This is a genomic window from Aeromonas sp. TS_SC_11, assembly GCF_057318915.1.
Genome location: NZ_CM170470.1, coordinates 4,204,080 through 4,260,664 on the forward strand (window position 1 = coordinate 4,204,080; position 56,585 = coordinate 4,260,664).

Here is a 56,585-nt window from a genome sequence, read left to right on the forward strand (position 1 = left end):
ATGCCCGTGCAAGTTTGAGCGGGGTCTGGCCGCCGTACTGCACGATGACGCCCTTGGGTTTCTCGATGCGCACGATTTCCAGCACATCTTCCAGGGTCACCGGCTCGAAGTAGAGGCGATCCGAGGTGTCGTAATCGGTGGAGACGGTCTCCGGGTTGCAGTTGACCATGATGGTCTCGTAACCGTCTTCGCGCAGGGCCAGTGCCGCGTGCACGCAGCAGTAGTCAAACTCGATGCCCTGACCGATACGGTTCGGGCCGCCGCCGATGATCATGATCTTGTCACGATTGGTCGGGTTGGCCTCGCACTCTTCGTCATAGCTCGAATACATGTAGGCGGTGTTGGTGGCGAACTCGGCCGCGCAGGTATCGACCCGCTTGTAGATCGGGAAGATGTTGTGGCGGGCACGCAACTTGCGCACCTCGCCCTCGGCCACGCCGAGGATCTTGGCCAGACGGGCGTCGGCGAAGCCCTTGCGCTTGAGGGCGCGCAAGAAGTCGGCGTCGAGACCGGCCATGCCGCGCTCTTTCACCTGCTCTTCCAGCTTGATGAGATCTTCTATCTGCACCAGGAACCAGGGGTCAATCTTGGTCAGCTTGAAGATGCCGTCCATGGAGAGACCGGCACGAAACGCATCGGCGATGTACCAGATGCGGTCGCAGCCAGCGTCCTGCAGCTCGTGGCGGATGCGGGTCAATGAGTCAGGGGCATTGAGGTCAACCATGGGGTCGAAGCCGGTCTTGCCGGTCTCGAGGCTGCGCAGCGCCTTGTGCAGGGACTCCTGGAAGTTGCGGCCTATTGCCATCACTTCACCAACCGACTTCATCTGGGTGGTGAGACGGTCGTTGGCACCGGCAAATTTTTCGAAGTTGAAGCGCGGCACCTTGGTGACCACGTAGTCGATGGCCGGCTCGAAGGAGGCCGGAGTGCGACCGCCGGTGATGTCGTTCATCAGCTCGTCCAGGGTGTAACCGATGGCGAGCTTGGCGGCGATCTTGGCGATGGGGAAACCGGTCGCCTTGGAGGCCAGCGCAGAGGAGCGGGACACCCGCGGGTTCATCTCGATGATGACCATCCGGCCATCTTTCGGGTTGATACCGAACTGGACGTTGGAGCCGCCGGTCTCGACGCCGATCTCGCGCAGTATCGCCATGGAGGCGTTGCGCATGATCTGGAACTCCTTGTCGGTCAGCGTCTGGGCTGGCGCGACCGTGATGGAGTCACCGGTGTGGATGCCCATGGGATCGAAGTTTTCGATGGTGCAGACGATGATGCAGTTGTCGTTGCGATCCCGCACCACTTCCATCTCGTACTCTTTCCAGCCGATGAGCGACTCGTCGATCAGCAGCTCCTTGGTCGGCGACAAGTCCAGACCGCGCTCGCAGATCTCGACGAACTCTTCGGTGTTGTAGGCAATGCCGCCGCCCGAGCCGCCCATGGTAAAGGAGGGGCGGATGATGCAGGGGAAGCCGACCATCTGCTGCACGCCCCACGCCTCTTCCATGTTGTGGGCGATACCGGCGCGCGGGCACTCGAGGCCAATGCTCTTCATGGCGATGTCAAAGCGACGGCGATCTTCGGCCTTGTCGATGGCGTCGGCGGTGGCACCTATCATCTCGACACCGAACTCGGCCAGCACGCCATGCTTTTCCAGATCCAGCGCGCAGTTCAATGCAGTCTGGCCACCCATGGTGGGCAGCACGGCATCCGGGCGCTCTTTCTTGATGATCTCGCGTACCACTTCCCAGGTGATGGGCTCTATGTAAGTGGCATCGGCCATCTCGGGGTCGGTCATGATGGTGGCCGGGTTGGAGTTCACCAGAATGACGCGGTAGCCCTCCTCGCGCAGGGCTTTGCAGGCCTGGGCGCCGGAGTAGTCAAATTCGCAGGCCTGACCGATGACGATGGGGCCGGCGCCGAGGATCAGGATGCTCTGTAGGTCGTTACGTTTTGGCATGGCTTCTCTTTTCCTCTTAAGCGCGATACTGCTTGATCAATTCAATAAAGTGGTCGAACAGACCGGCACAGTCGTGCGGGCCCGGGCTCGCTTCGGGGTGACCCTGGAAGCTGAAGGCCGGACGGTCGGTGCGGTGGATGCCTTGCAAGGACCCGTCAAACAGAGAGACGTGGGTGGGGCGCAGGCAATCCGGCAGTGAGCTCTCGTCCACTGCAAAGCCGTGGTTCTGGGCGGTGATCATGACGGTGTTGTCATCCAGGGTCTTCACCGGATGGTTGGCGCCGTGATGGCCGAACTTCATCTTGATGGTCTTGGCGCCGGAGGCCAGACCGAGCAGCTGGTGACCCAGGCAGATGCCAAATACCGGCGTGTTGGTGTTGAGAAAAGCCTTGATGGCCTCGATGGCATAGTCACACGGTTCGGGGTCACCGGGGCCGTTGGAGAGGAAGATGCCATCGGGGTTCATCGCCAGCACCTCGGCGGCCGGTGTCTTGGCCGGTACTACCGTCAGACGGCAGCCACGATCCACCAGCATCCGCAAAATGTTGCGCTTGACGCCAAAGTCGTAGGCCACCACGTGGTATTTGAGTTCATCGGCCGCCGGGGTGACGTGCCCCTTGCCAAGCTGCCAGCTGCCTTCGGTCCAGGCGTAGGCGTCTGACACAGTCACTTCCTTGGCCAAGTCCATCCCCTTGAGACCGGGGAAGGCGCAGGCCTGTTCGAGGGCATATGCCTCATCGGCCTGTTTGCCCGCCACCTCTTTGCCTGCATAAATGCAGCCAGCCTGGGCGCCTTTCTCGCGCAGGATGCGGGTCAGTTTGCGGGTGTCGATGTCGGCGATGCCAACGATGTTGTGAGACTTGAGGTAATCGGAGAGGGATTGCTGATTGCGGAAATTGGAGGCAAGTATCGGAAGGTCCCGGATGATCAATCCCTGTGCATGGATTTGACTGGACTCTTCATCTTCGCTGTTGGTGCCGGTGTTGCCTATATGGGGGTAAGTGAGGGTGACTATCTGACGGGAATAAGAGGGATCGGTAAGGATTTCCTGATAGCCCGTCATCGACGTATTGAAAACCACTTCACCAACGGAACATCCCTCGGCGCCTATCGACACGCCTTTGAACACAGTTCCATCTTCCAGCACTAGCAATGCAGTGTGATTCAAGACAACCTCCAGTTATTTAGCTTTAAATTCAGCAATTTACCTGGGTGTTGCGGGTCCGGACGCTGTTTGAAACAGGGCTCAAACCCGGCAGATTTCTGGCAAATTGGGCGCATTCTACTTAAAAACGATCGCATTTCAACGTCTTTTCTCGTTTTAAATGCATCTAAATTCAATAAACAAGCAACATTACCCATTATCTATGCACTCAATCGCTTTGCAACCCCCTCCAGAAAAAGAAAAGCCAGAACCCGCGACAAAAGTGGCACCTTGTGCCATTCAAAGCATAAAAACCAAAATTTACTCCTTTAAAAACAAGCAACTGTGATTTATAAAAAAACCTAACTAGCCATGAAAAGAGTCATTTAATGACAGATAAGTGACTTGCAAAAATAGAAAACGTTTTTCTTGTTTTGAATTTTTAGTCTTTTTTGTGACATGTGAAAAAATGCGACTGCAGGGGGTGTAGAGGCCCAATCTCGTTACGCTTTGATGACATTTGAAAGAGGGGAGCGAGGCCGCCGTTCTAGAAAGAGGTAGTTTGGATGGTTTGGGTGAAAAAACGCGGCGTAATCACCATTTATACAAAAAATACGAAAAACCCCGGCGAACCGGGGTTTGGCAAGGCAGTGGGTGCCCCTCGCAGGGGGAGCGATGACACCCAGGACGTCAGGCAGCTTATTTCAGACTGAGTACATCCTGCATGTCGTAAAGACCGGCACCCTGCTGGCCAAGCCACTTGCCCGCGCGCACAGCGCCATTGGCGAAGGTGAGGCGGCTGGAGGCCTTGTGACTGATCTCCACCCGCTCGCCAATGTCGGCAAACATGACGGTGTGCTCCCCCACCAGATCGCCGGCACGAATGGTGGCAAAGCCGATGGTGTTGCGATCCCGCTCGCCGGTGATCCCTTCACGGCCATAGACGGCGCACTCCTTGAGATCGCGACCCAGGGTTTTGGCCACCACTTCCCCCATGGAAAGCGCTGTGCCGGATGGTGCATCCACCTTGTGCCTGTGATGTCCTTCGATGATCTCGATGTCGGTGTAATCCCCCATCACCTTGGCGGCCTGCTCCAGCAGCTTGAACACCAGGTTGACGCCGACCGAGTAGTTGGAGGCGAAGACGATGCCGATCTGCTTGCCCGCCTCTTTCAGCGCCGCCTTGCCTGCGTCATCAAAACCTGTGGTGCCGATCACCATCTGCTTGTTGTGGGCCAGGGCAAAGGCCAGGTTGGCCAGGGTCACCTCGGGACGGGTGAAGTCGATGATGAGATCAAACTCATCCCGAACCTTGTCCAGGCTGTCGCTGATCATCACACCCAGCTTGCCCAGACCGTTGAGCTCACCGGCATCCAGCCCGATCACGGCAGAGCCAGGTCGCTCCAGCGCCGCCCCGACCACCACGCCATCGGCGTTGGTGATGGCTTCCAGCAGCACCTTGCCCATACGACCATTACAGCCCATCACGGCCACACGGATCGGATTGTCCATCTCCACCCTCTCATCTGTTTTATGGAAAGAGACCGTTTTACCAGCCTGCGCCGGCTTTGAAAAGCCGTGAGACACCCTCTTCGGTTCGGGCGCGACGGTGAACCGCTCAAAATGGCTGATCCACCCCTTGCCATTCAAACCCCGCAGACTGGCGGTTTGGGGTTTGGCAGAGACGGCGCCATCTGATAGGTTTCCCTTGATGGACACAAGGTTCAACCCCACGCCGCTGCCGCCAGGAGATAGACATATGAATACGGGATTGCTGTGCTTACTGGGCCTGCTGTCGCTCGGCCTTGTCACCCTTGTGGCGGCGCTGCTGTTTGGCGGGCCTGGCCCGGCGCCGGAGATGGCCAGTATCAGCAACCCCTTCAAAACCCTTGACTGGAGCGGCCTGCCCTCACCCGCCAGATACAAGGCCCGTGACGGTGCCGAACTCGCCTACCGACACTATGCTCCCGCAGGCAAGGATGTCAGGGGTAGCGTTGTGCTGGTTCATGGCTCCTCGGCCAGCAGCCAGAGCATGCACATACTGGTGAGCGCCTTCTCGCAAGCCGGTTATGGTGCCTACACCCTCGATATCCGCGGCCATGGCGAGTCGGGCCAGAGAGGCACGATAGCCTACATAGGCCAACTGGAAGACGATCTGGAAGATTTCTCAGCAGCAGTGACCCCGAGCAAACCCGCCACCCTCGCAGGCTTCTCGTCCGGCGGTGGCTTTGTGCTGCGCGTTGCCGGCAGCTCGCGACAAACCCTGTTCGACAACTACCTGCTCCTCTCTCCGTATCTGGGCCCCACTGCCGCCAACTACCGACCAAACAGCGGAGGCTGGGTGCGTGTCGGCATTCCTCGCCTCATTGCCCTGAGCATCCTCAACGGTTTCCATATTTCAGCACTCAACCATCTGACCGTGCTGAACTTTGCGCTCAATGAAGAAGCGAAAGCTCTCCTGACCCCCTCCTACTCCTTCAACCTCGCCTCGAATTTCCAGCCAGAGCGCGACTACCGGCAGAATTTGCGCAATGTAAAACGTCCCTGCGCCGTGATTGCGGGCACCGATGACGAGGCATTTAAAACCGACCAACTGGAACCCGAGTTAAGAGCGCTCGGCATTCAATGGCCCGTCACCCTGGTGCCGGATATCGGTCACATTGCCCTGACCCTCGATAAGCGCGCCCTGGCGGCAGCCGTTCAGGCCGTGGAGAAAATGACCCAGTAACAGCGCCGCCCTCACCGACTATCAAGGCCGCCTCATTGCCTGCAGGTGCGGGTGCCATGCCCAGCACGCGCAAGGCGTCGGCGGTGGCCTACCCCAAACGCAGATAGCCCGGATATTCAGTACCATTAGCCTCGTCGGCCCCGTCAGCCAAATGACATGTCTGTGAAAAGTGCCCTGCATGTCCCAAGACGATGCCGAACAATTGACAGCATTGATTAATTTTTCAGAATATACTTTTGATATTTCAATCTCATCAGAATTGACCGAAAAAAACTCTATCCGTCTGGACGTCTATCTTGACCGAATGCCCCCGACTCACTACTGTAGGCGCCCCACAGCGGCAGGATGCCCGCCACGCTCATCCCATCAACCCGGGCTGGTGACGACAGGGAGGTCATGTTCAACCACAGAGGAATACATGATCCAGACCCAACCCAGCGCCAGAGCCCTGCTGCCTCTTCTGGTCTTTCTTGCTCTCTTTATCGGTACCGGCACCTGGCTCACCCTGCAGGGGGTGGAATTCGCCTTCTACCAGCTGCCCGCCCCCGTGGCTGCACTGCCTGCCGTCATGCTGGCACTGACGTTGGGAAAAGAGGGGTTCAACAAGAACCTTGAAACCTTCTTCAAGGGGGTGGGTGACAGCAGCATAATGGCGATGTGCATCATCTATCTGCTGGCTGGCGCCTTCGCCACCGTGGCCAAGGCCACCGGTGGGGTCGATGCCACCGTCGCGCTCGGTCTGTCGCTGATCCCGGGCTGGTTCCTGCTGCCGGGCCTGTTCCTCATCTCTGCGTTTATTGCCACCGCAATGGGCACCTCCATGGGCACTATCGGCGCCGTGGCGCCGGTAGCGCTCGGCGTCGCCCAGGCAGCCGGTATCGATCCCGTGCTGATGGCCGGCACCATTCTCTCCGGCGCCATGTTCGGCGATAACCTCTCCATCATCTCGGACACCACCATAGCGGCGACCCGCAGCCAGGGCTGCGAGATGAAGGACAAGTTTCGCGAGAACGTCAAGATTGCGGCCCCTGCCGCCATCGCAGTGATCCTGCTCTATCTGACCCTGGGTTCAGTGGGGGAAGCTCCCACCACCACCGCCAGCGCGGACCTGTTCAAGGTGATGCCTTATCTGTTGATCCTGGTGCTGGCTCTATCCGGCATGAACGTCTTCATGGTGCTGGGGATTGGCATTGTGGCCGCGGGCGCGGTTGGCATGATCAGCGGTTACCCGCTGGGCCAGTTCAGCAAGGACATCTATCAGGGCTTTACCGGCATGCAGGAGATCTTTTTGCTCTCCATGCTGATCGGCGGTCTCGGCGCCCTGATGGAACGCCAGGGCGGGCTGGCCTGGATCAGCGCCCGCATCAGCGCCCTGATTGCCCGCTTTACCCGCCAGCACGATGGCGAGCAGAACGAGAAGGCGGCCGAACTCGGCATCGCAGGCGTGGTAAGCTTGACCAACCTCTGCACCGCCAACAACACAGTGGCCATCATAGTGGCCAGCAAGGTAGCACGTGAGCTGGCGGAGCATCACGGTGTCACCCCGCGCCGCGCCGCCTCCATGCTGGATATCTTCTCCTGCGTGGTCCAAGGGCTCATCCCCTGGGGCGCACAGGCGCTGCTGCTGGGCTCCATCTTCGCATTGTCGCCACTGGCGGTGGTGAGCATGAGCTTCTATCCCATGGCCTTGGCACTGGCTGCAATAGTGGCTGTATTCGTCAAGCATCAGATGGGCAAGACATCGGACAAATAACCGGGACGGCTGCCGGACCGGGCATTGCACCCGGCCTGGCAGCCCATCCCCGCCGGGCTTGTCGCCCTGTTCATCCCTCGCAAGCCTTGTTAAGGTAACCAAGCCTTTGCGGCCAACTCTCTGCTCACCCCAGGTGCACAATACAGGAGCCCCCATGCCGGATACCCAAACCGAGCAAGCCCATGAGCGGCAAACCCTGCGCCAGCTCATTCGTCTGCGCAGAAAAAGCCTGAGCCAGACAGAGCAGCAGGAGGCAGCCCAGCAGCTGGTTGCCCAGTTCAAACAGCACAGCGAGATCCTGGCCGCCAGACGCATTGCCCTCTACCTGGCCAACGATGGCGAACTCAACCCCCTGCCCGCCATCCACTGGCTCTGGGCCCAGCAAAAGGAGGTCTACCTGCCGGTGCTGCACCCCTTCACCCCGGGTCACCTGCTCTTCTTGCGCTACACAGCCACCAGCCCCATGACCCGCAATCGCTACGGCATCGCCGAGCCTGAGCTGGATATGTCCCAGGTGGTACCCCATAGCACCCTGGACCTTATCTGTACCCCGCTGGTGGCATTCGATGCCGAGGGCAATCGGCTCGGTATGGGGGGCGGCTATTACGATCGCACCCTCGCCTGCTGGCACGAACACAAGCTGGGCCCCAAGCCACTGGGTCTCGCCCATGACTGCCAACAGGTGGATGCCGTGCCACAGGAGCAGTGGGACGTGCCGCTGCCGCAGATCATCACCCCGAGCCGCTGCTGGCAATTTGCATGACCTCACAGGCAGTCGGCCTGTGCCGACTGCCTGTGCCTGCCCCCGTTGGCTGTGCTGCCGTCTCTGTTTTTTGCCATCTCCCCGCCTCTATTCCGTGTCCGCCACGCCAGATGCCATCCAGGGGGCTCAATAAACAGGCAAACGATTTACATCTTGGGGATTTTTGGACCGGAACGTGACCTCTGTAGTCGCTCTGGGGGGGATGCTTGGATATAATGCGCCCGCTTTTTCCCAGAGGATCGATCATGACTCAAGATGAAATGAAGAAGGCGGCTGGTTGGGCTGCGCTCAAATACGTGGTGCCCGGTACCATAGTCGGGGTAGGCACAGGCTCTACCGTCAACCACTTTATCGATGCGCTGGCGACCATGAAGGACCAGATCAACGGGGCTGTATCCAGCTCAATCGCCTCCACCGAGCGCCTCAAAGAGTTTGGCATCAATGTCTATGACCTCAATGACATCGATGCCCTCTCCGTCTACGTGGATGGCGCCGACGAGATCAATGCCAGTCGCGACATGATCAAGGGCGGTGGCGCGGCCCTGACCCGCGAGAAGATAGTGGCGGCCGTGGCTGACAAGTTCATCTGCATCATCGACAACACCAAAACCGTGGACGTGCTGGGCCAGTTCCCGCTGCCGGTGGAAGTGATCCCCATGGCCCGCGAATACGTGGCCCGCGAGATCCGCAAGCTGGGTGGCAACCCCGAGTGGCGCGAAGGTGTGGTCACCGACAACGGTAACATCATACTGGACGTCAAGGGCATGGCCATCAAGGATGCCAAGGCGCTGGAAGTACAGCTCAATGGCATAGTGGGCGTGGTCACCAACGGTCTGTTTGCCCACCGTGGCGCGGACGTGGTACTGATCGGCACACCTGACGGGGTCATCACCCAATAAGGCTTTCTCGACAACATCATTGCTCTGCGAATCGATGACGGCGCCTGGTGGCGCCGTTTTCATTTATCACTCAATGAGTTGCAAACTGTGGTTTACAACTATCGTTGAAAACTTCAAAGAATTTGACTTTCGTCACAAATATTCCCTCTCACAATCGTTTTTGCTACTTTACGGTTTTCTTCACACACCATATCTGCACTCATTCTTTGCATACATAGAGGGATCGTCATGACTGCCAAGTTTTCGCTGGACAAGGATAAGATCAAGGTGCTGCTGCTGGAGGGAGTGCATCTCAACACGGTAGAGACCTTTCGTGCCGCAGGTTATACCAGCGTGGAGTACCTCAAGACCTCCCTGTCGGAAGAGGATCTGATCGAGCGCATTCGTGATGTGCATTTCGTGGGCCTGCGCTCGCGCACCCAGCTCACCGAAAAGGTGCTGGATGCCGCAAGCAAGCTGGTCGCCATCGGCTGCTTCTGCATCGGGACCAACCAGGTTGACCTCGACGCCGCCCACCTGCGTGGCATCCCCGTCTTCAACGCCCCCTTCTCCAATACCCGTTCCGTTGCAGAGCTGGTGCTGGGCGAGATACTGCTGCTGCTGCGCGGCATCCCGGAGAAAAACGCCAAGTGCCATCGCGGCGTATGGGAAAAACTGGCCAATCGCTCGGTGGAAGCCCGTGGCAAGAAGCTCGGCATCATAGGCTACGGCCATATCGGTACCCAGCTTGGCATCATAGCCGAGAGCATCGGCATGAAGGTCTACTACTACGACATCGAGAACAAGCTCTCCCTGGGCAACGCAATCCAGGTGCCGAGCATGGTCGAACTGCTCAACATGTCCGATGTCATCAGCCTGCACGTGCCGGAGACCGCCTCCACCAAGAACATGATCGGCGCCGAGCAGCTGCGCATGATGAAACCGGGCGCCATCTTCATCAACGCCGCCCGCGGTACCGTGGTGGATATTGATGCCCTGGCCGACGTCATCAAGAGCGGTCATGTCTCCGGTGCCGCCATCGACGTCTTCCCGGTTGAGCCCAAGTCCAACGACGAAGAGTTCCTGAGCCCGCTGCGCGGGTTGGACAACGTGATCCTCACCCCCCATATCGGTGGCACCACTCAGGAAGCCCAGGAGAACATTGGTCTGGAAGTAGCCAACAAGCTGGTCAAGTATTCTGACAACGGCTCCACCCTCTCCGCCGTCAACTTCCCGGAAGTCTCGCTGCCGGGCCACAAGGGCTCCAGCCGCCTGCTGCACATTCACCGCAACCAGCCGGGCGTCATGAACAAGATCAACCAGATCTTCGCCGAAGAGGGGATCAACATCGCCGGTCAGTACCTGCAGACCAGCAGCCATATCGGTTATGTGGTGATCGACGTGGAGACAGAGCACAGCGAGAAGGCGCTCGCCAAGCTCAAGGAGATCAACGGCACCATACGTGCGCGGATCCTGCATTGAGCCGTCGGGCTATGCCGCCAAGCAACTAACCCAACCGACAAAACGCAGTAAACAAGAAACCCGCCGAATGGCGGGTTTCTTTATGACCGGGTACTGTGTGGTTCACCAGAGAGCGTCGGTTCGATTGGCACAGCGTGATCGGACGCCCCTGTCTCTTAATCACGAGAAAGGTTGCTGTCGCAATCTACCACCAGCCGAGCTGGGTTATGCCCCGCCGGGCTTTCTTGGTACCGAAAAGCTACCACCAGCCGAGCAGGTTGCGTCCCACCAGAGCGCCCCACACCAGGGCATTGAGCGCCAGGGCGATAAAGACGGCGGCGGAGCCAAGATCCTTGGCGCGGCCCGACAACTCGTGATGCTCCGAGCCCACCCTGTCTACCACTGCCTCGATGGCAGAGTTGAGCACCTCGACGATCACCACCAGCCAGCTGATGCTCACCAGCAGCAGGATCTGGTTGAGGGAATCCCCGAGCCAGAAGGCCAACGGCATCAGCAGCAGGATCAACATCAGCTCCTGCCTAAAGGCCGCCTCGTTGATCCAGGCCGATTTGAGTCCCTTCATGCTGTAACCGGTTGCGTTGATGATGCGGGTAACCCCGGTTGCTCCTGGCTTTGCCACGCTATCTACCTCATTTGGCGTCGTTTTGGGGTTCACATCCTATCAGAGCCCCTCGAGGTTTCCATCAGGGGCATTTTGCTTTATTTTATCCCCTTGCATTTTCGGCACGCGGTCAACGCTACAGCCCACGCCACCCACTCGAGAATTGAGTCGTATGTCCATTCACACCGATGAATTGCGCACCCGTCGCCTGGAGTCCCTGATCACTCCAAGCGAGCTCGCGCACGCCTTCCCGTTAAATGACACCGTTGCCCAGAACCTGCTGGATGCCCGCCGCGAAGTGGAAGCCATTCTGGCCGGTGAGGATCAGCGCCTGCTGGTCATCGTCGGCCCCTGCTCCATCCATGATCCGGCCGCCGCCCACGAGTATGCCCGTCGCCTCAATGCCCTGCGCGAGCAGTACAAAGAGAGCCTCTGCATCGTAATGCGCACCTACTTCGAGAAGCCGCGCACTATCGTCGGCTGGAAGGGGCTGATCAATGATCCGCGCCTCGATGGCAGCTTCGATGTCAACGAAGGGCTGAAACTGGCCCGCAAGCTGCTGGTCGACATCAACGAGATCGGCATGCCCACCGCCACCGAGTTTCTCGATATGGTGACCGGTCAGTACATCAGCGACCTCATCACCTGGGGTGCCATAGGCGCACGTACCACCGAATCCCAGGTACACCGCGAGATGGCCTCCGCCCTCTCCTGTCCGGTCGGCTTCAAGAACGGCACCGACGGCAACACCCGCATCGCCATCGATGCGGTGCGCGCAGCCCGCCACAGCCACATCTTCTATTCCCCGGACAAGGACGGCAAGATGACCATCTACCGCACCGCCGGCAACCCCTATGGCCACGTGATCCTTCGTGGCGGCCACAGACCCAACTACGATACCGCCAGCATCGACGAGGCGTGCGAAGCCTTGGCCGACGTGGGCCTGCCGGAGCGCCTGGTGGTGGATTTCAGCCACGGCAACAGCATGAAGGATCACCGCCGTCAGCTGCTGGTGGCCCAGGACATCTGCGATCAGCTGCGCCGCGGCCGTACCGGCATCGCCGGCATCATGGCCGAGAGCTTCCTGGTGGAAGGTCGTCAGGATGTGGAGAACGGCTGCGCTGCCACCTTCGGCCAGAGCATCACGGATGCCTGCCTGTCGTGGAGCGACACAGAGACGCTGCTGGCCATGCTGGCCGAGGCTGCGCAGGTGCGCCTTGCCAAGCGGCAGGGCTGAGCCCGGCATGACAGAGACTGGCTGGCGGATAGTGCCCCTCGATGAGGCCCGGCTGGCGCAGTGGGCGACCCTGCGCCAGCAACTGTGGCCGCACCACGGGATCGCTGCCCATCTGCGGGAGGGGGGCGAGTTACTGACCAATGCCGGCCTGAACGCCTTTCTGGCGCTGGATGAACAGAGCCAGGCGGTGGGCTTTGCCGATGCCGCCCTGCGCCACGATTACGTGAATGGCTGCGAAAGCAGCCCGGTGGTCTATCTGGAAGGAGTCTATGTCCAACCAGCGTCGCGCCGGCGAGGGCTGGCGCGCGCCCTGATCGCCCAAGTGGCGCAGTGGGGCCGCAAGCTGGGTTGCCGCGAGCTTGCCTCCGATGCCGCCATCGACAATCTTGCCTCACAGCGCATGCACGAGCGACTCGGCTTTGCCGAAACGGAGCGAGTCGTCTTCTTCAAAAAGGCCCTCGGCTGACGCCAAGGGCCTTTCTTGTTTCTCACAGGCTCGGCATAAACCAGACCCGACCGGCCGCCTCAATGCGGTCAGTCTTGATCTGGAACACCCGCTCCAGCAAGGCTTCGTCGATGACATCGACGCCCCCCTCGCTCACCACGCGCCCCTGTTGCAGACAGAGGATCCGATCCGCCCAGTCGATGGCCAGATTGATGTCGTGGATGGCGAGCACCACCAGCAGCCCCTGCCGTGCCAACGATTTCAGCAGCCGCAACAGCGCCAGCTGATGGTGCAGATCCAGCCCCGCCAGCGGTTCGTCCAGCAGCAAGACTCGCCCCGCCGGATTGAGGCCGGGCCACACCTGCAGCAAGGTACGGGCAATCAGCACCCGCTGTTGCTCCCCGCCGGAGAGACGACTGAAGTCCCGCGCCAATAGTGAGCTCAGCTCAAGTGCATCGCACAGGGCGTCGACGGCATCGCTCTGGGCCTGCTTCACATCGCCCGGTTGCCTGGCCTGCACCCGCTCATCCAGCCCTATGGCCAACACCTGAAACACAGGAATATGAAACAGCTGGGGCTGGCGCTGGGGCAGCATGGCGCGGCGCTGGGCCAGCTCCGGCCAGCTCAGCTCGTGGATCGCCACCCCGCCAAGCCGCACTGTGCCCGCGGAGGGCAAAATACCAGCCAGGGCGCCAAGCAGGGTGGATTTGCCGCTGCCGTTGGGTCCGAGCAGGGCCACCAGCTGACCACCCTGCCAATCGAGATCCAGCGCAGCCAGTCGCTCCGGGATGGCAAGGGCCCGCGCCTCGATCAGGGAGGCTGACTCAAGCAAAGAGGGATCAGCGGGCAGCATGGGCATCTTGCCTCAACAGCGGGTAGACAACTTGAGCATGTCGGCATTCGGGCCGGTATTTATGCGGTAGCATTGGCATCTTGCCTCAGCAGCAGATAGATGAAGAGCGGGGCGCCGACCGAGGCGGTGATGACACCGATGGGCAGCTCACCGGCGCTTAATGCAGAGCGTGCAACCAGATCGGCCCCCAGCAGCAGGGCGCCGCCCCCCAGCGCCGAGGCGGGCAACAGGAAGCGTTGATCGCTGCCACCACACAGACGCAGCAGATGGGGCACCACCAGCCCGACAAAGCCGATGACACCGCATAGCGACACGGCAATGCCGGTGAGCAGACAGACCGCCAGCACCAGTCGCACCCGCATCCTGTCCACGTCCAGCCCCATCAGACGGGCCTGGGTCTCCCCCAGCAGCAGTTGCTGCAAGGCCCTGCCCTGCCAGCAAAGCCAGCCGAGGGTCAGCGGCAGCACCAGCCACCACCAGGCCAGTTGCTGGCTGCCATAGGAGAGGCTGCCCATCATCCAGAACATGTATTCGCGCAGAGAGCCGTCATCGGCAAAGTACATCAACCAGGTCATGGCCGCATTGGTGAGGATGCCGATGGCGACCCCGAACAGCAGCAGACGGGTATGGCCGAGTCTGGCCCGACGCGCCAGCCGAATGAGCAGCATGGTCACCGCCAGGGCGCCACCAAACGCTGCCAGCGACAAGCCCCAGCCCGGCAGATAGATACCGAGGAACTTGGCCACGGCCATCGCCACCATGGCGGCGAGGCCAGCGCCGCTCGACACGCCAAGCAGGCCGGGTTCGGCCACCGGGTTATGCAGCATCACCTGCAGCACGGCGCCGCCGCAGGCGAGCGCCGCCCCCGCCAGCAGGGCCAGCAAGGCACGGGGCAACCGCAACTCAAGCAGGATGCGTTGTTCAAGATCGCCCATGGGCTGCCAGGGCAGCAGCATGAATTCGCCCCAGATAAGGGAGAAGAAAAAGAGCAGCAGGGTCAGCAGCGTCAGGCAAAACAACCAGCCCCGCTGCCAGCGTCGCTGGCGGGCGAGCAAAGAGAAATACACAGAAGCTCCCCGAACGTGTACAAGGCCCGGCGCCGATGCTGTATTGACCAGCCCGGCGCACAAGGATGAAAAGCGCATGATAACAGTGCGTTACCACCCAAGGTCAAGGCTGGTAAGGTTTGGCAAGGGCACCTATCTCGCCGCTCGCCACCATCTCCTGCAACGCCAGCGCCAGCGGCTGCCGCAGGGCGTGGTGAGGGGAGCGCTTGCTCATGGCCAGATAGAGCATGACCGGCTTGGGTGGCAGATAGGCCGCCTTGATGAGCCCGGCCTCATTGTGCTGGCTCAGGGCATAATCCACCTGGCAATCCGTGCCTATCATCAGCGATAAATGGCCCCGCTGCACCATGCGCAGCAGTTGATCCTCGGTGGGTACGCCGTGCTTGTCGAGCCGGTTGTCCGAATCAAACGGCTCGAAGTAGGCGGAGTTGAGCACATGACCGACCTTTCGCCCCTGCAGGTCGGCATAGGTGTTAAGGGATGACACCACTGCCGGTTTGCCATAAAAGGCAGAACTGCACTGGTAGTAGGCGGGTTGCAGATAATCGATGAACTGTGCCCTGTCCGGCGTCATCGCCACCCCTATCATGAGATCAACCTGACCGGTCTGCATCTGCTTGAGGGCCCGTCCCCAGGGGACCCGCTTCACCTCGAACTGTATGCCGCTACGGCTCTGCAGCCGCTGCAGAATATCCATGTCCAACCCGCGAAACTGACCATCCGGTTGCAAGACTCGAAACGGTGGCCAGACATCGGTGGCCACCGTCAGGGTTGGTGCACCCTGTGCCTGGCAGGCCAGCAGCAGGCCAAACACTCCCCAGCCTCTCTTCCCCATCCCCTGATCCCTGTATCACCCACCCTTGATGGGTTAAAAATACCCTGCCGTGCCACTTATGGAAACCCGGGGTTCAGGGATAAAATGCGCCGGACTTTCAAGGAGAATCCAATGAACCCGATTTTCGCCAGTATCGGTCTGCTCTTGTGCAGCAACGTCTTCATGACTTTCGCCTGGTATGCCCACCTCAAGAGCATGAACCACAAACCCTGGATCATCGCCGCTCTGGTGAGCTGGGGCATAGCCCTGTTCGAATACCTGTTGCAAGTGCCCGCCAACCGTATCGGCCATACAGTGATGAGTGTTGGCCAGCTCAAGATACTGCAAGAGGTGATCACCCTTACCGTGTTTGTCCCCTTCTCGGTCTTCTATCTGAAAGAGGATCTGAAGTGGGATTACCTCTGGGCCGGCCTTTGCATCATGGGCGCGGTGTTTTTTGTGTTTCGCGAGAAACTCACCGGTGCCTGAGGCTGTACACTCAATAACATCCCAAGTAACGGCATCTCCTTGATAGACGAGGCAAAACCATGGAATTGCGAGACATGCTACAGATCCTGGCCAAGCAGGACGGCTCAGACCTCTATCTGTCGACCGGCGCCCCTCCCTGCGCAAAGTTCAACGGTGGGCTGCGCCCCCTGTCCGAGACGTCGCTCGAACCGGGAGAAGTGGCCAAGATAGCCGCCGACATCATGGATGGCGAGCAGAAGCAGCAGTTCGAGCGGGAGCTGGAGATGAACCTCGCCATCTCCCTGCCCCAGATAGGCCGTTTTCGGATCAACATCTTCAAGCAGCGCAACGAAGTCTCCCTGGTGGCCCGCAACATCAAGACAGAGATCCCCCGCTTTGAAGATCTCAAACTGCCCCCCGTGCTGCTCGACACCATAATGGAGAAACGGGGCCTGGTGCTGTTTGTGGGCGGAACAGGCTCGGGCAAATCCACGTCGCTGGCGGCCCTCATCGACCATCGCAACCGCAACAGCGGCGGCCACATCATCACCATCGAGGATCCGGTGGAGTTCGTCCATCGTCACCGCAAGAGCATCATCAACCAGCGGGAGGTAGGGGTAGATACCCGCAGCTTCCACGCCGCGCTCAAGAACACCCTGCGCCAGGCACCGGATGTGATCCTCATCGGTGAAATTCGCGATCGCGAGACCATGGAGCATGCCCTTGCCTTCTCCGAAACCGGGCATCTGGCCATCTCCACCCTGCACGCCAACAACGCCAACCAGGCGCTGGATCGCATCATCAACTTCTTTCCGGAAGAGCGCCGGCCGCAACTGCTCAACGATCTTGGCAACAACCTCAAGGCCTTTGTCTCCCAGCGACTGGTGAAAACCACAGACGGTGGCCGCCGGGCGGCGGTGGAGATCATGCTGGGCACCCACACCATCCGCGACATGATCAAACGCGGCGAATTTGGCAGCCTGAAAGAGGTAATGGAGAAATCCAGAGCGCTCGGCATGGTCACCTTCGACAGCGCCCTGTTCGATCTGGTGGTGGAAGGGGTGATAGAGGAGGAAGAAGCGGTGAAAAACGCCGACTCGGCCAACAACCTGCGCCTTAAGATCAAACTGTGGAAAGAGAAAGGCCAGATCGCCAACAGTGCGGATGCCACCGGCTGGAGTCTGGAGCCCACCAAGGACGAAAGCAACGATCCCTTCTAGTCCGCACCCTGTTCCCTCCCCCCTTGAACCGTCATCCGCCATGGCAGATGACGGTTCAAAAAAAACGCCAGTCAGCCATCCTTGTCTTAGCCCCTGCGTCTTCTCGCCATGTTGCTATCTGGTTAACACCCGTCCCCCGGCCATGGCGTTTGCTCACATAAATGACAAAAAAATCAATGTGAGCCCCCTGCTTGCAAAAAATGTCGTTGAAAGCCCTTTCATACAGGCCTCAAAGGAGGCAGTATCAAGAGATTCTATCAACAAAGGGGTATTCAATGTTGTTACAACCTGCCAATACAGCAAAATCCAGACAATTGCTGAACGAGACCATGGCCTTGGTTCTCGCAGGAGGGCGGGGCAGTCGCCTCAAGCAGTTGACGGACAACAGGGCGAAACCGGCAGTTCATTTTGGCGGTAAATTCCGCATCATCGACTTCGTACTCTCCAATTGCATCAACTCGGGGATCCGCCGGGTCGGCGTGGTCACCCAATACAAATCCCACAGCCTGCTGCGCCATCTGCAATCGGGCTGGTCATTCCTGCGCTACCAGATGAACGAATTCATCGACCTGCTGCCTGCCCAACAAAGGGTGGACGAGGTCAACTGGTATCGCGGCACCGCCGATGCCGTGTATCAGAATATGGATATCATTCGCGATCACGCCCCCAAATACGTGGTGGTGCTGGCGGGGGATCACATCTACAAGATGGATTACGCCGCCATGCTGCTCGATCACGTCAACATGGGGGCCAAGGTCACAGTGGCCTGCATAGAGGTGCCGCGCATAGAGGCAAGCGCCTTTGGGGTGATGGCGGTGGATGGGGATCGCAAGATCAACGCCTTCGTCGAGAAACCGGCCAATCCGCCCGCCATGCCAGGCAAGGCCGACATGGCGCTGGCCTCAATGGGGGTCTACATCTTCGAAGCCGAGTATCTCTACCAGTTGCTGGAAGAGGATCTGGCCAACCAGGATTCCCACCACGATTTCGGCATGGACGTGATCCCGCGGGTGGTCAAGGAGGGATCCGCCTACGCCCATCCGTTCAGCATGTCCTGCGTCGGCTGCTGCCCGCAAAAACGCCCCTACTGGCGTGATGTAGGGACTGTGGATTCGTTCTGGGAAGCGAACATGGATCTCGCCTCCGTCACTCCCGAGCTCGATATCTATGATCAGGAGTGGCCCATCTGGACCAGCCAGACCATGACCCCCCCCGCCAAGTTCGTGCAGGACAGAAACGGCCAGCACGGCATGACCATCAACTCCATGTTCTCCGGTGGCACCATCGTCAGCGGCTCCTTCATCGTGAGTTCGGTGTTGTTCACCAATGTGCGCGTGCACTCCTTCTGCACCCTGGATCAGGCGGTGATCTTCCCCGGGGTCGAGATAGGTGCCGGTTGTCGCCTGCGCCGTGTGGTGGTCGACAAGGGCTGCATACTGCCCGAAGGGCTGGTGGTGGGGGAAAACGCCTGTGAAGATGCCCGCCGCTTCCACCGCTCCGAGCAGGGCATAGTGCTGGTCACCAAAGAGATGCTGGCCAAGCTGTAAGCGAGTTGGTACACAGCAGCCACTGAACAAGGGAGCCCGACCGGCTCCCTTGTTTACATTTGCTTACGGCTCGTCCCTTGCCTGTCAGCCCCTCGGGCATGCTACTCTGCCGACGCTCCTGCCTTTGCCTTATGATGGAACTGCACATGAAAAAACTGGACGTCGCACGCCTTGCCAGTCTCGCCACCGAGGCCGCCCACTCCCCGCGCCAGCGCATGAATCACAATCTGCACGACCAGCTGGCCGACCCCATCCAGCGGCTGGCCATTGCCATGGAGCCAGATACCTACATTCGCCCCCATCGCCATCTGCAAACCTGGGAGCTGCTCACCGCCCTGTGCGGGCGCTTCGTGGTGCTCAACTTTGACGATGAAGGCACTGTGGTTGCTCGTGGCGTACTGGGGGAAGAGACCTCGGTACTGGAGACCCCGGTCGCCACCTGGCATGCGGTCCTGTCACTCGATCCCGGCGCCGTCATCTTCGAGGTGAAGCACGGCCCCTACGCCCCTTTCCGGGAGGAAGACTTTGCCCCCTGGTCACCGGCGGTGGATGACATCGAGGGCCAGCAGGCCCTGATGGCCTGGTATCGCCACGCCGAGGTGGGCCAACGCTGGCCCGGGCGTTAACGCCCAGGCCATAGGCGGCCAGCAACAGAAACAACAAGACCCGCCGATGGCGGGTCTTGTTTATTGCATGATGGAGTGAGGGATCCGACAAGCGCGCTAGCGCTTTTGTACCAAACCAATCTGGCCGGGTTCACACCACTCGAACATCACCTCCTGGCTCTTGCCGCAGCAGCTGCCACCGCATACCTGAGTCTCCCGCTTGGCCACACGGCCCTTGCGCATCCAGACGCCAAGCATGGCCTCCACCGCATCTTCCGAGGTATGGAAGTGGCGCGCCAGATCCCGCCGACTCACCTTGCGCTGCACGGCGAGATAATCCCCCAGCTCTCGCAGTATCATAAGGCCACCACCTTGCGGGCGACTATGTCACCGTGACGGCGGCCCAGCCACCAGAGCAGCAGCAGGGAGAGGCCATAGCTGCCAATCCAGAACAGGCTCTGCTCGGGGTGAGCGGCAAAGGTGGCCGCCTGATAGAAGACGGTGGCACACAGGAAGGCGGTGTAGTTGCACCAGGCGGCGGTCAGCAGCGCCCACTGGCGACCGGTTTCCCGTACCAGCGCGCCCATGGCGGCGGCGCACGGCATGTAGAGCAGCACAAACAACAGGTAGGCAAAGGCACCGGCCGCGCCGTCGAAGTGAGTCTGCATGTTGCCGTAGGTCGACACGTCCACTTCCTGAGCTTCGGCAGCGGCTTGTCTGTCATCGAGCTCACCGACGGAGATCCCCATGGGATCGCTCGGGTTGATCTCCGCCAGATTGGCGGCAACGGCGGCGATGGCCTCGTGGAAGCTGGCAACGAGGGAGTATTCACTCTCCTCCTCATCACCGGCACTGCCGGCATAGAGGCTGTTGAGAGTACCGACCACCGCCTCTTTGGCGAAGATACCGGTCACTATGCCGACCGTGGCCTGCCAGTTGTCATCGCGCACACCTATGGGGTGCAGCACAGGGGTGACCGCCTGACTGACCTTGCTCAGCACCGAGCTCTCCTGATCCTGGTGACCAAAGCTGCCATCTGTCCCCAGCGAGTTGAGAACGCTCAGCACGGCAACCACCAGCACTATGGTTTTACCGGCACCGAACACGAAGGACTTGAGTTTCTGCCAGGTCTTGATCCCCACGTTGATGGGGCGCGGCCACTCGTAATCGGGCATCTCCATCAGCATGGAATCACTCTTGCCCGGCAGCAATGTGTTGCGCAGCAAGAGGCCGGTGAGCACGGCCACCAGAATGCCGACGAGATAGAGACCGAACACCAGGTTCTGACCCGATTCGGGGAAGAAGGCCACCGCGAACAGGGCATAGACCGGCAGTCGGGCACCGCATGACATGAAAGGCGCCATGGCCGAGGTCATCAGCCGCTCGCGCTCCGAGTTCAGGGTACGGGTCGCCATCACGGAGGGAACCGTACAGCCAAAGCCCATCAGCATGGGCACGAACGCCTTGCCCGGCAAGCCGAGGCGGCGCATCAGGGCATCCACCACGAAGGCCGCCCGCGCCAGATAGCCTGAGCTCTCCAGCACAGCCAGGAACAGGTAGAGACAGCCGATCACCGGAATAAAGGTAGCGACCGTCTGCAAACCGACCCCGAAGCCGCCCGCCAGTATGGCGCCAACCCACTCGGGGGCATTGACCAGCCCCAGCAGGTGATGCACCCCGTCCACAAACAGGGCGCCGCCCATGATGTCGAAGAAGTCGATGAAGGCGCTGCCCACATTGATGGCAAACAGGAACATCAGGTACATCATCAGCAGGAAGAAGGGGATGCCCACCCAGCGATTGAGCAGCACCCGATCCAGCCATTCGCTCTGGGCAACGGTGAGTTTGCCCTTTTGCTGGCACGCCTGGCTGGTCCACTGATGAATGTGGCCATAGCGGATATCCGCCAGTTGCAGATCTATGTCCTGAGCATGGTGCGCACGGGCAACCACATTGGTAGCGGCGGCCTGTTGCCCTGCCTGCAGGGTTTCCTGCATCGCCTCATCCTCTTCCAGCAGGCGCAAGGCGCGGCCACGGGCGGTGAGGTGATGGGGAGCGAGCAGTGTCTCCAGCTCCGCCAGATCTTTCTCAAGAGTGCTGCCGTAATCGAGCACCAGCGCCGGCTGGGGCTTGCCGATAAACTGCTGGATCTGGTGCTTGAAGGCGGCGACCTGCTGGCGATTGTGGGCCGACAGGGGCACCACAGGGCAACCGAGCGCCTTGGCGAGCAGGGCTTCATCTATGGTCACCCGTCGCTTTTGCAGGATATCCATCTTGTTGAGCACCACCACCATGGGCAGCCCCAGCTCGCGCAGTTGCAGCGTGAGGTAGAGGGAGCGTTCCAGGTTGGCGGCATCGATGACGTTGAGCAGCAGGTCCGGCTGCTGACCCTGCACGAAGCGGCTGGCGATCTGCTCGTCCAGGCTCCCTTCCTGATTGGCCAGGCTATAGATGCCGGGCAGGTCCATCAGCTTGTAGTCATGTCCCTGGGCAGAAAACTCGCCCATCTTCTTGTCGACGGTCACGCCACTCCAGTTGCCCACCTGCTGGCGGGCACCGGTCAGGGCATTGAACAGTGAGGTCTTGCCGCTATTGGGATTGCCGACGGTCACGAGGGAGTAGTTCATACCAGTTCAACCTCGATTTGCAGGGCAAGGCTTTTTTGCATGGAGAGACAGATCCCCTGGCACTGGATCTGGAGCGGGTCACCCAGCGGGGCCGCGCGCAGGAAGAGAACTTCGGTCTGTGGCAGCAGGCCCATCACCATCAGTTTGCGCCGCAATGTACGTTCAAGATGGTTCATGTGCTTGATGCGAGCACTCTGTCCCGGTGACAACTGCGCGAGTACCATGACTGACTCCTGAAGTTAAACAATAATAATTCGCTTTTACTCGGGGCATTATAATCCGTGTTTCCCGCGCTGATTTGAGTAAAATCAAACTCCGCTTAGCTAACTCACAAATAACTGCCATGAGTCACGACAACAACAGCCACCTGGTTTACAGCACGGATGGCGGCATGATCAAGGAACAAACCCAGCCCCAATCCGCCTCCCCTTTTCCGCAGGATGGTACTGTGCGCATCCGGCGCGAGACCAAAGGGCGCAAGGGCGCCGGCGTCATCACCATCCACGGTGTACCGGCGGAACAGCAGAAAACCATCGCCACCCTGCTCAAGAAGAAATGCGGCACCGGCGGCGGTTTGAAAGAGGGGATCATCGAGATCCAGGGGGATAAACGGGACCTGATCAAGACCGAGCTGGAGAAGGCCGGTTTCAGCGTCAAGCTGGTCGGTGGTTGAGTCGCTTGTCTCGCGGATGGTTTTTCCCTAGAATGCCCGCTCCCATCGAGGGGGAGTAGTCTCGCAGTCCGACCCCAAACCGGTTTGCGACCCTGATCAACATGCTTGGTGCCAACTCACCATGGTCAGGGTGATCCATCTAATACGTGGATTTGACAAGACCTTTGACGGGCCAGTGCCAATACCGGGGACGGATGGCGCAGGCTTGTCTCAGGTATAACAATTCCGTCCCCCGGTCATTTTTATGGAAGCCTTGTTAACCTCAACCCTGAGCGTGGCTATCGCCGAGATCGGCGACAAGACCCAGCTGCTGGCGTTGCTGCTCATCTGCCGTTTTCGCAAGCCCTGGCCCATCATAGCCGGCATGCTGGCGGCAACCCTGCTCAACCACGCCGGAGCCGCCTGGCTTGGCGAGTTCATCAGCCGCTGGCTGGACCCCAAAGTGATGACCTATCTGGTCGCAGGCTCCTTCATTGCGATGGCGGCCTGGATCCTGGTACCTGACAAGCTGGATGATGAAGAGAGCCCGCTCGACAAGTACGGCCCCTTCATGGCCACCTTCGTGCTGTTCTTCATCGCCGAGATCGGTGACAAGACCCAGATAGCCACTGTGCTGCTGGCGGCCAAGTATGACTCGCTGACGCAAGTCATCGCCGGTACCACCCTCGGCATGATGCTGGCCAACGTGCCTGTGGTACTGCTCGGCAAGCTGGGCGCCGACAAGCTGCCGCTCAAGGGGATCCGCATCGCCTGCGCCATCCTGTTTGCAGGGCTGGGGGTGAGTACTCTCATCTTCGCCTGACAAACCGCCGGCATGACCACAAGGCGGCGAGGCAAGCGTGAGCACTTGCCTACCCCGCTCCCATGCCGGCCTCGATGTCGTGCCATCACAAGCCAGCCCCGCCTCTATTCAACCAGGCGGGGCTTTTTGTTACCTGACATTTGTTACCTGCCATCATACGGATACGCAGCCTGCTGTCGCCCACGCACAGACAGGGAGTGTCCCGCAGTGCCAAGACAGTGGCATAATGCGGCAAACCTCATGGAGCATCCCATGCACTTCACCTCAAGACAGACGCTGCTCGACTGGGTCAGACGCGGACGCCTCGCCCAGACGCACCTGCCCGCCGCCCTCGCCCTGTGCGACTTGCCCCCTGCCAGTGCCCGCTGGCAATGGTTGTTTGATCGCCTGCTGCTCTGGCTCGGCAGTCTCTGCCTCGGCGCCGGTCTGGTGTTCTTCGTCGCCTTCAACTGGCAGGAGCTGGGCCGCGTCTCTCGCCTCGCCTTGCTGGAGCTGCCCCTGCTCGCCATGCTGGTGCTGCTGTGGCGAAAACCCATGACAGACACACCCCGCCAGGCACTGCTGCTGGCCATGGCGCTCAATATTGGCGCCCTGCTGGCCCTGGTGGGTCAGACCTACCAGACGGGTGCCGATCCCTGGCAGTTGTTCGCCACCTGGGCCCTGATGCTGCTGCCGCTGGCGGCGCTCGGCCAGAGCCCCCTGCTGTGGACCACGAGCTGGCTGCTCGGTCAGCTGGCACTGATGCTCTACTGGCGACTCGGCCTGTTCAGCTTCTTTTTTGGCTTCGATGAAGAGGGGCTGGGCTGGTGTCTGACCCTGCTCAATGCCGCCTTGTGGGGCGCCCTCTTGCTGGCCCCCACCCGCCTCAAGCTGATGCCCGCCTGGCTACCCGGGCTCGCCGCGGGATTGGGGGTCACACTGCTGACCCTGCTGGCGCTGTTTGATGCCGCCTCCCCCTGGGTGTGGCCCGCCTGGCTGGGCTGGCTCGCCGCCGCCTACGCCCTCTGGCACCACAAATTTATCGCCGGGCTCGCCATGGGGTGCCTGAGCCTCATCGCCGTTATCCTGACAGCCCTTGGCAAGTGGATGGATCCCGACGTGGACGGCTTCCTGCTGCTGAGCCTGATCGCCATCGGCCTCTCGGTCGCCGCCAGCCGCTGGCTGCAACAACAACGGAGGTCCCATGTATAAGCAAGGTATCTGGCAAGCCCGCCAAAAGGAGGCAACATGGCTGATCTGACCCCCTGGCAACGGCTGCAACAGGCTGATCTGGTGGAAGGGGAAGCCCCCCGTGATACCCAACCTCACTGGTCCAGCCGCTTTCTGCTCGGCATGGTGGGCTGGGTTGCCGCTCTCTTCCTGCTGTTTTTCCTGTTCATGTCCTTTTCACAGCTCACCCAGGATGCCAACAGCGCCCTCATGATGGGCGCCGTGCTGATGGCCATCGCCTTTGGCCTCAACCGCATCGCCCAGCGCAGCGATCTGTGGGATCAGTTCGTGCTGGCGCTGGCGCTGGCCGCCGATGCCTGGCTGCTCTATGGCCTCATCGATCAGATTGATCTCCACTCGGCGCAACTCTGGTTGGGGCTCGCCGCCCTCTCTCTCTTTATTGCCGCCCTGTTCGAGCACTGGCTGATCCGGCTGTTTCACAGCTTCGCCGCCGCCATACTGCTTACCCTGGGCCTTGCCTGCCTTGGCCTGCAACTGCTGGCCCTGCCGCTGGTCATGATGACGCTTGCCTTCTGCTGGCTGCAGGCAGAACGTCAACCGGCCCACCATCAGTTGTATGAATCCCTGACCCTGGGGTTGGCACTCTCCCTGCTGGTGCTGGGGCGCTTGCACCATCCGCTGTGGAGCGAGGGGGCCAGCATGCTCGACGAGCTTGGCCTCTCTCGCCTGCCGCTCTGGCTCAATCCCCTGCTCTGCGCGGCGCTGCTGCTCGGAGTCATGATCCGGCTCAAGCTGCCACTGCTATACGGGCTGCCACTGGTGCTGATCAGCGCTTTCATCCCCGGCATGGGGGCGGGCGCCCTGGTGCTGGTACTCGGTTTCCATGCTGGCAGCATGGGGCTGATGACGCTGGCGGGCCTGCTGCTGCTCGGCTTTGGCTCCCTCTATTACTACGATCTGGGGCTGACCCTGATGACCAAATCCTGGCTGCTGCTGGGCTCGGGCGCCCTGCTGCTCGGTGCCCGCCAGTTACTGCATGTGATCAACGCCAGGAGGCCGTCATGAGACAGCTTGCCCTCTTTCTGACCGGCCTAGCCATTCTGGCAGGCATCAACTTCACCGTCTGGCGTTACGAAGCCGCCATGACCAGCGGCGAGGTAGTCCTGCTCAGGCTGGCGCCGGTGGATCCCCGCTCCCTGATGCAGGGGGATTACATGCGCCTCAACTACGACATCGCCCGCCAGCTGGGTGCCAGCCGTTACAGCGAGCGCACCAATGACAGCGATACCCTGGTGATCCGGCTCGATGAGCATCAGGTGGCCAACTGGGCCGCCGATGGCAAGCCGGAGCAACTGGCATCGAATGAGCGTCTGCTGCAAGTGCGCCAGAGCGACAACCAGTGGCTGATCGGGCCCGATGCCTTCTTCTTTGAAGAGGGCACGGGTGAACAGTTTGAAGTGGCTCGCTATGGGGAGTTTCGCCTGCAGGGGGATGGCAAGGCGTTGCTGGTCGGGCTGAGGGACGAGCAGTTCAAACCCGTTGGCAACCCCAGAGCCCGCTGGTAACTGCTGGCAATATCAGGCTTTTTTGCCCACACTTGCGCAAAAGGATTGCAGAAATCACGCCAAGGACGTACCCATGAGGATAAGGTTGTGCTGTTGTCTGCTGCTGATGTCGTGCCTTGGCACGGCTCATGCTGGCTTGACCAAACTGGAGTACCTGACCGAGGAGTATCCTCCCTACAATTTCAGCAATGAGGCAGGCCAGCCCACCGGACTGGCGGTCGACTTGTTGCAACTCATCTGGCAGCGCAGCGGCACCCCCGCCCAAGCCGTTCGCATCCTGCCCTGGGCGCGGGGCTACTATCTGCTGACCCAGAAACCCAATGTGGTGCTCTTCTCCACCGCCCGCACCGAGACCCGCTCTCACCTGTTCAAATGGGCCTGCCCCATCGGCTATTCCGAATACATACTGCTTGCCCATAAAAGCAAACCTATACAGCTCGGTGCCGTCGAGCAGATGAACGACTACCGGATCAGCGCAGTGCGAGCCGATGCCGCCGAGCAGTTGCTGCTCAACCGGGGCATGGATGAAACCCGCATCATACCGGCCAACCGGCTGAGCCAGGCCTTGCGGATGCTGGTGTCGGGCCGCGCCGATCTGCTGGCGACCAGCAAGCTGGCGGGTTATGACGCCATCAAGGCACTGCAGCTCAATGCCGACGACTTCACTGTGGCCTTCGTGCTGGATGCCGAAGAGCTCTGCTACGCCTTCAGCCGCCAGGTGGATGACGACTTGGTCAAACAGTTCCAGCGCGCCATGACCCAGGCACTGGCATCGCCGGAATATCAGACGCTGCGGCAAAGATACCTGCCAGCCCCTTGAGTCTGTGCAAAAGGGAGCCCGCTTGACCCCTTGATTTAACACCCGGTTTTATTGGCGAATTATCGCTATGTGGTAACACTTGAGGATGACAGAGCACCTCATCAGGATGGCCAGCATGAAAAAATGGATTGGATTTGCCGCGCTGCTGTTTGCAGCCATCACCCAGGCCAGCCAGGAACTTGGCAAGCTGCACTACCTCAGCGAAGAGTACAAACCCTATAACTACACAGACAGCGCCGGCACCCCGACCGGCCTCGCCGTCGAGCTGCTGCATCAGGTGTGGAAAAAGACCAATACGCCGCCGCAAACCATCACCATCATGCCCTGGGCTCGCGGCTATTACCTGCTGACCCAAAAACCCAATGTGGTGCTGTTCGCCACCGCCCGTACCGAGGCGCGAGATCCGCTGTTCAAATGGGCATGCCCCATCGGATATGCCGAAATCGTGCTGATAGGGCTGGCTAAGAACCCGCTCACCCTCACCAAGCTTGAAGATGCCCAGCAGCACACCATAGGGGCGGTACGCGCCGATGTGGGGGAGCAACTGCTGCTCAACAACGGCTTTGACGAGCAAAAGATCATGGCCGCCAACCGCCTGCCCCAGGCGCTCAAGATGCTCACCTCCGGCAGGGTCGACTTGATCTCCACCAACAAGACCACACTGATGGATCTCATTGCCTCCCAGCAGCTGGATCCCGCCCAGTTCAAGGTATTCTGGATGTTGAGCTCGGAGCAGTTCTGCTTCGCCTTCAGCCACCCGGTCAGCGATGAACTGGTCAAGGAGTTTCAAAATGGCCTGACCCAGGTACTGGCCAGCAGCGAATTTCAGCAGATCCAGCACAAATACTTCCCCGTGCGCTGACCGCACCATGCAGCCAAGCGTGCCAGCCGCCAACGGGCGACTCCCCCTCCCCTTGTTGCCCCTGCTCAGCCAGCGACCATTGTTGCGGCTTGCTGCTCGTCCGACAGGTTCGGCAGGCTTGATACAGACGCCTCAGGATTGGGCGCGGCGCTGACGCTTGACCGCATACATGCAGGCATCGGCCTGGCGCAGCGCATCGTCAATGCTGATGCTGGCTGGATCGACAGCCACCACTCCCACGCTGGCACCGGGATAGTTCAGCACCTGGGACGCCAAGGGCAATTGAACTTGGCTCTGCTCGAACAGGCGGCGCTGAAAACAGTGCACGGCAGCCTCGACCGTCTCCTCACCGCTCAGTGGCCCCATGCCCACGGCAACGAATTCGTCACCGCCAACCCGCGCCAGCAGATCGCCGCTGCGCAGGGCTCCCGCCAGCTGCTGCGCCATGGTTTGCAGCAGCAGGTCGCCTGCGTCATGACCGTGGGTGTCGTTGATCGCCTTGAAGCCGTCGAGATCGATAAAAGAGATCAGCAGGGGATGGCCGGTACGTTTCAACAGCGAAAACAGGCGGTGAAGCTCCAGCATCAACGCCCGACGATTGGGCAGGCCGGTCAGGGGATCGCTCAATGCCTGGCGCGACAGCTCGTTGTTGGCCTGTTGCAGCTGTTGCAGCAACTGCTCCCGCTCCACATGCTCGGCAATCAGACGGGCGAAAAAGGCGATCAGATGCTCAGAACCTGTCACCAGGGGTTTATGCTCGGCGCTGGCGCCGCACAGGGTGCCATAGAGTGAACCGGAAGAGGTCCGCACCGGACTGCTCATATAGGTGCGGATCCCCATCGCCCTGGCCGCTGCCGAATCACCCCAGCGGTCGGCGACGTCGGCGGCATACAGTCGCCCTTCATCGAGCGCCCGTCGACACAGGGTATCGCTCCAGTCAACGCTTCCCCCTTCCGGGATCTGCAAGGCGGCACTATTACGGGCATACAGGATATGTTGTGCGCTCTGTTCGAGGTCGATTTGCGTCAGATAGGTCGACTCCAGTCCAGTGACCGTCTCGAGCATTTCAAGGAGAGGGCGGGTCAGGCTCTCCAGATCCCGCGCCGCTGTCACTTGCACTGACAGAGCCTGCAATATTGTGTCCATGCACACCTCTTAGCTTGCATGTCTTGTCCTGAAACGATAGCCAACCCCACTGCCCCTCCACAAGCAAGCAGAGGGTCAATCAGGCAAAATACCGCCATTTTTACCCCGGCAGTCGATGGACGGCACTCAGGCGAGTCACGCCTCTGGCGGCGGCGCCGATCCGGCTGCTGCCGCAGCGGCCCAAGGGACTCCCGGCTCGCAACCCCAGACTTTCTCACCGGGCACGGTGCTCGGTCTTTCCCCTTTATTGCCCACCTGCCCCGGCCAATCCCCTGCCGGGAGGGACCTGCCAGGCCCGGCGACCCCGATTGGCAGCCACCTCGCGGCCATAACTTTGAACTGGCGCAAAAAACCATGCAATTCTGACAGTTGCATCATCAATTCCATGGATTGGGCCGAGATGGCTCCGTAATATGGTGGACGGTGCCTGTTGGCCCCCTTGTTCCCTCTGATGGTCAACAGCGCATTGTGGTAGCGACAGCCAGGGGCGGTAGCAATTATTGCGCAGTCCAGCCGGACTCCCGCGCCTGCGGCAATACGCGGGGACGCTCTCTTCGACGGGGTGTTATCTCAACGAACAGACGGGGTGTTATCTCAGCGAACAAGAGAGGAATTCAACGCCGGCGTCTGGCCAGTATGCGTGTCGCACGCCCATCACCTGACCACAGGTTGACCGGATGCAGCCGCCGCCAGGCCCAAGGCCCGACACGACTCGGTACAATCCGAATTATTTGACCCGCATAAGGCGATGACGGGTATCACCCAGCTCGAACTGGATCACCTGGGAGCGCTGCATGGCCTCGACCCGCTGCAGCATATCGGCGTTGTAATGCTTGCGCCGCATCCACTGCATGGGCTCTTCGAAGCTGCCTTCATTGACGATAAAGGTATCCGTGTAGGTATCGTTCACTATGCTGACCACCCAGATGCGCTGCTGAAACTCCGAGAGTTCGGCAAAGAGCGCGGCCCCGCGGGTCGCGAGCCAGCGCCCTGCCTGGGCGATCCTGTTTTTACTGCTGACGAGCCGGTTTGCCATAACTGATAAGGGTTGGATAAGAGGAAAGTTCGGCATCCTAGCATCCAGTGGGATAAGGCACCAAGCAACGGGAGTGCGCCTCTCCCACCACGGGATGAGGCGCAGGGTGCAATAAGCCTGTAGGGTCGATTAGCGGAGCGTAATCGTCCGCAGCAACAATCCCCTCTCCCCTTGCGGGAGAAAGGTAGGGTGCCAATAAGCGTGTAGGGTCGATTAGCGAAGCGTAATCGTCCGCGGCAACAATCCCCTCTCCCCTTGCGGGAGAGGGTTAGGGTGAGGGGTCACTCGCCTGATTGGCACGGCTTCGCCGCGCAGGGCGCGAGGGCGTGGCCCTCGACGGGGTTTCGCCGCCGCTGCGCGGCTTGGCGAGTGACTTTGGAAAGACCCAAAGTCACCAAAAGTCTTATCCCCCACTTGTTCGCCCTCCTGCGTCGGGTTCCCTCGGTTCACCCGTTTGTCCTACGGCACGCGCCGATGGGCCATCCCTGGCCCAGCGGCGCTCGCTCGGCGTCCTGCCTCGCGGCCTGGACAAACGGGTTCACCTCAGCGAACAACAGGGGGAAACACCCAACCCGCAGCCCCGAGGTCAATATTAGATATAGGGTGCATGCAGATCAGAGTTCAAGGTGTAATTCACTTCGTTCATTACACCCTACGATATACACCGTTTTCTATCGAATCACTTCTTGTCAGACAATAAGCATTTTCGGGATTTATATGAGCAATGAACTAATTAAAAATCTGAAGTCATTTAACCGTAAAGAGCGGTTTTACTTGGTTGGCCAAATGCTGGGAAACCCTGAGTTTCTCATGGATAACAAACAGCTTGATGAGATATCAAAGCTAATTGGCTTCACAATTCCCAGAAAATACTTTGCTGCGATGGATTACCACCTTGACTGGATTTATGCCAGCTTGTACCTCACTCAAAACAACTGCACGGACTGCGTTAAGCGAAATTTTATAGAAACAGACGGTATTAAAGTCGACTATCAAATATCAGGCACTCAAGAGGATGTCGACTTTCTTCTTGCCTTTGTTGACCATGAAAACACAACCCATATTGTGATGATTGAAGCTAAAGGCGACAGCTACTTTAGCAATGGTCAGCTAGACAGTAAAAATAAACGATTCAAGGCTGTTTTTGGTAACGAAAATACATGGCCAAATGTAAGGCCTCACTTCATAATTTGCAGTCCTAAAAAGCCACAAAAGATAAACATAGAAGAACCCGCCTACTTTATGTTCAAAGACTTTAAATTGCCCTGGCTTGAACTCGATATGGGGAATGGAAAAAACAAAGTTACTCGATGTGATGAAGATGCAAAACCATCTAACGATGGTGAACATTGGAAGGTTGAACGTCGCTCTTAGAAATATCTGTTCAACTCAAATCATTCATTATCCCTGTTCTAGCTGGGGCAATGATCGGGAGGGTTGTTATCTCAGAACCAACTCCTCGCCCGCCCAATGGCAAGATCAGGTTGTCGCACCTATGTAACAAGCACAATCGACACGGTTGCATAGGTGACAAAATGAATATGAGTACAGCAGTAAGCGGCACACATCCCTATCGGGAAACAGCTTTATAGAGAAGGTCCGATAGTGAGTATTTCACCGTAATAACACCTTATTTCTCGAACGTCCGATTACGCTTCGCTAATCGAACCTACGGCCCTACGGCCCTTAATTAAAACACCTAAGTGGACGAGCAATATTTCCCATCACTTTAAGAATTAGCGCACAATATTAAAAGAAGAGATATGATGATCGCATCAATAATAATCAGAAATTATAAGAACTTTAAAAACATAAACTATGTAAGCCTTAGCAATGGAAATAAATTCTCAGCTCTAATCGGAGAAAATGGGGTAGGTAAGAGTAGTTTACTATCGGCCATTGATGACTTTTTGAATAAAAATGATCTTGACGACATTGATATAAATCATGAAACAAGAAATAAGGGGTATGCAGGCAGGGAACCATATATAACGCTTTTATTCATAATAAAAAAGTCTGAGTTATCTAGAGAATCCCAACTGAAAAAATGCTTCGGTGTGATTAGTGATATAACGACTCAAATAGAAAGTGAAGACTTCAATTCATCTCAAATTAAATTCGCCACTCAGTTTTGTGAACATCGAGAGATTCTATTTAACAATCTAGACAAAGATGAACATTATTTAATTCCTCTAGGCTTAATCAAAAGGGAACCTAAGAAATCTTCTGAGTTATTCCTAGGGATATTTGAGAGCATACCAGATTACGAGCAAAGAATAAAAGATGAAACTGGCTACGAAAGTAAAAATGAAGCATTGAAGTTCGTATATGAAAAGATAAAAAACCTTTATGACTATCTCTACATTCCATCAGATATAGAAATCAGCGAGTACTCAAGATTAGAAAGCAATACATTACAGTTTTTACTAGGCCAACAACTCGAAAATACCATTAAAGAAATTGTAGATGATGTATTCATAAGAAAAATAAATGAAGATTTAAATACATACCTACGAACATTATCAGCACAGCTAAGCAAATATGAATTCAAAAAGCCAAGCAAGAGACAAAGTCAATTTAATCGTAGTCATCTTAGTCAGAAAATAATTGAAACCTACTTTTCAGATAAAACACTTAGTTATTGTGAAGATGGTATAAACTTGGTACCTGTGTCACATTTAAGTTCTGGTGAAAAAAGAAAGGCATTAATCGATGTAATAAAATCCTTCTTGAATTTAAACATTAGCGCACTTTTCAAAACAACTATTATAGCCATAGATGAACCAGAAATATCACTTCACGCATCATCTTGTTTTGAGCAATTCGAAAAACTTGAGGAAATAGCCCAGCAGGGTATTCAAACACTAATCACTACACACTGGTATGGATTTATGCCTGTTGTATCTAAAGGATCTGCCACATATATATCATCATCAAATGAAACAGCCCTATTAGACCTCCGTAGATTTAGGGAGGATATTAAGGCCATCAAAACTAAGACACAGGGAAGAATGCCCGACACAATAGAAGTAAAGGGCATTCATGATCTAGTGCAGTCCATTCTATTATCCATCACAAACGGTAACACCTACAAATGGATAATATGCGAAGGTTCATCTGACAAAATATATCTTGATGCATATCTCGAAGGATTAGGGGTGAGAGTTTTAGCTGTAGGTGGAGCTCCGCAGGTTAAAAAAATATTTGAATATCTAAATTTAGCGATTGATGCAGAATCAAATAGCGTGAAAGGCTCAGTTCTATTTCTTGTTGATACCGATGAAAGAACATCCAATGAAAGAATAAGTTCATCAAAATCCAAAAAAATCAACATAAAGCGCTTTATAAATATTAACGGCGACACCTCTCTGATTGATATAAATTCAGATATAACGAGCCCACCAACAGAAATTGAAGATGCTCTTGAACCACTTGCATTCATTGAAACACTTAAAGCAATTGCAACAATAGATGACCCAATCTACCAAGAAATACAAGATCTTTATGATAATATCGATCAAGATAAGCCATCTGGTTTAGCTTTCAACTATAGACAAACACAACAAGATGCAATGCGCTCATTCTTTTCTACCCAAGGCAGAAAAGTTGAATTTGCAAAAAAATATATTCAACATGAACTTTCAATCCAAGATGTATCTTGGTTGAAAAATGTAACTGAACTATTAGGTTAGAAATCGCCCGCGCCATAATAAATAGTTAGGAGAAATAAAATAAGCGCTGTCAAACGACTAAAGTTTGTACAACTCTAGTGATCATCTGACATCACGGACAGGCACGGTATTGGTTCCCCCTGCAAACCGCCGAGTCGAGTTTAACGGGTCAGGAGCGCCATCAGGGATGATGGCGCAGCCGCAGCCGGCACAGGGATGTGCCGTCTGCGGCGCTCCGTCCGACCCGTTGGACGAGACGAGGGAACCCGCGAAGCGGGCGGTTTGCCGGGGGAAAAGACTTTTGGTGACTTTTGGTCTTTCAAAAGTCACTCGCCCCAGCCCGAAGGGCGGGCGAAACCCCTTCGAGGGCAAGGCCCTCGCGTCCTGCATGGCGAAGCCATGCCAATCAGGAGAGAGGGAAAGTGCCAGCCCTCAGACAGGCCACAAAAAAACCGCAGCCCCAGGGCTGCGGTTTTTTATTGGCTCAACCTGTTGTCACCAACGGGGCCACCGGCCTTACGCACGGCGCCAGCTGGTCTTGCCAGCCCTGTCTTCCAGCACGATCCCCATCTCGGTGAGACGGTTGCGGGCGGCATCCGCCGCGGCCCAGTTCTTGTCGGCGCGGGCCTGGTTGCGCTGGACGATCAGTTGCTCGATCTCGGCTACTTCGTCATCGGCCTCATTGCCCTTGAGGAAGGCGTCCGGATCTTGTTGCAAAATACCGAGCACGGCGCCCAGTTCGCGCAGACGGGCACCGAGGCCTGCGGCCACGCTCATGTCTTCCGCTTTCTGGCGGTTGATCTCGCGCACCAGATCGAACAGGGCCGAGTAGGCTTCCGGGGTGTTGAAGTCGTCGTCCATCGCTTCCTTGAAGCGGGCAACCTGTTCGTCACCACCGGCAGCGGCGGCCACCGGCAGATCGCGCAGGGCGGTGTACATCCGCTCCAGGGCAGCGCGAGCTTGCTTCAAGTTATCTTCCGAGTAGTTGAGCTGGCTGCGGTAGTGACCGGACATCAGGAAGTAACGCACGCTCTCGGCGTCGTAGTGGGCCAGCACATCGCGGATGGTGAAGAAGTTGCCAAGGGATTTGGACATCTTCTCTTTATCCACCATCACCATGCCGCTGTGCATCCAGGTGTTGACGTAGTCGCCACCGTGGGCGCAGCAGGACTGGGCAATCTCGTTCTCGTGGTGCGGGAACTGCAGATCGGAGCCGCCGCCGTGGATGTCGAAGTGGTTGCCAAGGTGCTTGGAGTTCATGGCGGAGCACTCTATGTGCCAGCCAGGACGACCCGGACCCCAGGGGCTTTCCCAGGTCGGCTCGCCGGGCTTGGACATCTTCCACAGCACGAAGTCGAGGGGGTTGCGCTTGGCATCCACCACGCCAACCCGGGCACCGGCTTGCAGCTGCTCCAGATCCTGGCCCGAGAGCTTGCCGTAGTCGGCGTAGGAGTCGACGATGAACATGACGTCGCCGTTGTCGGCCACATAGGCGTGATCCTGCGCGATCAGGCTCTCTACCAGCTCGATGATTTCACTGATGTGCTGGGTGGCGCGGGGCTCGACGTCCGGGCGCACCATGCCGAGGGCATCAAAATCCTGGTGCATGTCGCCGATCAGGCGCTCGGTCAGATCGTCGCAGGTGACGTTGGTCTCGGCGGCACGCTTGATGATCTTGTCATCCACGTCGGTGACGTTGCGCACATAGTTGAGCTGATAGCCGCAGTAACGCAGGTAACGGGCCACCACGTCGAAGGCGACGAAGGTGCGACCGTGGCCGATATGACAGTGATCGTAGATAGTGACGCCACACACATACATGCCCACCTTGCCCGGGTGGATAGGTTTGAATTCTTCTTTTTGACGAGTGAGTGTGTTGTATATCTTCAGCATCTTATGACCACTGCCTGTGAGTAAAATGGCCTGCCATTCTACCCGCATCCTGTGGAGAAAACGAGGCAGAAAACAGGCCGGATCCTGCGTGCCATCTATGCCGCAGCCCCTTGATGGGCTAGAATTGCCACCACTTTATGCCATAGCCGCGAGCCGCCTTCGCGCCCGCGCCACATTTGAAAGGACATATCATGGTTACTCTGCACACCAACCACGGCGACATCACCCTCACCCTGAACGCCGAAAAAGCCCCGGAAACCGTGGCCAACTTCCTGCAATACTGCCGTGACGGTCACTACGACAACACCATTTTCCACCGCGTCATCGACGGTTTCATGATCCAGGGCGGCGGCTATGCCCCCGGTTTTGAAGAGAAAGAGACTCGCGCCCCCATCAAGAACGAAGCGGCCAACGGCCTGTCCAACAAGGTCGGCACCGTCGCCATGGCCCGTACCATGGAGCCGCACTCTGCCAGTGCCCAGTTCTTCATCAACGTGAGCAACAACGACTTCCTCGACTTCAAATCCGCCACCACCCAAGGCTTCGGCTACTGCGTATTTGGTGAAGTGACCGCCGGCATGGACGTGGTCAACAAGATCAAAGCCGTCAAGACCGGCAACTCCGGCCGCATGCACCAGGATGTGCCGGTAGAAGACGTGGTGATCACCAAGGTGACCCTTGCAGACTGATCTCTGCCTTCTGCGAGATGAACTGACTGCGGCCCCGGCCGCAGTTTTTCCATCTGCGCGCTTGACCGCCGGCCCGAACTGGCGCCGCCTCGACTATCTGGCCCGGGGTAATCCTCGCCAGCGCGCGGCCCATGCCCTGCTGAATGACACGCCCCTGTGGGGGGAATTGCAGAGCCTGTGTCTGGATGTGGCACTGGTGAGCACTCTGGCCATCGGGCTTGACCGACCAGGCAGCGATCTCGACATCCTCTGCCAGCATAGCGATCCCGCCGCCCTTGCCGACCTGTTTGCCCAACGTCAGTGGCAGAGCCGCGCCCTTGGCAGCGACATCTGGCTGCTGGAGCAGACCCTGATCGATGGCGAGGGCACCCCCTGGCCCATCGAGCTCTATGTCACCCCGGCGCGGGTCGATACCCTCAACGGCTGGCGACACCTCAGCCTGATGGCCGCCTTGATAGAGCACTTTGGCCACGACTTTTACCAGACACTGCGCACCTTGCGCCTGCAACAAGGGCTGAAAGGGGAAGCGGCCATCTGCCGCCTGCTGAAGTTGCCCGGCGACCCTTATCAGGCGCTGTTGACGCTGGAGGGGCGCGACCTTGACCAGCTTGACTGGCAGCCTCAGGCACAGGCACCCTCTGCTCAGCCAGCCACTTTTTCCAGCCATCCAGTTATCAGGGCCCCTTGCACACCATCATGAGCACCCTCTTTATCAGTGACATTCACCTGTGCAGCGATCGGCCCGACATGACGGCCGCCCTGGTACGCTTTCTGGAGCGCGACGCCCCCGGTGCCGATGCCCTCTATGTACTGGGGGATCTGTTTGAATTCTGGATTGGCGACGATGACCCCAATCCGCTCCATCACGCCATCGCCGATGCCTTTGCGGCCCTGCGCCAGCGCGGCGTGCCCATCTACTTTATCCACGGCAACCGCGACTTTCTGCTGGGCCGGCAGTTTGCCAAGCGATCAGGCATGACACTGCTGGCTGATCCTTGCGTGATCGACCTCTATGGGGATCGGGTGCTGCTGAGTCACGGCGATCTGCTCTGCACCCTGGATCTGGGCTATCAGAAACTTCGCCGCATCACCCAGCTCAAATGGCTGCGCTGGCTCTTCTTGCGCCTGCCCCTCACTCGCCGCCTCGCCATCGCCTGCAAGATGCGTGGCCAAAGCCAGATGGAAAACGTGCAGAAGAGCCAGACCATCATGGATGTGACGCAAGCGGCGGTGGACGCACTGCTGCGCCAGCACGGCTGCCGGACGCTGATCCATGGTCACACCCACAGACCCGCCATTCACGATTTCACGCTCGACGGTCAACCTGCCCGCCGTATCGTGCTGGGAGACTGGTTCGAGCAGGGATCCGTGCTGGTATGCCGCCCGGGCGAGCAGCGGCTGGAGCAGCGCACCTTGCCATCGCTCAATCCTGCCGGGGCCCATGAGTCCGACAATCTGTGACCAGCCGACCATCGCCAGCCCTTCGCACCGTCGCCCCCTCCCCTATAATGTGAGCTCACATAGATAACGAGGAGTTGGCCATGGGATTTATCACCTGGATCGTGTTGGGGCTGTTGGTGGGTATTCTGGCGAAGTGGATCATGCCGGGCCGTGATGGCGGCGGCTTTTTCATGACGGTACTGCTGGGGATCATCGGCGCCATGGTGGGCGGCTATGTCGGCACCCTGCTGGGCCTGGGCTCAGTGACAGGTTTCAACCTCTCCAGCATCGCCATCGCGACCATGGGGGCACTGATAGTGCTGTTCGTGTTCAACAAGATCCGCAGCTGACCCGTCCCCACCCTTATCTTGAACGGGTACAGGGTTGTGTGAAGCTCGTCACCATGCGGCATGGGTATATGGGGGATGATGGCGACCAGGCAGAAACTTCTTTCTCGCCAGCCATTTCCATCAGTTGAGGTTCGTATGCCTGACAACAACACCCTAGCCCATCCCCTTGACGCCAAGAGCATCAACGTCAATGACCCCTATGAGATGAAGCTGTGGATCAAGACCTTCGAGTGCACCGAAGTACAGCTGAAAAGAGCGGTGAAAGCCGTCGGCACCTCGGGCAAGGCCATCCGAAAACACCTCAAGAAGTAGCCGTTCGAGAAATGGTAATCCGCTGAAAAAGCCCCGCGAGGGGCTTTTTGCATGAGTCATCACCATCATCCTCAGTCAGGTGCAGGATCACAGCACGGACACAGGCTCACAGCGGACCAAGGTCGAGCGCATCCTGGCTTAACGCAATCCGGCAATGGTGAAACCGCCATCGACCAGCAGACTCTGACCTGTGATGAATCGGGCTTCGTCGCTGCACAGCCAGGCAACCACGTCGCCAACATCGTCAGCCCCACCGATACGCCCGGCCGGTGTCAGTCTCACAAAAGGCTTGAGCGTCTCTTCATTCGCCCCCATCCGTTGTGCCATCGGCGTGTTGATGATGCCGGGATTGACGTTATTGATGCGGATGCCATGAGGGCCGGCTTCCAGCGCAAGGGCGCGGATCATGGCATCCAGCCCGCCCTTGCTGGCGGAATACGCCGCCGAGCCAGCAGTCGCGCCCCGGGTCAGCCAAGATGACGTATTGACGATAGCGCCACCGCAACCGGCGGCCGTCATCGCTTCCAGCTCATATTTCACTGACAACCAGACCCCTTTCAGATTGGTGGCGATCACGCGATCAAATTCAACTTCCGTCATCTCGCTGATCGGCGCAAAACCCTCCACCCCTGCGTTATTGAAGGCCGCATCAAGGCGCCCAAAATGGGCCAGCGTCACAGCAATCAGCGCCTTCACCTGAGCACTGTCCGTTACGTCTGTTGGCACCGCAAGCGCTTCCCCGCCCTGGGCGCGGATCAAATCGACAGTCTCCAGCAGTTCAAGCTCCCGTCGTCCGGCGACCACGACTTTTGCACCATCACGGACAAACGCCAGCGCCGCTGCCCGACCAATTCCACTTCCGCCCCCCGTAACCAGCGCGACACTATCTTGCAGACGTAATGATTGAAACATCTCTGTACCTCGTTAATGAAAGACTCGATGGAGGTCAGACTATAGGTGGCTTTATTGCCGCGAATAAGCCACCTTATATCGCATAATTTACTGGCCTATATTCAGCAATGGGAAATGCAGTGCGAACAAATGAATTTGGAGAACTGACTGCATTTGTTGCGGTTGCAGAAGAGAAAAGCTTTCGCAAAGCAGCGGCACGCCTGAATTTGACGGCATCAACGCTCAGCCATTCCCTGCGTGCGCTGGAGGAGCGGCTCGGCGTCAGACTGCTGAACCGTACTACCCGTACCGTTTCGCCGACCCAGGCAGGTCTGGCCCTGCTGGCAGAGATAGCCCCGGCATTCAACGTTATTGCGAATGCCGTCGAGAAAGTAAATACGTTCAGGGAAAGCCCACAGGGAAGGGTGCGGATCAACACGCCAAGGATCGCAGCTGACATGATATTTCTGCCGCAGTTGCAGAAATTTTGCCATCAGTATCCTGATATCCAGCTGGAGCTGGCTACCAACGACGGTTTCGTGGATATCATCAGCCAAGGTTTTGATGCCGGTGTACGCATTCGCAGCGATGTTCAGCAAGATATGAGTGCGGTTCGTCTGACGGCAGATTTCCATTCTGCGGTGTATGGCTCACCGGCGTACTTCGAACGGCACGCCATCCCGCTGACCCCCGCCGATTTACAACATCACTTGTGCATCGGACGGCGGGAAATCACAGGAGGGTCTTTATACCGCTGGGAATTCGAAAAAGATGGCAGGCAAATCGCGGTTCCGGTTAATGGTCCGGTGACGGTCGACAACGTCAGCATGATGACTCGCCTCGCGCTGGACGGCATAGGACTGGTCTATACAGCGCAAAGCCCCGAACACGATGACCTGGTGACAACCGGCCGACTGATACGGGTTCTGGCAGACTGGTCGATCACCTACCCCGGCTTCTTTCTCTATTATCCCGGCCACAGGCAGTTGCCTGCGGCACTAAAAGCTGTGATCGATTGCTTCCGCTTGCCGTTTTGAACCGGCACGGAAACAACGTCATATGACACAGTTCAGATTTCCAGTGCGTCAGTGCCTTGCGCACTGGCAAACCCGCGTTGAGCTCATGGATCAAGACAAGCCCCCCTGTAACAACAAGTCCAGCTCGCGCTCCAACACCGGGATAAGCTTGATGCTGTCGGTTTTGCCATCCGGGATATTGATGAACATAGGGCGACAGTTTCCCACCCCTTGCTGTTGGTAATCTTTTCTTTCATCTCCTGCTCGGTTCGGCTTGCCCTGCTGCAGGTAGACAACGCAGCCAGACCTCATTACTGAGTGATAACCTCATACTAAAGCATCACCAATTTAGGGGTATTGATCCAAAAAATAAGATTTAAAAATCAATACGTTAAGTGATAATCTATTCTCTTATAACCAAAATATATAATTAGCATTTAAAATGTCACATCTATCATTGACCATATGTATGTCGTCATTTGGGAATGAAACAATGAGAGATAGGGGGCAAATAGAAAGGCCAGTTGATGATGTCATTCCTCTTGGCTATGACTCTCGACGTTACGTCCGTTTTGTTCTTTCTGGTGGGGGTTATGTTGTCCAGTGCCATCTAGACAACATCTGGTTTGACGCATTCAGACCTGCGCTAAGGATGAATCTTCGCGACGTCAATATCCGTGGCGTGGGGCTGATGGGCAAGGCACAGCTCAAACCTGGAGACAGGCTGATTATTCCATCACCTCAGGACTATTTGATGCATGCAAAGGTAGTTCGCTGTGCACCAGACCCCCTTTTCCCGAAGCTCTACAGGATCGGCCTGGTATGGGACCGGCTCCTTCCCGCTAGAGTGCTTTTACAATGGGAGTCTTTTGTGTTGCCACCCCAGCTTCCTGATTTTCATGAGCAAGTATCTATCTTGGAAAGCTTATCCAATTGAATTTGTGTTCTTTTTAGAGCCCACCACCAACAACGATGTGTATTCCGTCTCAAGCCAGCACCGCCTGTAATGATAACTTAATCAAAAAAGAATTATTGTCACTTGATCCATTCGAATCTCATTGCTAGGCTCCATTTCACGTGGAGCAGAAGTAGATATGTAGCTACGCGGTATCCCTTACATTTCATCAAGGAAAAGGAAATACCATGGAAAGCATCGCTATTGCAGCATCCCAGCTCAACTGGAACGGCGGACAACGCATCACCCTCAAAGCCGGTGACACTGCAACCTGTACTGTGCTGCGTCCCGACCAGCTGTATGGGATCTTCATCTACAACTCGGCCCAAAATGACAACAACGCTGCGGTGAACGTTGTCTGGAGTAACAGCCAACCTCCCTGCCAAATCACAGTACCGGGTACGACGGCCAACGCAGGCCTGGCATCAATGGGCTTTGTGTCTGGCACTGACACTCAAACCATTTCCGTCTCACTGCCCAGCAACAGCGGCATCGCCCAAGTTGACCTCTGGCTGGGCAGTGTCAGCATGCCGACCAATACTGCCGGTCTGAACAACCAGCCGTTGCAAGCCAACGGTGATCCGGTGCCGTTCAACAAATACACTCGGTACTATGCAGTGCCTCCGTCAAAATGGATGAACCTGACGATCGCCAGTACCATCACCCAGTTCATTTCATGCCAGTTCCGGCAAGACAAGGCGACCGTGTTTGTCGTCAACGAGACCTCCAACGGTCTGCTCAAAGGTCAGATCACCAAGATGGGGCCGACGGCCAGTGAGACCGGGGCAATTACCATCACGACCTCCCAGATCCAAAGCATTACCGAGAACCTGCAGGGCGATGGTTCGCAGTGGGTTTGGATGGATGCAGACAGCCAGCAGAACTCCCAGAGTGCAACTATTGCACTGCAGTCTCTGTAATCGACCCAAGCGTCTTGACGTCAAGAAGGCCCCACAATGTGGGGCCTTCTTCTATCTGCCTGACGGTGCCTGAACATGGCATGGGAATGGCGCAGCACCATCATCGGGCAGCGCGGTATCATACGTGAAGCCTGTGCACGCTCACAGCCTCCTAACATATGGCGGCGACGCCCCCATCGCCGCGTTTGCGTCACGGAATCCATGCTCTTCCGCTACCGCCTGCGGGCTGCATCAATAAAATTTTTTACAGAAGTGGATTACCGCAAAACCATAGGCCAAGGCCACGCCAGATAAAGGATCTCGGGCGAGGTTAGGATCTGAAAAGAAGGATCCTTTTGCAGTTTCTTACAGTTTCAAGGGGGGCTGGCTTAGGACGCTGAAAACGTAACTCGTTGAATATATTTGGAAGCCTGCACTTTGTGTGGGGATTTAAATAATCAGGAAGGGTCCAGTTTGCCGCGAGGGAACAGCTGGAAGGCTGTTTATTTCAGTCGGTTAAGACTAATGAGAGCCGATTTGATAACTGAATTTTTGAAAGGGGCCGATCAGTCTTGATGCCCTTACCCTCCCCCACGATTGTGCGGTCCGTTCCCCCAAACAATGTGGACTCGCACACCCCCTGGAACATTGTTAAAGTGCCAGCCCGCATAAAACTCAACAACCTATAAAACGCGTAAGACTGAAGGCAAAAGCTATGGTGATAACAAAGTCGCTGGTATGCGCAACGATACCTACACTGCTGCTACAAGTGATCAGCTTTGGCACATGGGCTGAAGGAGAACAAGTTTGCTCGTCAAATCAACTAGCGGCCATCAAGACTCGTTTGCCTTCAAACACCGAGCTGACAGCTAGTGCCTGTAAGACGTTGCCAAACCAGCCAGAGGTAACCTTAATCTCCTACATTTTCCCAGATAATGGGGAGCGCAATGATGATATGTATCTACCCACAAGTCTCTGGCGAGTAGAACTCATTTCCCAGGGGAAAGTAAGACAGCGGTTTGAGGAAATCATTGAAGAAGATGCCAGCATCCGTATCGGTAGCGCCAGTATATGGCTCGATACAGCGCCCTACCTACTGACCAAAGGAGAACGAGCCTTTGGCGTAAGATTAGATATCGGCTATGGCCCCTCGTGCGCCGATGGTTTTAGGTCCAACTTTTTACACCTCTTCCGAGTGCATGGCGGAACCCTACAGCGCATCATGAACGGCGCTCCGATGCTGCACACCTACATACGAAAAGGCATGCCTTGCTCACCAGAACCAATAGATTTAGAACGGGGCATGTCATACATCCAAGTCATGCCAGAGATGTCGAACGGTCTGCACGATCTTAAAGTTTTAACCAAAGCGAAAACCGAGACCGTTGAGCAGGATGGTTCCTCTCAAACCTCCAGCCAGAGAACATTGAGTACCACCCTGCGCTTCAATGGCCATGAATACCCGATTGGAGAATGGGATAACTTACCGAGCAAGGAGTGGTGGAAGTAAGCGGCTATACCCTGCTCCACACGGTAAAATCGTCGGGTATGTACAGAACCCTGTAAAAGCCTGCCCTTCAACAGGCTTTGTTGTTTTTAGTTGAAAGAACACTCCATGGACTCGATACAATCACTGTCGCCATTTGACCAAAAACAAAAAGGCCACTATTGCTAGTGGCCTTCGTAAGTCTTTGATTTTAATGGTGCCCGAGGCCGGAATCGAACCGGCACGACGCGAACGTCGAGGGATTTTAAATCCCTTGTGTCTACCGATTTCACCACTCGGGCACCGCAATCGGTATCAAGTCCGCGTGGCGGGCTTGTCAATATGGAGGCACGTTCCGGAGTCGAACCGGACTAAACGGATTTGCAATCCGCTGCATAACCGCTTTGCTAACGCGCCATGCAAAAGAGAGTTGGCTCTCTATTGTCTGAATTTGGAGCGGGAAACGAGACTCGAACTCGCGACCCCGACCTTGGCAAGGTCGTGCTCTACCAACTGAGCTATTCCCGCATTGGTCTGGCTGACTGCCTGACTACGAGGACGCATTCTAGCGATGTTCCTCGCTCAGTCAACCAAAAATATTTAATACCCTGATCGTTCGGGTGTTTTTTACCCTTTTCCTGCACTTTTACCACTCATGAGCGTTTCCCTGCCCCAACGACAGGGAAACACCGTTTTCTGCCAGGGCAGAAACTAGAAGCGGGAGTGGTAGGTCAGATCGCCCCAGGCCGCTTTCATGTACTGGAACATGGACCAGAAGGTGAGCACGGTCGCCACATACAGCAGCACGTAAGCGAGCCACACCATCCAGATGTCGTATTGCCAGATAAGGCCGGTGAGCGACACCATCTGGATCATGGTCTTCCATTTGCCAATCCAGCTGACTGCAACCGCGGAACGCTTGCCAAGTTCGGCCATCCATTCACGCAGGGCGGAGATGATGATCTCGCGGCCAATCATGGTCATGGCGGGGATGGTGACCCAGATGGTGTTGTAGTGTTCGACTATGACCACCAGGGCCGCGGCCACCATGATCTTGTCAGCGACCGGATCGAGGAAGGCACCGAAGGCGGTGGACTGATTCAGCTTGCGGGCGAGATAGCCATCAAACCAGTCGGTCGCGGCCGCCAGAGTGAAGACGACAGCCGCCGCCAGATAGGACCACTGATAGGGAACATAAAACAGGATGACGAAGACGGGGATGAGCAAAATCCGAAAAAACGTCAGCAGGTTAGGAATATTTGTCATTATTTTCAGCCACTTCTTGTATGCCGCTACATGGTAGCCCCAAGCCGATCACGGATGCAACCGGACAGGCGCCCGCCTTGGTCTATTAATCCATCAATAACCTCAGGATGCGGGCCATTATGGCATTTTCAGCCCCCTTGCGTCACGGCTCTTGTGCATCAGGATCCGGGGTTGAGAGCTATGTTCAGAGCGAACGCAGTGCATCATGGATCGACTGGGCCAGCTCCTGGCTGATACCCGGCACCTTGGCGAGATCGTCCACCCCTGCCTTTTTCACCTCCTGCAAGCCCCCCAGATACTTGAGCAGGGCTTGACGACGTTTGGGCCCGACCCCCGGAATGTCCTCCAGGGTACTGCTAGTACGGGCCTTGGCGCGCCGTGCTCTGTGGCCGGTAATGGCAAAACGGTGGGATTCATCACGAATATGCTGGATCAGGTGCAAAGCGGGCATATCTGCCGGCAAGTGCAGCTCTTCGTGGCTCTCCCCCATGATCAGGGTCTCCAGCCCCGCCTTGCGGGTTACTCCCTTGGCAATGCCCACCAGCAGCGGGTATTTGCCGCCGAGAAACTCCTGCTGACGTGCCAGGATCTCCTCGGCGCGGCGCAACTGACCCAGGCCGCCGTCGATAAAGAGCACATCCGGCACCTTGTCCGGCTCTTGCAGCTTGCCAAAGCGCCGCTCCAGCACCTGCTCCATGGCAGCGTAGTCATCACCCCCTGTGATGCCGTCAATGTTGAAACGACGATACTCGGAGCTAAGCGGCCCTTCGCGGTTGAACACTACGCAAGAGGCCACGGTACGCTCTCCCATGGTGTGGGAGATGTCATAACACTCCATGCGGGCGATGGGGCGCTCCAGCTCCAGCAGCTCTTCCAGCTGGCTGAAGCGGGCCGTGGTGGTGCTCTTGTGGGCGAGGCGCGAGCGCAGCGCAGTCTCGGCATTGATGGAGGCGAGCTTGATGAAGCGAGCCCGCTCGGCACGGGTACGGCTCACCACCCGCACCTTGTAGCCAGCAGTCTGGCTCAGGGTGTCGGCGATCAGGGTTTCATCCTCGAGGGCGACGTCCAGCAGCACCTCGCTCGGGATCTGCCTGCCCCCCTGCCCCGACAAATAGAACTGCAGCAGGAAGGATTGCACCACCTCTTCAAGGGGCGTGTCACTCGGGACCTTGGGAAAGTAGCTGCGCGAGCCGAGTACCTTGCCCTGGCGGATAAAGAGCACATGGATACAGGCTGCGCCCTGCTCGAACGCGACACCGATGACGTCCAGGTCGTCCAGCACGTTGCCGCTCACCGATTGCTGCTCTGTCACCCGGCGCAGCGCCTGGATCTGATCCCGATAGCGGGCCGCTTCTTCGAAGCGCAGATCGCCGCTGGCGGACTCCATCTTGCCCACCAGCTCACCTATCACCTGCTGGTTCTTGCCCGCCAGAAACAGCTTGGCCAGCCCCACCTGCTGGGCATACTCAGCCTCGCTCACCAGACCGGCGACACAAGGACCGGCGCAGCGTTTGAGTTGATAGAGCAGACAGGGACGGGTGCGATTGGCATAGACGGCGTCTTCGCACTGGCGCACAGGAAAGATTTTCTGCATCAGATGCAGGCTCTCGCGCACGGCGCCGCCGGAAGGGTAAGGACCGAAGTACTCCCCTTTAATCTTGCGGGCACCGCGATGTACGCCGATGCGGGGGTGCTGGTGCGCCGTGATGATGATCCAGGGGTAGGATTTGTCGTCCCGCAACAGCACGTTGTAACGCGGCTGGTACTGCTTGATGAGGTTGTGCTCGAGGATCAGCGCCTCTGTCTCCGTGTGGGTCACCATGACCTGAATGTCGGCGATCTGGCGCACCAGGGTACGGGTCTTGATGCTGTCGACATTGGTACGAAAATAGGAGGCGAGCCGCTTTTTCAGATCCTTGGCCTTGCCCACATAGATGACGGTACCACCGCTGTCATACATGCGGTAAACGCCGCTCTGGTGGGTCACTGCACTCAAAAAAGCCTTGCTGTCAAAGAGAGGTTCAGAAGTCGTCATGATGGCTCCTGCGACAGACGTCGATCTGGCGCGTCACGGCACTCAAAAAGGCTTTGCTGTCAAAGAGGGGCTCGGGAGAAAAGGTCATCAGGCTACTCGACTCAACACAAAGGGGCGAAAACGATAGAAGTCAGCATCAACGGAGAGAGCATACTGCGCCAGGCCGGCGAAATGCAAAAAGGCGGCCGGGCCGCCTTTGCTTGCCACACGACAGCCGGTTACAGGGTGTCGGCATCCAGCATGCCATAGCGAATGGCCAGATGGGTCAGCTCCACATCACCATTGATGTCGAGCTTGCTGAACAGGCGGTAGCGGTAGCTGTTGACCGTCTTGGGGCTCAGGTTCAACTGTTCGGAGATGTCGGTCACCTTCTGTCCCTTGGTGATCATCATCATGATCTGCAGCTCGCGCTCGGAGAGGGACTTGAAGGGATTCTCGTCCGCCGAAGCAAACTGACTGAGGGCCATCTGCTGGGCGATCTCGGGGGAGATGTAACGCTGGCCTGAATGCACCAGGCGAATGGCGTGGATCATCTCATCCGGCGCGGCTCCCTTGGTCAGGTAACCGGCGGCACCCGCCTGCATCACCTTGGTCGGGAACGGATTTTCTGAATGAATGGTCAGCACTATGATGCGCACATCGGGGCGGATCCGCAGTATCTTGCGGGTCGCCTCCAGGCCGCCGATGCCCGGCATATTCATGTCCATCAGGATCACGTCAGGATGGTGCTGACGGCAAAACGTAACGGCGGTTTCCCCGCTCTGTGCCTCACCCACTACCTTGATCCCGCGGACATCTTCCAAAATGCGTCTTATCCCTGTACGCACCAACTCATGATCATCGACCAGGAATACATTAATCACCCAAACACCCCGTTTTTTATCTCGTTATACGCCAGTTAGGGTTAACACGGCGTCTTGCATCATAACCAAACTCGTTCATTTGGCAAACCATGGGCGGGAAAAGTTTGAAAGTGCTCGTAAATGGTGTTTGTAATCAAATAATTATATAAAGATTCAACACAAAAAACGGTGCCTGCAGGCACCGTTCAGAGGGTCACATTGATTGCGCTGGCATCAGTTCGCCAGCAACGCCCGCACCTTGTCCAGATCTGCCTGGGTATCCACCCCGACCGGTGGCGCTTGCAGCGCCTGGGCCACGTGGATCTTCTCTCCATACCAGAGCACCCGCAGTTGCTCCAGGGCTTCGACCTGTTCCAGCACGCTCGGTGCCCAGTCCACATAGCGCTGGATAAATCCGGCGCGATAGGCGTAGATGCCGATATGACGCTGATAGTGGCCGCCAATCTGCTCGTGGCGCCCAACAGCGCGATCACTGGCAGCAAAGCGATCCCTGTCCCAGGGAATGCAAGCGCGACTGAAGTAGAGGGCGTAGCCATCCTTGTCAGTCACGACCTTGACCGCGTTGGGATTGAACGCCTCCTCCGCATCCTCGATGGGCACAGAGAGGGTAGCCATGGGTGCCGTCGCCGCGGCCAGGTTGTCGGCCACCTGACGTATGATGGCTGGCGGAATGAGCGGCTCATCCCCCTGCACATTGACGATGATGGTATCGCTGGCAAAGCCGTAGTGGCGGCACACTTCCGCCAGACGCTCGGTGCCGGACTGGTGATCCTGCGAGGTCATGCACACCTCAAAGCCTGCGAGCGCGGCGCAGGAGGCCAGCGCGCTGCGTACCCGCTCGTCATCGGTGGCGACGATCACCCGATCCGCACCGGATTGCAGGGCCTTTTCCACCACGTGCTGCACCATGGGCTTGCCATGGATGTCTGCCAGCGGCTTGCCCGGCAAGCGGGTCGAGGCGTAGCGGGCAGGAATGACCACCACGAAACTCATGACGGCATCTCATCGCTATTGAGCTGGCGAGCACGGTTTTCCAGCAGCACAGGGATCCCCTCTTCCAGCGGATAGGCCAGCTTGTCGAAGCGGCAGACCAGCTCGTGCACGGCCTTGTTGTAATGCAGCTTCCCCTTGCAAACAGGGCAAGCAATGATGTCGAGCAATTTAATGTCCAATGCCAAAATAAACTCCTTCAACGATGTCGAGCGGGCAAGACAACCAGGCCCTTATGATGTCGAGCTATTCAATATTCGATTCCGGGCCGAAATACCCCCCCTTCAACCATGTCGAGCGGGTGATATAACCAGGCCCCTATGATGTCGCGTCACAATCCGGAGCCTGAACGCGGCACTGTCAGCGATGGCAGTTTTTGCAGCAAGGTATCGAGCAAGGAGGTAGGCAACTCGGCACTGACCGGCAGATACCACCAGCCATCCAGCGCAAACGTCCGGCACTTGACCGCGTCTTTTTCTGTCATCAGCAGCGGACGCTGCCCGAAGCGGGCGACCAGCTCATCGCGGTCAAACGCATGATGATCCCCATAACCAACCTGCTGGTGCAACTCATACCCCAGCCCGGCCAAGGTAGCAAAAAAGCGGGGGGGATGGCCTATGCCGGCCAGGGCATCCACCGCACTGGGCAAGGGCTCGGTGGCCTGGGCATCATCCCGCACCCGGCGCGGCACATCGGCCACCAGGCGCATGGCATACTCTCCTTTGGCAGGCTCACCGCCATTGCAGATGATGGCATCGACCCGCTTCAACCGGGTTACCGGCTCGCGCAATGGCCCCATGGGCAGCAGGCAGGCATTGCCAAAGCGGCGTACCCCATCCACCACCACCAGCTCGATATCGCGGGCCAGCCCATAGTGCTGCAGGCCGTCGTCTGTGATGATGATATCCACCTCACCGCTTTGCTCCAGCAGCCGCACCGCATCGGCTCGCTTGGGGGCGACCACCACGGGGCAACCACAGCGCCGGGCGATCAGCACTGGCTCATCGCCCGCCTGCGCGGTCGTGCTGGCGGCATCGAGCCGATAGGGGTAATGGGGCGCCTTGCCACCATAACCACGGCTCACCACTCCGGGCCTGAATCCGCGAGCTTGCAACTGCTCCACCAGCCAGATCACCACAGGGGTCTTGCCGTTACCGCCCACCGAGATATTGCCCACCACTACCACAGGGACAGTGGCACGATAGGCTTTGAACCAGCCACGCCGATAGGCGAAGCGGCGCGCGCCGCTAAGAATGGCAAACAACAGGGCAAAAGGGGCCAGCAACCAGCGCCAGCCGCTCTTGCCGTACCAGAGTTGCTGCAGCATTAGCCCTTGTTACCCACGGAAGTGTTACCGAACTGGATGGCGCGCAGCTGGGCATATGTCCCCTGGTTGGCCATCAGGGCTTCATGATTGCCACGCTCGACGATATGACCCTCGTCGATCACCAGGATCTCGTCCGCCTTCTCTATGGTGGAGAGACGGTGGGCGATCACCAGGGAGGTGCGCGCCTTGCACAGCTCGTCGATAGCAGCCTGGATGTGACGCTCGGACTCGGTATCGAGTGCCGAGGTCGCCTCATCCAGCAGCAAGACGGGGGCATCGCGCAGCAGGGCGCGGGCGATGGCAATACGCTGACGCTGACCACCGGACAGCGAAGCCCCGTTCTCGCCGACCACGGTATCGTAACCCTGGGTCATCTTGCTGACGAACTCGTCGGCATGGGCGATGCGTGCCGCCTGCTGGATCTCTTCCCGGCTGTAACGCTCTTCCGCCGCATAGGCGATGTTGCTGGCGACAGTGTCGTTGAACAGGTGTACATGCTGGGAGACCAGGGCGTACTGCTTGCGCAGCTCGCTCAGGCGGTACTCGCGAATGTTGACGCCGTCCAGCAGGATCTCGCCCTGCTCCACGTCGTAAAAACGGGTCAGCAGGCTAGCGATGGTGCTCTTGCCGGAGCCGGAGCGTCCCACCAGGGCCACGGACTTACCCGCCTCCACCTTGAAGCTGACGTTGTGCAGCGCAGGGGTGTCCTTGGTCGGGTAGGTGAAGGTGACATTGCGAAACTCGATCTCGCCACGGGCACGATCCAGGGTACGGGTACCTGTATCCTCTTCCGGGGTGGAGTCGAGCAGACCAAACAGGCTCTGACAGGCGGTGATGCCGCGCTGGAACTGGTTGTTCACGTCGGTCAGGCTTTTGAGCGGCTTGAGCAGCATCATCATGGAGGTGACCATGACGGTGAAAGTACCGGCTGTCAGGGTCGCCTTGACGCTGTCGATGGTCGCCACGTAGAGGAAGACGGCCAGCGCAACGGAGGCCACCATCTGGACAATGGGGCTGCCGATGGCATCGGCAGCCACCATCTTCATGGTCTGCTGACGCATGTGGTTGCTGACGCGGAAGAAACGTTTCTCTTCGACCTGCTGACCGCCAAACATCAGCACCTCTTTATGACCCTTGAGCATCTGCTCGGTCGAGGTGGTGATGTCACCCACCGCCTGCTGTATGTGGCGGCTGATCTTGCGAAAACGTCGGCTGATGAGGCCAATGAGGATCCCGACGACCGGGCCTACCACCAGGAAGATCACCGACAACTGCCAGGAGTGCCAGAACATCAGACCGAGCAGACCGATCACGGTCGCCCCTTCCCGCACCAGCGAGACCAGGGTGGAGCTGGCAGCAGATGAGACCTGACCTGCGTCATAGGTCACCTTGGCCAGCAGGTTGCCGGTGTTCTGGCGGTCGAAGAAACTCATGGGCATGGCCATCAGATGACTGAACACCTGCTGTTGCAGCCGCATCACCACATGGTTGCCGACCCAGGCCATGCAATAGTTGGAGAGGAAAGTGGCACAGCCACGCAGGGCAACGATGCCAAGCACGAAGAAAGGCATCCACTTCAGCACACTGTTGTCATTGCCATTGAGGCCCTGATCGATCAGCGGCTTGATGGAGTAGACGAAGGTGGTATCCACGGCGGCATAGCCCAGCATCCCTATGATGCCGCCGACCAGACCCAACTTGCGATCCCGGACATAACCGAGCAGACGCTTGAAGACAGGCCAGCTGTCTTGTGAGGTTTCTTGTTGCATGAATAGCCGTTAATAAGGGAAATGACGGGGTATTCTAGCCAAAGCTTGGGCATCCACCAAGCGCCGCCATCTCGATACCCGCAACCCAAGGGGGAAATGACGGATTAATGCTCAAGCCAAAGCTTGGGCATCCACCAGGCGCCGCCATCTCGATACCCGCAACCCAAGGGGGAAATGACTGATTAATGCCCAAGCCAAAGCATGGGCACCCACCAAGCACAGCCATCTCGATACCCGCAACCCAAGGGGGAAATGACGGATTAATGCCCAGGCCAAAGCTTGGGCATCCACCAGGCACCGCCATCTCGATACCCGCAACCCAAGGGGGAAATGACGGATTAATGCCCAGGCCAATGCTTGGGCATCCACCAGCTGCCACTTCGCCGATACCAGGGCCCCAAGTCGCGCTCGGCGCGGATATTGAGCCCGCCAGACGCGGGTTCAATCAGGATGGCGCCATCATGTCCGGTCACCCATTGGCGAGCCTGTCCATACCTGGCAACCACTTCGGGGCGAGGAAAACCCCATTGGTTGATATACCCTGCGCTGTGTACCACATAGCCCGCCCCCACAGCCTCGACAAAGGGCACAGTGGATGAGGTGCGACTGCCGTGATGAGGACTCACCAGCAGGGTGCTGGCCAGCCCTTCGCCCTCCAGCAACACCAGGCGCTGCTCTGCACGCTGCTCTATATCGCCACTGAGCAGCACGCTGTGTTGGCCATCGCTGATGCGCACCACGCAACTGTCGTTATTGCGGCCATGCCCCGGACGTTCTGGCCACAGCACCGCAAACGTCAACCCTTGCCAGCGCCACTGCTGGCCACGGTGGCACAGCCCCGTCATCTCGCCAAAATCGTATGAAGAGAGTTCACGGCGCACCGGCACGGCCTGCAAGATGGTGCGCCGGTTACCTGCATGGTCTCTGTCCTTGTGACTGATGATGAGGTGATCGAGCACCTGTACATCGAGCCGATTGAGCATGGGCAAGATGACGGCATCTGCCATGTTGTAGCCACCGGGATAACGATCCCCCGTATCATAGAGAATGCCGCGATTCCCTTTGGTGATCAGCACCGACAACCCCTGTCCCACGTCCAGTACCCGCAATTGCCAGGCTGTCGCTGCGGGCCAGACGGCCAGCACAAGGGCGGCGACCACGGGCAACAACAGCGGGCGAGCACTTGGCAGGTGCCAGGCACTCCAGAGCAGGATCAGCACGGCGCTGACCGGCATCGCCCAGCTCGGAACCGGCCACCAGAGTTGCAACTGACTCGACAACTGGATCAAGGCCCATAACACCCACTGTAAACCGGCATCCGCCAACCAGAACAAGCCGTGAGCAAGCCAGTGGGAGAGCGGCGCCAGCAAGACGCCGATCAGCGCAAGCGGTATGATCCCCACACAAAATAGCGGCAACGCCAGCAGGTTGATCAAGAGTGCCAAGGGTGCAATTCCCTCGAACAGCGCCAGTTGCAGCGGTAACAAGCCGAGCAGCAACAGGCCCTGCAGACGCACCAGGCTGGGCTTGCCCTCCAGATGACTCGCCACAAGCAGCAGAGCTACCGCCAAGAACGAAAGCCAGAAGCCGGCCGAATACAGAGCAAAAGGATCCCACAGGCAAAGCACCACAAACGCCCACAGCCAGATGCGATAGCTGGGCCACTCCCGTCTGCACCAACGCAGCAGACTCCACACCAGCACCATGATGAGTGCCCGCTCTGTCGCCACTGCAAATCCGGCAAGCCAGCTGTAAATGGCGGCAAATAGCAGGGCAACCACAATCGCGGCCCTCAGCCCGAACAAGCGCCCCAGCCACCAGCCGATCACGGCAACCAATGCGATATGCTGGCCGGAGATGGCAATGATATGGGTGAGGCCACTGCCGCGAAACAACTCCCACTGTGCATCTGTGATGCCGCCTTGCTCACCAAAGGTGAGTGCTGATAGCAGGGGGGCCTGAACCAATCCCCGCCAACTTGCGGTGGCTTCTGCCAGCCAGCGATCACGCAAACCAGGGGAAGCTGTCTCTATCTCTATGATGCTGCGCAGATTGCCGGTAGCGGTAATCCCCTTGCCAAGCAGCAGACGTCGCCCATCCATCCCCGCTTCATTGGCAAGGCCATGGGCCGGTTTCAATGACGTCACCAGGGTCACTGAGCTGCCCGCCGGCATGGCTGGCAGCTGTTGATAGGCGTTGACCCGGATCAGGGGCTCAGGCGTCACCTCTCGCTCATCAAGGGAAGTCACCCGCAGCAACAGCCGGACAAATTTATCACCCTGAGGCTCTGCACTTTGCAGCCGTGCGGTTATGATGTGGCTCCCCTGCGCTCCCAGTTGATCCAACCAGGCGAGTCGATATGACAGATTGGCCTGCATCCAGAGGATGCCAAGCAGGAGAAACAGCAGCCGCCAGGCACGAAAATATGCAAGGGGAACCAGCAGGCAGAGCATGACGCCCCCCCATGCGATGGAAGGCAACCATGGCCAGAGTAACGAGGAGCTTGCCCCCAGGGCAAACGACAACAAGCGCAGATCCATGGTGCAAGTATTTAGCAAGGTTTCAATATGCCCAAACGAATCATCAAACGCTGGATGCCGGATCAGAAGACGCTCAAAGAAAACAAGCGCTTGCAGCTGTTTGGTAACCTGTTGCTCGACAACAACCTCTGGCACCTCAATCGCCGTTCTGCCGCAGGCGCCTTCGGGGTCGGCCTCTTTATGGCCTGGATCCCCGTGCCCTGCCAGATGTTGCTGGCAGCTGGCGGCGCCATCGCCTGCCGGGTCAATCTGCCGCTGGCCGTTGCCCTGGTCTGGCTGACCAATCCCATTACCATGCCCCCCCTGTTTTATGCCGCCTATCGGGTTGGCTGCCTGCTGCTCGGCCACCCGGCCCAGCATGTCGACATCGAGTTTACCTGGCACTGGCTGAGCTCTGTGTTTGAAACCGTGGCACCACCCCTGCTGCTGGGGTCACTGGCGCTGGCGATGCTGAGTTCTGTGTTCGGTTATGTCACGATCCGCCTGGTGTGGCGTTTGAGCATCATTCGTCAATGGCGCCGCCGCAAGGCCCGAGCATGAAGCTGCCCCGTCTCAAGCTGGACCCAGATACCCTGCGCCAGCAGAAGTGGTTTGCGCTGTTTGGCGATCGCCTGCTGGCACCAGCCTTGTGGCAAGGAGGCAGTCGCGCCCTGAGCGGCGCCGTGGCGGCCGGTATCTTCGCCTGCTGGATCCCGGTCCCCATGCACTCGCTGATCGCCGTCGCTCTGGCGCTGGCGTTCAGTCTGAATCTGCCACTGGCCCTGCTGGCAGTCTGGTTCAACAACCCGGTGACACTCCCCTTCATGTATCTCTATGCCTACCGCACCGGTTGCCTTGTGCTGCACAAGACGCCGGAGCCGTTCCATCTCACCTGGTCCCTGCACTGGCTTGAGCACGAAGCGGCAACTCTGGTGCCCCCTTTCCTGCTCGGCAGCCTCTTACTGGCGGTACTGACGGCCATTCTGGGGGCTGTGCTGACGCTACTGTTGTTGCAACTGGGCAAGCTGATCCGTCCCCGCTGACCCGGCAACCCCTTGTCAAGACAGACCTTGCCCTGACAAGGGGGCTATCCCTTTGCGTCCCCTTATCCCTTGCCTGCCCCCGCTTGCCATCATTTGGCTCTGCCGCCACACTCCTTGTAGCTAACTGCCCCACACCACCTGCCAGGACAAGGAGTCCACCATGGCCGAACCACTGACACTGGCCTATGCCAATGGCCAACCGCTCTCCCTGCTACCGGCCATGGCCAATCGCCATGGTCTCATCACAGGTGCCACCGGCACGGGTAAAACCGTCACCCTGCAGGTACTGGCGGAGGGATTCTCCCGCCTGGGGGTGCCGGTCTTTCTGGCAGATGTGAAGGGGGATCTCAGCGGCCTGGGCGCCGCCGGTGCCAGGTCTAGCAAGCTGGATGCCCGACTTGCCCAGCTCGGCATCCCAGCCCCCGCCTTTGCCGCCAGCCCGACCCTCTTCTGGGATCTGTTCGCCGAGCAGGGGCACCCGGTGCGCGCCACCGTCTCCGACATGGGCCCCTTGCTGCTGGCACGTTTGCTCGGCCTCAACGACACCCAGAGCGGGGTGCTGGAGCTGGTATTCAAGGTGGCGGACGACGAGGGTTTGCTGCTGCTCGATCTGAAAGACCTGCGCGCCATGGTGCAATTTGCCGGGGAGAACGCCAAATCCCTGACCACTCGCTACGGCAATGTGTCGACCGCCTCCATAGGCGCCATCTTGCGCAACCTGCTCACCCTGGAGAGCGCGGGGGGTGATCACTTCTTCGGCGAGCCCATGCTGGACATTCAGGACTTGCTGCAAACCGACGAGGTCGGCCACGGCCATATCAATGTGCTGGCGGCCAGCAAACTGACCCAGTCCAGCCGCCTCTATGCCTGCTTCCTGCTCTGGCTGCTGTCCGAGCTGTTCGAGCAAT

54 protein-coding genes and 3 tRNA genes (2 of these 57 cut by a window edge) are annotated in these 56,585 nt (G+C 58.1%); 32 read left to right on the forward strand and 25 right to left on the reverse strand.

Features of this window, described 5'->3' with window-relative positions; translation table 11 throughout:
* From carB to dapB, 3 genes are all read right to left on the reverse strand, one after another.
* Positions 1-1,957, reverse strand: partial view of a carbamoyl-phosphate synthase large subunit gene (carB, locus tag AC1P02_RS19400; RefSeq protein ID WP_017412104.1) — the 5' portion only. 1,268 nt of this gene lie to the left of the window's left edge; the window shows 1,957 of its 3,225 coding nt (coding positions 1-1,957); the start codon lies at positions 1,955-1,957; its stop codon lies beyond the left edge, outside the window.
* Positions 1,958-1,973: 16 nt separating this feature from the next.
* Positions 1,974-3,125 (reverse strand): glutamine-hydrolyzing carbamoyl-phosphate synthase small subunit, encoded by a 1,152-nt coding sequence (gene carA / locus AC1P02_RS19405; protein WP_485182964.1) that lies wholly within the window; start codon positions 3,123-3,125, stop codon positions 1,974-1,976.
* A gap of 675 nt (positions 3,126-3,800) precedes the next feature.
* Positions 3,801-4,613, reverse strand: coding sequence for a 4-hydroxy-tetrahydrodipicolinate reductase (gene dapB, locus AC1P02_RS19410; protein ID WP_290043767.1), 813 nt, complete (start codon positions 4,611-4,613; stop codon positions 3,801-3,803).
* Between the two features lie 247 nt (positions 4,614-4,860).
* Between dapB and AC1P02_RS19415 the strand changes: the two genes are divergently transcribed.
* The 5 genes from AC1P02_RS19415 to serA all read left to right on the forward strand — a co-directional run bounded on the left by AC1P02_RS19415 (position 4,861) and on the right by serA (position 10,705).
* On the forward strand, positions 4,861-5,829 hold the full coding sequence (locus tag AC1P02_RS19415; RefSeq protein WP_485182967.1) for an alpha/beta fold hydrolase: 969 nt from the start codon (positions 4,861-4,863) through the stop codon (positions 5,827-5,829).
* A gap of 418 nt (positions 5,830-6,247) precedes the next feature.
* A complete protein-coding gene (locus AC1P02_RS19420) occupies positions 6,248-7,582 on the forward strand; it encodes a Na+/H+ antiporter NhaC family protein (RefSeq protein ID WP_429180498.1) in 1,335 nt (444 codons plus the stop codon).
* Between the two features lie 154 nt (positions 7,583-7,736).
* Positions 7,737-8,345 (forward strand): 5-formyltetrahydrofolate cyclo-ligase, encoded by a 609-nt coding sequence (locus AC1P02_RS19425; RefSeq protein WP_485182969.1) that lies wholly within the window; start codon positions 7,737-7,739, stop codon positions 8,343-8,345.
* A gap of 245 nt (positions 8,346-8,590) precedes the next feature.
* Complete coding sequence (gene rpiA / locus AC1P02_RS19430; RefSeq protein ID WP_005314623.1) at positions 8,591-9,244, forward strand: ribose-5-phosphate isomerase RpiA; 654 nt, start codon at positions 8,591-8,593, stop codon at positions 9,242-9,244.
* A 228-nt stretch (positions 9,245-9,472) separates the two neighbouring features.
* Positions 9,473-10,705 (forward strand): phosphoglycerate dehydrogenase, encoded by a 1,233-nt coding sequence (serA, locus tag AC1P02_RS19435; RefSeq protein WP_005314621.1) that lies wholly within the window; start codon positions 9,473-9,475, stop codon positions 10,703-10,705.
* A gap of 238 nt (positions 10,706-10,943) precedes the next feature.
* On the opposite strand, the gene AC1P02_RS19440 is transcribed toward serA, so the two are convergent.
* A complete protein-coding gene (locus AC1P02_RS19440) occupies positions 10,944-11,324 on the reverse strand; it encodes a diacylglycerol kinase (RefSeq protein ID WP_042866210.1) in 381 nt (126 codons plus the stop codon).
* 154 nt (positions 11,325-11,478) lie between these two features.
* Here AC1P02_RS19440 and AC1P02_RS19445 point away from each other — a divergent pair, with 154 nt between their 5' ends.
* Complete coding sequence (locus AC1P02_RS19445; protein WP_059169336.1) at positions 11,479-12,543, forward strand: 3-deoxy-7-phosphoheptulonate synthase; 1,065 nt, start codon at positions 11,479-11,481, stop codon at positions 12,541-12,543.
* A gap of 7 nt (positions 12,544-12,550) precedes the next feature.
* Positions 12,551-13,009 (forward strand): aminoglycoside 6'-N-acetyltransferase, encoded by a 459-nt coding sequence (aac(6'), locus tag AC1P02_RS19450; RefSeq protein WP_485182972.1) that lies wholly within the window; start codon positions 12,551-12,553, stop codon positions 13,007-13,009.
* A gap of 22 nt (positions 13,010-13,031) precedes the next feature.
* Here the strand turns inward: aac(6') and AC1P02_RS19455 are convergent, their stop codons facing one another.
* From AC1P02_RS19455 to AC1P02_RS19465, 3 genes are all read right to left on the reverse strand, one after another.
* Positions 13,032-13,841, reverse strand: coding sequence for an ATP-binding cassette domain-containing protein (locus AC1P02_RS19455; protein ID WP_485185492.1), 810 nt, complete (start codon positions 13,839-13,841; stop codon positions 13,032-13,034).
* A 59-nt stretch (positions 13,842-13,900) separates the two neighbouring features.
* The gene (btuC, locus tag AC1P02_RS19460; protein ID WP_485182974.1) at positions 13,901-14,908 is read right to left on the reverse strand and encodes a vitamin B12 ABC transporter permease BtuC; all 1,008 of its coding nucleotides are present in this window, start codon (positions 14,906-14,908) and stop codon (positions 13,901-13,903) included.
* Between the two features lie 103 nt (positions 14,909-15,011).
* Positions 15,012-15,743 carry a substrate-binding periplasmic protein gene (locus AC1P02_RS19465; protein WP_485182976.1) on the reverse strand — a complete coding sequence of 244 codons (732 nt, stop codon included), beginning with the start codon at positions 15,741-15,743 and terminating at the stop codon, positions 15,012-15,014.
* Positions 15,744-15,854: 111 nt separating this feature from the next.
* Between AC1P02_RS19465 and AC1P02_RS19470 the strand changes: the two genes are divergently transcribed.
* The 4 genes from AC1P02_RS19470 to AC1P02_RS19485 all read left to right on the forward strand — a co-directional run bounded on the left by AC1P02_RS19470 (position 15,855) and on the right by AC1P02_RS19485 (position 19,583).
* Positions 15,855-16,211, forward strand: a complete 357-nt coding sequence (locus AC1P02_RS19470; protein ID WP_005314602.1) for a DMT family protein — start codon at positions 15,855-15,857, stop codon at positions 16,209-16,211.
* Positions 16,212-16,270: 59 nt separating this feature from the next.
* Positions 16,271-17,410 (forward strand): type IVa pilus ATPase TapW, encoded by a 1,140-nt coding sequence (gene tapW / locus AC1P02_RS19475; protein ID WP_011898593.1) that lies wholly within the window; start codon positions 16,271-16,273, stop codon positions 17,408-17,410.
* A gap of 275 nt (positions 17,411-17,685) precedes the next feature.
* On the forward strand, positions 17,686-18,957 hold the full coding sequence (gene glgC, locus AC1P02_RS19480; RefSeq protein ID WP_290122385.1) for a glucose-1-phosphate adenylyltransferase: 1,272 nt from the start codon (positions 17,686-17,688) through the stop codon (positions 18,955-18,957).
* Positions 18,958-19,103: 146 nt separating this feature from the next.
* Positions 19,104-19,583 (forward strand): WbuC family cupin fold metalloprotein, encoded by a 480-nt coding sequence (locus AC1P02_RS19485; protein WP_219598755.1) that lies wholly within the window; start codon positions 19,104-19,106, stop codon positions 19,581-19,583.
* Between the two features lie 96 nt (positions 19,584-19,679).
* On the opposite strand, the gene AC1P02_RS19490 is transcribed toward AC1P02_RS19485, so the two are convergent.
* The 3 genes from AC1P02_RS19490 to AC1P02_RS19500 are packed head-to-tail and all read right to left on the reverse strand — an operon-like array spanning position 19,680 to position 22,413.
* On the reverse strand, positions 19,680-19,922 hold the full coding sequence (locus AC1P02_RS19490) for a FeoC-like transcriptional regulator (protein WP_021140137.1): 243 nt from the start codon (positions 19,920-19,922) through the stop codon (positions 19,680-19,682).
* Positions 19,919-22,189: a Fe(2+) transporter permease subunit FeoB gene (feoB, locus tag AC1P02_RS19495; RefSeq protein WP_485182981.1), complete on the reverse strand. Its 2,271-nt coding sequence runs from the start codon at positions 22,187-22,189 to the stop codon at positions 19,919-19,921. Before feoB ends, AC1P02_RS19490 begins: the two co-directional genes overlap by 4 nt.
* A complete protein-coding gene (locus AC1P02_RS19500; protein ID WP_005314583.1) occupies positions 22,186-22,413 on the reverse strand; it encodes a FeoA family protein in 228 nt (75 codons plus the stop codon). The genes feoB and AC1P02_RS19500 overlap by 4 nt, the downstream gene beginning before the upstream one ends.
* 119 nt (positions 22,414-22,532) lie before the next feature.
* On the opposite strand from AC1P02_RS19500, the gene AC1P02_RS19505 reads away from it, so the two are divergent.
* From AC1P02_RS19505 to AC1P02_RS19535, 7 genes are all read left to right on the forward strand, one after another.
* Positions 22,533-22,862, forward strand: a complete 330-nt coding sequence (locus AC1P02_RS19505; RefSeq protein WP_005314581.1) for a translation initiation factor — start codon at positions 22,533-22,535, stop codon at positions 22,860-22,862.
* 244 nt (positions 22,863-23,106) lie between these two features.
* Entirely contained in the window at positions 23,107-23,664 is a 558-nt protein-coding gene (locus AC1P02_RS19510; protein ID WP_005314579.1) for a TMEM165/GDT1 family protein, read from the forward strand.
* 252 nt (positions 23,665-23,916) lie between these two features.
* Positions 23,917-24,855, forward strand: coding sequence for a DUF2157 domain-containing protein (locus AC1P02_RS19515; protein ID WP_290043168.1), 939 nt, complete (start codon positions 23,917-23,919; stop codon positions 24,853-24,855).
* 36 nt (positions 24,856-24,891) lie between these two features.
* Positions 24,892-25,899, forward strand: a complete 1,008-nt coding sequence (locus AC1P02_RS19520) for a DUF4401 domain-containing protein (RefSeq protein ID WP_485182984.1) — start codon at positions 24,892-24,894, stop codon at positions 25,897-25,899.
* A complete protein-coding gene (locus tag AC1P02_RS19525) occupies positions 25,896-26,399 on the forward strand; it encodes a GDYXXLXY domain-containing protein (protein ID WP_059169326.1) in 504 nt (167 codons plus the stop codon). The genes AC1P02_RS19520 and AC1P02_RS19525 overlap by 4 nt, the downstream gene beginning before the upstream one ends.
* A gap of 73 nt (positions 26,400-26,472) precedes the next feature.
* Positions 26,473-27,219 carry a substrate-binding periplasmic protein gene (locus tag AC1P02_RS19530; protein ID WP_485182986.1) on the forward strand — a complete coding sequence of 249 codons (747 nt, stop codon included), beginning with the start codon at positions 26,473-26,475 and terminating at the stop codon, positions 27,217-27,219.
* Positions 27,220-27,334: 115 nt separating this feature from the next.
* Entirely contained in the window at positions 27,335-28,081 is a 747-nt protein-coding gene (locus AC1P02_RS19535) for a substrate-binding periplasmic protein (RefSeq protein WP_059113214.1), read from the forward strand.
* 132 nt (positions 28,082-28,213) lie between these two features.
* Here AC1P02_RS19535 and AC1P02_RS19540 read toward each other — a convergent pair whose 3' ends face one another.
* A complete protein-coding gene (locus AC1P02_RS19540) occupies positions 28,214-29,227 on the reverse strand; it encodes a GGDEF domain-containing protein (protein ID WP_290077614.1) in 1,014 nt (337 codons plus the stop codon).
* A 727-nt stretch (positions 29,228-29,954) separates the two neighbouring features.
* Positions 29,955-30,299, reverse strand: a complete 345-nt coding sequence (locus AC1P02_RS19545) for a hypothetical protein (RefSeq protein WP_234577589.1) — start codon at positions 30,297-30,299, stop codon at positions 29,955-29,957.
* A 681-nt stretch (positions 30,300-30,980) separates the two neighbouring features.
* On the opposite strand from AC1P02_RS19545, the gene AC1P02_RS19550 reads away from it, so the two are divergent.
* A complete protein-coding gene (locus AC1P02_RS19550; protein ID WP_485182989.1) occupies positions 30,981-31,637 on the forward strand; it encodes a hypothetical protein in 657 nt (218 codons plus the stop codon).
* Between the two features lie 389 nt (positions 31,638-32,026).
* On the forward strand, positions 32,027-33,955 hold the full coding sequence (locus AC1P02_RS19555) for an ATP-dependent nuclease (RefSeq protein WP_485182991.1): 1,929 nt from the start codon (positions 32,027-32,029) through the stop codon (positions 33,953-33,955).
* Between the two features lie 495 nt (positions 33,956-34,450).
* On the opposite strand, the gene cysS is transcribed toward AC1P02_RS19555, so the two are convergent.
* Entirely contained in the window at positions 34,451-35,827 is a 1,377-nt protein-coding gene (gene cysS / locus AC1P02_RS19560; RefSeq protein WP_234577595.1) for a cysteine--tRNA ligase, read from the reverse strand.
* Between the two features lie 191 nt (positions 35,828-36,018).
* On the opposite strand from cysS, the gene AC1P02_RS19565 reads away from it, so the two are divergent.
* The 5 genes from AC1P02_RS19565 (at position 36,019) to AC1P02_RS19585 (ending at position 38,618) form a co-directional block, all read left to right on the forward strand.
* Entirely contained in the window at positions 36,019-36,516 is a 498-nt protein-coding gene (locus tag AC1P02_RS19565; RefSeq protein WP_059113897.1) for a peptidylprolyl isomerase, read from the forward strand.
* The gene (locus AC1P02_RS19570; RefSeq protein ID WP_265457024.1) at positions 36,506-37,216 is read left to right on the forward strand and encodes a DUF4269 domain-containing protein; all 711 of its coding nucleotides are present in this window, start codon (positions 36,506-36,508) and stop codon (positions 37,214-37,216) included. Before AC1P02_RS19565 ends, AC1P02_RS19570 begins: the two co-directional genes overlap by 11 nt.
* Positions 37,213-37,977, forward strand: coding sequence for a UDP-2,3-diacylglucosamine diphosphatase (locus AC1P02_RS19575; RefSeq protein WP_485182994.1), 765 nt, complete (start codon positions 37,213-37,215; stop codon positions 37,975-37,977). The genes AC1P02_RS19570 and AC1P02_RS19575 overlap by 4 nt, the downstream gene beginning before the upstream one ends.
* Before the next feature lie 80 nt (positions 37,978-38,057).
* Positions 38,058-38,306, forward strand: coding sequence for a GlsB/YeaQ/YmgE family stress response membrane protein (locus AC1P02_RS19580; protein ID WP_017413027.1), 249 nt, complete (start codon positions 38,058-38,060; stop codon positions 38,304-38,306).
* Positions 38,307-38,441: 135 nt separating this feature from the next.
* Positions 38,442-38,618 carry a DUF3606 domain-containing protein gene (locus AC1P02_RS19585; RefSeq protein WP_005314534.1) on the forward strand — a complete coding sequence of 59 codons (177 nt, stop codon included), beginning with the start codon at positions 38,442-38,444 and terminating at the stop codon, positions 38,616-38,618.
* Between the two features lie 138 nt (positions 38,619-38,756).
* Here the strand turns inward: AC1P02_RS19585 and AC1P02_RS19590 are convergent, their stop codons facing one another.
* Positions 38,757-39,530, reverse strand: coding sequence for an SDR family NAD(P)-dependent oxidoreductase (locus tag AC1P02_RS19590; protein ID WP_277733953.1), 774 nt, complete (start codon positions 39,528-39,530; stop codon positions 38,757-38,759).
* Between the two features lie 119 nt (positions 39,531-39,649).
* Here AC1P02_RS19590 and AC1P02_RS19595 point away from each other — a divergent pair, with 119 nt between their 5' ends.
* The 4 genes from AC1P02_RS19595 (at position 39,650) to AC1P02_RS19610 (ending at position 43,889) form a co-directional block, all read left to right on the forward strand.
* Positions 39,650-40,546 (forward strand): LysR family transcriptional regulator, encoded by an 897-nt coding sequence (locus AC1P02_RS19595; protein WP_485182998.1) that lies wholly within the window; start codon positions 39,650-39,652, stop codon positions 40,544-40,546.
* Between the two features lie 448 nt (positions 40,547-40,994).
* Positions 40,995-41,462, forward strand: coding sequence for a hypothetical protein (locus tag AC1P02_RS19600; protein WP_429180759.1), 468 nt, complete (start codon positions 40,995-40,997; stop codon positions 41,460-41,462).
* A gap of 206 nt (positions 41,463-41,668) precedes the next feature.
* The gene (locus AC1P02_RS19605) at positions 41,669-42,400 is read left to right on the forward strand and encodes a hypothetical protein (RefSeq protein WP_021141035.1); all 732 of its coding nucleotides are present in this window, start codon (positions 41,669-41,671) and stop codon (positions 42,398-42,400) included.
* 694 nt (positions 42,401-43,094) lie between these two features.
* Positions 43,095-43,889, forward strand: coding sequence for a PA3715 family protein (locus AC1P02_RS19610; protein ID WP_485183000.1), 795 nt, complete (start codon positions 43,095-43,097; stop codon positions 43,887-43,889).
* A 191-nt stretch (positions 43,890-44,080) separates the two neighbouring features.
* Here AC1P02_RS19610 and AC1P02_RS19615 read toward each other — a convergent pair.
* From AC1P02_RS19615 to AC1P02_RS19665, 11 genes are all read right to left on the reverse strand, one after another.
* A tRNA-Leu gene (locus tag AC1P02_RS19615) sits at positions 44,081-44,167 on the reverse strand.
* Positions 44,168-44,208: 41 nt separating this feature from the next.
* A tRNA-Cys gene (locus AC1P02_RS19620) sits at positions 44,209-44,282 on the reverse strand.
* Positions 44,283-44,317: 35 nt separating this feature from the next.
* Positions 44,318-44,393: transfer RNA gene (locus AC1P02_RS19625), tRNA-Gly, on the reverse strand.
* Between the two features lie 183 nt (positions 44,394-44,576).
* The gene (gene pgsA / locus AC1P02_RS19630) at positions 44,577-45,131 is read right to left on the reverse strand and encodes a CDP-diacylglycerol--glycerol-3-phosphate 3-phosphatidyltransferase (protein ID WP_005320074.1); all 555 of its coding nucleotides are present in this window, start codon (positions 45,129-45,131) and stop codon (positions 44,577-44,579) included.
* 184 nt (positions 45,132-45,315) lie between these two features.
* Complete coding sequence (uvrC, locus tag AC1P02_RS19635; protein ID WP_011898565.1) at positions 45,316-47,166, reverse strand: excinuclease ABC subunit UvrC; 1,851 nt, start codon at positions 47,164-47,166, stop codon at positions 45,316-45,318.
* A gap of 218 nt (positions 47,167-47,384) precedes the next feature.
* Positions 47,385-48,029 carry a UvrY/SirA/GacA family response regulator transcription factor gene (uvrY, locus tag AC1P02_RS19640; protein ID WP_005320080.1) on the reverse strand — a complete coding sequence of 215 codons (645 nt, stop codon included), beginning with the start codon at positions 48,027-48,029 and terminating at the stop codon, positions 47,385-47,387.
* Positions 48,030-48,242: 213 nt separating this feature from the next.
* Positions 48,243-49,022 carry a 3-deoxy-manno-octulosonate cytidylyltransferase gene (gene kdsB / locus AC1P02_RS19645; protein WP_485183004.1) on the reverse strand — a complete coding sequence of 260 codons (780 nt, stop codon included), beginning with the start codon at positions 49,020-49,022 and terminating at the stop codon, positions 48,243-48,245.
* Positions 49,019-49,207, reverse strand: coding sequence for a Trm112 family protein (locus AC1P02_RS19650; RefSeq protein WP_005320086.1), 189 nt, complete (start codon positions 49,205-49,207; stop codon positions 49,019-49,021). Before AC1P02_RS19650 ends, kdsB begins: the two co-directional genes overlap by 4 nt.
* Positions 49,208-49,350: 143 nt before the next feature.
* A complete protein-coding gene (gene lpxK / locus AC1P02_RS19655) occupies positions 49,351-50,346 on the reverse strand; it encodes a tetraacyldisaccharide 4'-kinase (protein WP_485183007.1) in 996 nt (331 codons plus the stop codon).
* Positions 50,346-52,115 carry a lipid A ABC transporter ATP-binding protein/permease MsbA gene (gene msbA, locus AC1P02_RS19660; protein ID WP_021139624.1) on the reverse strand — a complete coding sequence of 590 codons (1,770 nt, stop codon included), beginning with the start codon at positions 52,113-52,115 and terminating at the stop codon, positions 50,346-50,348. Before msbA ends, lpxK begins: the two co-directional genes overlap by 1 nt.
* A 338-nt stretch (positions 52,116-52,453) precedes the next feature.
* Positions 52,454-54,655 (reverse strand): DNA internalization-related competence protein ComEC/Rec2, encoded by a 2,202-nt coding sequence (locus tag AC1P02_RS19665; RefSeq protein WP_485183010.1) that lies wholly within the window; start codon positions 54,653-54,655, stop codon positions 52,454-52,456.
* Positions 54,656-54,682: 27 nt separating this feature from the next.
* Between AC1P02_RS19665 and AC1P02_RS19670 the strand changes: the two genes are divergently transcribed.
* The 3 genes from AC1P02_RS19670 to AC1P02_RS19680 form a co-directional block, all read left to right on the forward strand.
* Positions 54,683-55,195: a DUF2062 domain-containing protein gene (locus AC1P02_RS19670; protein WP_059168673.1), complete on the forward strand. Its 513-nt coding sequence runs from the start codon at positions 54,683-54,685 to the stop codon at positions 55,193-55,195.
* Positions 55,192-55,677 (forward strand): DUF2062 domain-containing protein, encoded by a 486-nt coding sequence (locus AC1P02_RS19675; RefSeq protein WP_011898563.1) that lies wholly within the window; start codon positions 55,192-55,194, stop codon positions 55,675-55,677. The genes AC1P02_RS19670 and AC1P02_RS19675 overlap by 4 nt, the downstream gene beginning before the upstream one ends.
* Positions 55,678-55,837: 160 nt before the next feature.
* Positions 55,838-56,585, forward strand: partial view of a helicase HerA-like domain-containing protein gene (locus tag AC1P02_RS19680; protein ID WP_485183013.1) — the 5' portion only. It continues 764 nt past the right edge of the window; the window shows 748 of its 1,512 coding nt (coding positions 1-748); it begins with the start codon at positions 55,838-55,840; the stop codon falls past the right edge of the window.

Bases quoted from the DNA above. Each gene is read 5' to 3' on its own strand.
- AC1P02_RS19585 (WP_005314534.1), top strand. From the start codon at position 38,442: ATGCCTGACAACAACACCCTAGCCCATCCCCTTGACGCCAAGAGCATC.
- AC1P02_RS19485 (WP_219598755.1), top strand. From the start codon at position 19,104: ATGAAAAAACTGGACGTCGCACGCCTTGCCAGTCTCGCCACCGAGGCC.
- AC1P02_RS19555 (WP_485182991.1), top strand. From the start codon at position 32,027: ATGATGATCGCATCAATAATAATCAGAAATTATAAGAACTTTAAAAAC.
- serA (WP_005314621.1), top strand. From the start codon at position 9,473: ATGACTGCCAAGTTTTCGCTGGACAAGGATAAGATCAAGGTGCTGCTG.
- lpxK (WP_485183007.1), bottom strand. From the start codon at position 50,346: ATGCTGCAGCAACTCTGGTACGGCAAGAGCGGCTGGCGCTGGTTGCTG.
- tapW (WP_011898593.1), top strand. From the start codon at position 16,271: ATGGAATTGCGAGACATGCTACAGATCCTGGCCAAGCAGGACGGCTCA.
- rpiA (WP_005314623.1), top strand. From the start codon at position 8,591: ATGACTCAAGATGAAATGAAGAAGGCGGCTGGTTGGGCTGCGCTCAAA.
- uvrC (WP_011898565.1), bottom strand. From the start codon at position 47,166: ATGACGACTTCTGAACCTCTCTTTGACAGCAAGGCTTTTTTGAGTGCA.
- glgC (WP_290122385.1), top strand. From the start codon at position 17,686: ATGTTGTTACAACCTGCCAATACAGCAAAATCCAGACAATTGCTGAAC.
- AC1P02_RS19605 (WP_021141035.1), top strand. From the start codon at position 41,669: ATGGAAAGCATCGCTATTGCAGCATCCCAGCTCAACTGGAACGGCGGA.
- AC1P02_RS19505 (WP_005314581.1), top strand. From the start codon at position 22,533: ATGAGTCACGACAACAACAGCCACCTGGTTTACAGCACGGATGGCGGC.
- AC1P02_RS19590 (WP_277733953.1), bottom strand. From the start codon at position 39,530: ATGTTTCAATCATTACGTCTGCAAGATAGTGTCGCGCTGGTTACGGGG.
- cysS (WP_234577595.1), bottom strand. From the start codon at position 35,827: ATGCTGAAGATATACAACACACTCACTCGTCAAAAAGAAGAATTCAAA.
- AC1P02_RS19670 (WP_059168673.1), top strand. From the start codon at position 54,683: ATGCCCAAACGAATCATCAAACGCTGGATGCCGGATCAGAAGACGCTC.
- AC1P02_RS19465 (WP_485182976.1), bottom strand. From the start codon at position 15,743: ATGGGGAAGAGAGGCTGGGGAGTGTTTGGCCTGCTGCTGGCCTGCCAG.
- dapB (WP_290043767.1), bottom strand. From the start codon at position 4,613: ATGGACAATCCGATCCGTGTGGCCGTGATGGGCTGTAATGGTCGTATG.
- AC1P02_RS19515 (WP_290043168.1), top strand. From the start codon at position 23,917: ATGCACTTCACCTCAAGACAGACGCTGCTCGACTGGGTCAGACGCGGA.
- AC1P02_RS19610 (WP_485183000.1), top strand. From the start codon at position 43,095: ATGGTGATAACAAAGTCGCTGGTATGCGCAACGATACCTACACTGCTG.
- AC1P02_RS19420 (WP_429180498.1), top strand. From the start codon at position 6,248: ATGATCCAGACCCAACCCAGCGCCAGAGCCCTGCTGCCTCTTCTGGTC.
- AC1P02_RS19665 (WP_485183010.1), bottom strand. From the start codon at position 54,655: ATGGATCTGCGCTTGTTGTCGTTTGCCCTGGGGGCAAGCTCCTCGTTA.
- AC1P02_RS19425 (WP_485182969.1), top strand. From the start codon at position 7,737: ATGCCGGATACCCAAACCGAGCAAGCCCATGAGCGGCAAACCCTGCGC.
- AC1P02_RS19565 (WP_059113897.1), top strand. From the start codon at position 36,019: ATGGTTACTCTGCACACCAACCACGGCGACATCACCCTCACCCTGAAC.
- AC1P02_RS19445 (WP_059169336.1), top strand. From the start codon at position 11,479: ATGTCCATTCACACCGATGAATTGCGCACCCGTCGCCTGGAGTCCCTG.
- AC1P02_RS19540 (WP_290077614.1), bottom strand. From the start codon at position 29,227: ATGGACACAATATTGCAGGCTCTGTCAGTGCAAGTGACAGCGGCGCGG.
- AC1P02_RS19580 (WP_017413027.1), top strand. From the start codon at position 38,058: ATGGGATTTATCACCTGGATCGTGTTGGGGCTGTTGGTGGGTATTCTG.
- feoB (WP_485182981.1), bottom strand. From the start codon at position 22,189: ATGAACTACTCCCTCGTGACCGTCGGCAATCCCAATAGCGGCAAGACC.
- AC1P02_RS19500 (WP_005314583.1), bottom strand. From the start codon at position 22,413: ATGGTACTCGCGCAGTTGTCACCGGGACAGAGTGCTCGCATCAAGCAC.
- AC1P02_RS19415 (WP_485182967.1), top strand. From the start codon at position 4,861: ATGAATACGGGATTGCTGTGCTTACTGGGCCTGCTGTCGCTCGGCCTT.
- AC1P02_RS19600 (WP_429180759.1), top strand. From the start codon at position 40,995: ATGTCGTCATTTGGGAATGAAACAATGAGAGATAGGGGGCAAATAGAA.
- pgsA (WP_005320074.1), bottom strand. From the start codon at position 45,131: ATGACAAATATTCCTAACCTGCTGACGTTTTTTCGGATTTTGCTCATC.
- AC1P02_RS19510 (WP_005314579.1), top strand. From the start codon at position 23,107: ATGGAAGCCTTGTTAACCTCAACCCTGAGCGTGGCTATCGCCGAGATC.
- kdsB (WP_485183004.1), bottom strand. From the start codon at position 49,022: ATGAGTTTCGTGGTGGTCATTCCTGCCCGCTACGCCTCGACCCGCTTG.
- AC1P02_RS19675 (WP_011898563.1), top strand. From the start codon at position 55,192: ATGAAGCTGCCCCGTCTCAAGCTGGACCCAGATACCCTGCGCCAGCAG.
- AC1P02_RS19550 (WP_485182989.1), top strand. From the start codon at position 30,981: ATGAGCAATGAACTAATTAAAAATCTGAAGTCATTTAACCGTAAAGAG.
- AC1P02_RS19490 (WP_021140137.1), bottom strand. From the start codon at position 19,922: ATGATACTGCGAGAGCTGGGGGATTATCTCGCCGTGCAGCGCAAGGTG.
- AC1P02_RS19575 (WP_485182994.1), top strand. From the start codon at position 37,213: ATGAGCACCCTCTTTATCAGTGACATTCACCTGTGCAGCGATCGGCCC.
- AC1P02_RS19530 (WP_485182986.1), top strand. From the start codon at position 26,473: ATGAGGATAAGGTTGTGCTGTTGTCTGCTGCTGATGTCGTGCCTTGGC.
- msbA (WP_021139624.1), bottom strand. From the start codon at position 52,115: ATGCAACAAGAAACCTCACAAGACAGCTGGCCTGTCTTCAAGCGTCTG.
- AC1P02_RS19470 (WP_005314602.1), top strand. From the start codon at position 15,855: ATGAACCCGATTTTCGCCAGTATCGGTCTGCTCTTGTGCAGCAACGTC.
- AC1P02_RS19545 (WP_234577589.1), bottom strand. From the start codon at position 30,299: ATGCCGAACTTTCCTCTTATCCAACCCTTATCAGTTATGGCAAACCGG.
- AC1P02_RS19525 (WP_059169326.1), top strand. From the start codon at position 25,896: ATGAGACAGCTTGCCCTCTTTCTGACCGGCCTAGCCATTCTGGCAGGC.
- AC1P02_RS19520 (WP_485182984.1), top strand. From the start codon at position 24,892: ATGGCTGATCTGACCCCCTGGCAACGGCTGCAACAGGCTGATCTGGTG.
- AC1P02_RS19535 (WP_059113214.1), top strand. From the start codon at position 27,335: ATGAAAAAATGGATTGGATTTGCCGCGCTGCTGTTTGCAGCCATCACC.
- AC1P02_RS19455 (WP_485185492.1), bottom strand. From the start codon at position 13,841: ATGCTGCCCGCTGATCCCTCTTTGCTTGAGTCAGCCTCCCTGATCGAG.